Raw genomic sequence first — 55,702 nt, 5'->3', positions numbered from 1 at the left:
CGAGCGCGACCGCACGGCGCGTCATCAGCGCGTACAAAGTCGCGTGATCGCCGCCACGCGCTTCGAGCAGCGCGAGCTGGCGTTCGACGATGCCCGTATCGCCGCGCGACACCGGGCCGGCGAGCGCGTTCGCGAGCCCCTTGTCGCGCGCGGTTTCGATCGTGCCGGCGAGCATCGGCAGCAGTGCGCGCAGCGCGGCTTCCTCGTCGAAACCGAGGCCGCGCCACAGCTCGACCGCTTCCGACAACCCGCACAGCGCGAAGCTCGCCGCGTAATGCGCGGCTGCGTGATAGAGCATCCGGCCGCCGGCCGGAATCGACAGCGGATGGCAGCCGAGTGCGGCAGCAAGTCGTATCAGCGTCGCGTGCAGCGCGCCGTCGGCTTCGATCGTGACCGAGCAGCCGTCGATGCGTGCGAGGTCGGCGTCGGTGCCGCCGAACAGGTAGAGCGGATGGAAGCCGCCGGTGGCCGCGCCTTGCCGTTGCGCCGGATCGAGCAGCGCGACCGCCGACGCGCCGCTGCAGTGGACGACTGCCTGACTGGCGGCGCGCGATGCATCGAAGCGGAGCGCCGCGGCGGTCGACGCGAGATGGTCGTCGGGAACCGTCAGGAAGATCAGGTCGGCGGTGTCGGCGACCTGCTGCGGCGTGTCGACGGCCCGGCAGCCGGCGATGCGCGCGGCGAGCGCCGCGGCCGATTCGGGCGTGCGGCTCGCGATCGCGACAACGGGAAAGCCGGCCTGCGCGAAGCGCTGCGCAACGCAGCGCGCGAGGCGGCCGGCGCCGATGAAGCCGAGACGGGGTGTGTCGGGAAGAGGCATGGCGGCGGACGTAAGCGAAAACGAAGCAGCCGCCAGTATCGCAGGAATGAAGGTGTGGTCGTGGAAGGTCGATTGCCGCGCGGACGCATGTGTTCATTACCGGCGTGCGGCACGATTCGCACGCGTATTTGTGTCCGCGTTACGGTTGAATTCCGATCGATGAATCCGACCCCGAAACATGTTGCGCGCGCGTTCCTCGTGAATTGTCGGCGTCCTGTTTCAAATTTGTAATCGTTCATTACGTGCGCGTGCCCGCTGCGCGTGCCGTATCCGGTAAGACTGACCGGCCGTCGCGTCGCGCCCCGACTCGTCGGACGGAATCGCGCGACCTGCAAGGGTCGCCGCAGGCCGCGGAAGCCACGCCGCACGGCGGCTCCGGCCGCCTGCAATTGCAATTTGCAACAAATGCGAAACACGCGAGAGGCGGGTTTTCGCTACATTGCTTGCATGCGACGTGCATGCCCGCCGTTGCCGACAGGAGCGCATAAAATACCGCTCCAGCAGGAGAATCGAAGTGAAAAAGCTCATTCCGTTCATCGCCGCCGCCGCGCTGGGTCTGGGTGCCGCAAGCGCCGCGCAGGCTCACGTGTCGATCGGGGTCGGCATCGGTATCCCGGTCGCGCCCGCGTATCCCGTTTATGCGCCGCCGCCGCCCGTGTACTACGCGCCGCCGCCTCCGCCCGTGTACTACGCACCGGCACCGGCCTACTATGCGCCGCCGCCCGCCGTGGTCGTCGGCGGCTACGGCGGTTACTACGGTCGTCCGTACTGGCGTCATGGCTACGGCGGCTGGGGCCATCACGGCTACTGGCGTCGCTGATCCGTCCCGCGCGGCCTGACCGCGCGTGGCAAAACGGCGCAACGCCCCGCGAGGGGCGCTGCGCCGTTTTTTTATTGGTGCCGTCGCTCGACGCGCGGCCCGTGCAGGCCGGCTTCGCTTACGCCGCGTGCGCGATCAGGTCGCGGTAGCCGCCGACGATCACGCTGTACGAGAAATACGCGAACAGCAGCGCCGACGCGACGTGGCACGCGCGCATCAGCCCGGCGCCCGCGCGCTTGCGGCCCTGGCTCGCGAGCGTGCATATGAAGAGCGTCCACGCGAGGCCGCCGAGGAAGAAGCCCGACAGGAACACCGACGCGGTGACCGGCGTGGTCGCACCGGCTTTCGCGATCAGCGCGCCGCCGACCGCCGCGAACCACAGGATCGCGCTCGGCGACGACATCGCGAGCAGCATCCCGCGCAGGAAACTGCGCCGCGCGCTTGCGCGCGGCGGCGGTGCTTCGTCCGCGTCGTCGTCGGCCGCCCTGGCCGGCGCCAACGCTTCGCGCGTCATCTTCCACGTGAGGAACAGCAGCACGGCGCCGCCGCCGATCCAGACGATCCAGCGCACGGCCTCGAACTGCAGCAGCACGGCCATCCCGGCGAGCGCGAGCGCCGCGTAGAGGAGATCGCCGACGCACGAGCCGACGCCGAGCCAGAAGCCCGGCCGGAAGCCGTGCGACAGCGTCAGCGACAGCATCGCGACGTTCACGAGGCCGATATCGAGACACAGCGACAGCGACAGGAAGAAACCGTCGGACAGCATCGAGGCGGGAGGAAAGCTCATCTTCGTCGTTCTTGTGGTGGGTGCGATGCACGGGCCGGCGGGCGCCGGCCACGGCCTCAGAGTCCGATCTCCTGCCAGAGCCGGTCGACGCGCGCCTTCACGGCCGCGTCCATCTCGATCGGACGGCCCCATTCCCGGTTCGTCTCGCCGGGCCACTTGTTGGTCGCGTCGAGCCCCATCTTCGAGCCGAGGCCGGCAACCGGCGACGCGAAGTCGAGATAGTCGATCGGCGTGCTGTCGACCATCACCGTGTCGCGCACGGGGTCGACGCGCGTCGTGATCGCCCAGATCACTTCCTTCCAGTCGCGGATGTTCACGTCCTCGTCGACGACCACGATGAACTTCGTATACATGAACTGCCGCAGGAAGCTCCACACGCCGAACATCACGCGCTTCGCGTGGCCCGCGTAGCTCTTCTTCATCTGGACGATGGCCATCCGGTAGCTGCAGCCTTCGGGCGGCAGGTAGAAGTCGGTGATCTCCGTGAACTGCTTCTGCAGCAGCGGCACGAATACCTCGTTGAGCGCGACGCCGAGCACCGCGGGCTCGTCGGGCGGTTTGCCCGTGTAGGTCGAGTGGTAGATCGCGTCGCGGCGCATCGTGATGCGCTCGACGGTGAACACAGGGAACCACTCCTGCTCGTTGTAATACCCGGTGTGGTCGCCGTACGGCCCTTCGAGTGCGTGTTCGTACGCGGCGGACGCGTTGCCGGCCGGCCGCGGCGGCGCGCCGGCCGGAGCGGGAGCAGGGGTGCCGTCCTGCGGATGGATGAAGCCTTCGAGCACGATCTCCGCGCGCGCGGGCACCTGCAGCGTGTCGACGCCGGGCGTCAGGCACTTCGCGAGCTCGGTGCGGCTGCCGCGCAGCAGGCCGGCGAACTGATATTCGGACAGCGAATCGGGCACGGGCGTCACCGCGCCGAGCGTCGTGGCCGGATCGGCGCCGAGCACGACCGCGACCGGATACGGCTTGCCGGGGTTCTGCAGCGCGAATTCGCGGAAGTCGAGCGCGCCGCCGCGATGCGCGAGCCAGCGCATGATCAGCTTGTTGCGGCCGATCAGCTGCTGGCGGTAGATGCCGAGGTTCTGGCGCGACTTGTTCGGACCGCGCGTGACCGTCAGGCCCCACGTGACGAGCGGCCCCGCGTCGCCGGGCCAGCAGGTCTGGATCGGCAGCTTGTGCAGGTCGACGTCGGCGCCTTCCCAGACGATCTCCTGGCACGGCGGCGACGACACCGACTTCGGCGCCATGTCCCAAACGGCCTTCGCGAGCGACAGCAGCTTGCCGGCGTCCTTCAGGCTTTTCGGCGGGTCGGGCTCCTTCAGCGCGGACAGCAGGCGCCCGAGATCGCGCAGCGAGCCGAGCGCAGCATCGTCGCCTGCATCGACGCCCATCCCGAGCGCGACGCGGCGCGGCGTGCCGAACAGGTTGCCGAGCACGGGAAACGCATGGCCGGGCGGCGCGTTGAACAGCAGCGCAGGGCCGCCGGCGCGCAGCACGCGGTCGCACAGCTCGGTCATTTCGAGCACGGGCGACACGGGTTGCGTGACGCGCCGCAGTTCGCCGAGCGCCTCGAGGCGCTGGATGAAATCGCGTAAGTCTTTGTATTTCATGAAGAAGGTCCGGGCCGCCCGGATGGCGGGCGACGGTGGGCGGGCGCAGCGGCCGGCTGCGGCCCCGAATCGACCGACGATTTTACCCGGGCCGTCGCGTGGACGCCCGGCCGAGAAAAAAGTCGATCGCGCGCAAACCCCCTACGGCACGGGGTTCCCGATCTGAAGGGCGGTTTTAAATTACTTTTTGTTATGATTTTGAGATTTTATAGTGTTGACGATCTATAAAACCCTGCTAGAATCCGCTCACATTGGTTGCAGGGTAAAAGGCTTCGAGCCGCCAATCACCGATCTTTGACGCAGCGCGTCACCGTCCGCCGAATCCTGCACGGCGTATTCGACGGCCTTAGTCGTAGTCCCAGCCAGCGCTACCAGACGCTGGTTTTTTGCGTGGGTGCCACCGCGTATGCCCGTCTCGCCCAGTGTGCGAAGGCGTCGGCCTTCTTACACCGTGGCCTCGAACGGTACTTATACCGTTTCCCCGATGCTTGCACGTCCCAACCAAGGCGTGCGGCGTCGTGATTCCGCGGCGCGTTTCTGTCTCGCCATCGAGTTGAGCGAGCCGCACGAGTCATGTTCATGGGAGATGATCTGAATGAACGCTTGGTTATCGTGGCGTCCCACTGAGCAGCATGCGCAAATCGTGCGCAACATGCTGCGTCGCGGGACGCGTGTCAGTCACCATCTATTCAGCGTTGTCGGCTGTCTCGCTGTCGCGGTTGCACTTGCACTGTGGCTGCTGCCAACCGTGCGCGGCACGCTTGCCGCGAAGCTGATGCCGGTCGTATCCGCGGCCGTGCAGGCCGGGCCTGCTCGTTTGCTGTCCGGCCATCCGCTGCCGAACTTCGCGCCTGCCGGCGCGCAGCCGCAGCAGGAAGAGAGTCCCGAAACGGACGCGCTTGCGGTCGGCCTCGATGTCGCACCGGAAGCCGCCGCGCAGGGCGACGCGTCCGATCCGGCCCGCAACGGCCCGTCGCCCGTCGCGCTCGCGAAACTGATCCCGACCCAGCGGGTGCCGGCCGACGCGCGCGACGATCGTGCGCTCGCGTCGAACCGCGAACAGGCGCTCGTCGCGACCTATCTGTCGCGCCGTTACCGCATCGCTCAGGAGCCGCTCGGCCAGCTCGTCAAGGCCGCGTTCCAGACCGGCCGTGACGTCGGCCTCGATCCGCTGCTGCTGCTGTCCGTGATGGCGATCGAGTCGGGCTTCAACCCTTACGCCGAAAGCGGCGTCGGCGCGAAGGGCCTGATGCAGGTCATGTCGAAGGTCCATTCCGACAAGTTCGAGTATTTCGGCGGCACCGATACCGCACTGCAGCCGCTCGCGAACCTCCAGGTCGGCGCGCTCGTGCTGAAGGACTGCATCGCCCGCGGCGGCTCGCTCGCGAACGGCCTGCGGCTGTACAACGGCTCGACGAACCCCGACGACAACGCATACGGCGCGAAGGTGATGGCCGAGCGCGGCCGGCTGCGCGACGTGTCGCGCGGCCGCAGCGTGCCGGTCAATGCACCGCAGGCGCCGGCGAAGCCGATCGTCACGGCCGCTGCCGTAACGGCATCGGCAGGCGGCGCGAAGCGCGTGCGTGCGACGCTCGAAACCGCGACGTCAGCGAAGACGACGGCGTCGAAGGAAACGTCGCCGCAGGACGACGCGAGCGTCGATACCGCGAAGCAGGCGCACGGCGACCATTCGGAGCTCGGCGCGTAACCTAACGCTACCGCGCGGTTCCGGCCGGCAGGAAATGAGAAAGGCACCCGATGATCCGGGTGCCTTTTCCTTTTGTGGCGTGTGTAGCGGCCGGTGTGCCGGCTGCGGCGTCAGTGCTGCCCGAACAGCGTCGCGAGCCGATCGACCGCCTCTTCGAGCCGCGTATAGGCGGTCGCATAGGACAGTCGGATATAGTCGCGCGGCGCGTGGACGCCGAAGTCCATGCCGGGCACCAGCACGACGCCGGCGTCGTGCAGCATCGCCTGCGTGAGCGCGGCGCTGTCGCCGGCTGCCGGGTGGGCGACGCCGCCGCAATGCGCATACACGTAGAACGCACCGTCCGGCATCACGGGAACCGTGAAGCCGAGCCGTTCGAGCGCCGGTGCGATGAAATCGCGGCGGCGCTTGAATTCGAGCCGGCGCGCCTCGTAGATGTCGAGCGTGGCCGGTTCGAAGCACGCGAGTGCCGCGTGCTGCGCGAGTGCGGACGGGCAGATGAACAGGTTCTGCGCAAGCTTTTCGAACGTGCTGACCAGCGCGGGCGGCACGACGAGCCAGCCGAGCCGCCAGCCGGTCATGCTGAAATACTTCGAGAAGCTGTTCACGGTGACGACGTCGTCGCCGAACGACAGCGCCGACACGGGCGCCGCGTCGTAGCTGAGCCCCTGGTAGATCTCGTCGACGATCGTGAAACCGCCGCGTGCGCGCACGGCTGCGACGATCCGCTTCAGTTCGTCAGGCTCGAGCGACGTGCCGGTCGGGTTCGACGGCGACGCGAGCAGCACGCCGCGCGTGCGGTCGCCCCAGCGTGTGCGGACGTCGTCCTCGGTGAGCTGGAAGCGCGCGTCCGGGCCGCTCGGCACGAGCACCGCGCGGCCTTCGGCCGCCGCGACGAAGTGCCGGTTGCACGGATACGACGGGTCGGGCATCAGCACCTCGTCGTCGCGGCCGACGAGTGCGAGGCACGCGAGCAGCAGCGCGGCCGACGCGCCGGCCGTCACGACGATCCGTTCGGGGCTGATCGTGAGGCCATACGCGCGCGCGTAGTGCGCGGCGATCGCCTCGCGCAGCGGCGCAATGCCGAGCGCGCTCGTGTACTGCGTGACGCCGCGGCGCAGCGCGGCCGCGGCCGCTTCGACGACAGGCTCCGGCGCGGTGAAATCCGGTTCGCCGATGCCCATGTGGATAACATCGCGCCCGGAGGACTCGAGCCGCTGTGCCTCCTTCATCAATTCCATCACGTAGAAGGGCTGGATCGCGTCGACGCGTGCGGCGAGCGTGACAAGCGAATCGGCGGTGGTATTCATCGGTCGGGCGGGGCGGGGGAGAGAATGAAAAACGGGCGCTTGCGCGCCCGTGGACAAACAAACGGTATCAGCCGTTGCGGCGCGCCTGCGTTTCGGCGGGGCGCAGCTTCGCGGCGAGCTTGTCGAGCACGCCGTTCACGTACTTGTAGCCGTCGGAGCCGCCGAACGTCTTCGCGAGTTCGACCGCTTCGTTGATGATCACGCGATACGGCGTTTCGACGTGGTGCGTGAGCTCGAACGTCGCGATCAGCAATACGGCGCGTTCGACCGGCGACAACTGCTCGATCGGGCGGTCCAGCGACGGCGTCAGCGCTTCGACGAGTGTCGCGTGCTCGCGGATCACGCCGTGCAGGATGGCTTCGAGCAGCTCCTTGTCAGCCTTGTCGTAACCGAGCGCGCCGCGCAGTTGCGCGTCGATCTCGCCGGAGGGCGCGTTCGACAGCAGCCACTGATACAGGCCCTGCGTCGCCAGCTCGCGCGATTGTCGGCGGGCGCTCTTCTTCATGCGCGCTCCTCTTCGCCGTCTTCGTCCTCTTCTTCGTCCTCGTCATCGTCGCCGAGCTGGTCGAGCGCCATCGTCAGGTTGGCCATCTCGACGGCGACGCGCGCGGCGTCACGACCCTTTTCGGTCATGCGCGCGACGGCCTGCTCGTCGTTTTCGGTCGTCAGGACCGCGTTCGCGATCGGCAGGTTGAAGTCGAGGCCGATGCGGGTGATGCCCGCGCCGCTCTCGTTCGACACGAGTTCGAAGTGGTAGGTCTCGCCGCGGATCACCGCGCCGAGCGCGATCAGCGCGTCGAACTGGCCGCTTTCTGCCAGCTTCTGCAGCGCGAGCGGGATTTCCAGCGCGCCGGGCACCGACACGAGCAGCACGTCTTCACCGGTGACGCCGAGGCGCTCCAGTTCTTCGACGCACGCGTCGGCGAGACCGTTGCACACGGGTTCGTTGAAGCGCGATTGCACGATGCCGATACGCAGGCCGTCGCCTTCGAGATTCGGTTGGTATTGTCCGATTTCCATGATCTTGTCCGTGGTGTGGATGAACGGTTATAGGGCGAAAGCGCCGTGGCGGGTTACGCGTTGGACGCCGGGCAGGACTTGGCTTCGCCGCCGGGCATCGGAATGAAGCCCGTGACTTCGAGGCCGTAGCCGGACATGCTGCCCAGCTTGCGCGGATTCGACAGCACCTGCATCTTGCCGACGCCGACATCGCGCAGGATCTGCGCGCCGATGCCGAACGTCTTGAAATCGACCGGCCGGCGCTTCAGCGCAGCGGCCTTTTCTTCCTCGTCGAACGCCTTGAAGACGTCGATCAGGTGTTCCTTCGTGTCGCCGCAGTTGAGCAGCACGATCACGCCGAGGTCGCGCTCCGCGATCTCGCGCATCGCGGCGTCGAGCGTCCACGAGTGGGTCGACACGCCGGTTTCGAGCAGGTCGAGCACCGACAGCGGCTCGTGCACGCGCACCGGCGTATCGACGTCGGGCGACGGCGCGCCGCGCACCAGCGCGATGTGCGGCGAACCGCTCGGCTGGTCGCGGTACAGCACCGCGCGGAACGTGCCGTGCGCGGTCTGCATCGTGCGCTCGGCGATCCGCTCGATGATCGATTCAGTGCGGCTGCGATAGTGGATCAGGTCGGCGATCGTGCCGATCTTCAAACCGTGTTCCTTCGCGAATTCGATCAGGTCGGGCAGGCGCGCCATCGTGCCGTCGTCCTTGATGATCTCGCAGATCACCGCGGCCGGCGTGAGGCCCGCAAGCGCGGTGAAGTCGCAGCCGGCCTCGGTGTGGCCCGCGCGCACGAGTACGCCGCCCGGCTGCGCCATGATCGGGAACACGTGGCCCGGCTGCACGATGTGCTCGGGACGCACGTCGTGCGCGACCGCCGTGGCGATCGTGTGCGCGCGGTCGGCGGCCGAGATGCCGGTCGTCACGCCTTCGGCCGCTTCGATGCTGACCGTGAACGCGGTGCCGTATTGCGTGCCGTTGCGGTAGGTCATCAGCGGCAGGTGCAGCTGCTTGCAGCGTTCCTGCGTCAACGTCAGACAAACCAGGCCGCGGCCGTACCTGGCCATGAAGTTGATCGCTTCCGGCGTGACGAATTCGGCGGCGATCACGAGGTCGCCCTCGTTTTCGCGGTCTTCTTCGTCGACCAGGATCACCATCCGGCCGGCTTTCAGCTCGGCGATGATGTCGAGCGTGGAGGCGAGCGTCATAAGGGGGCGAGAAAGAGGAAAGTGCGTATTTTACGCCAGCCGGACGGCGTTTCGGCTGGCGCGGGTTGCGCTCGGCCGGCAAGCGCTCCGGAAGGCGGTGCGGCCGGCCTGCGCGGCAGGCCCGGCCGGGCCGCCGCGCGTCATGCGTGCAAGTCGCGCCCGCCGAGGTAGTCGAGCTTGCCGAGCTCGACGCCGCTGTGGCGCAGGATGTCGTACGCGGTCGTCACGTGGAAGAAGAAATTGGGCAGCACGAAGTTCAGCAGGTACGACTGGCCGGTGAACTCGATCGGGCCGACGCGCATCTTCAGCACGATCTGGCGCGCCTCGCTGCCGTCGATCTGCGCGGCGTCGAAGCTTTTCAGGTAGTCGATCGTCTTCTGGATGCGCGCGTCCAGTTCGTCGAAGGTCTGCTCGACGTCCGGGTAGCTCGGGATCTCGGCGCCGGCGAGCCGCGCGGCGCAGCCCTTGGCCGTGTCGGTCGCGATGTAGACCTGGCGGACGAGCGGCAGCATGTCCGGGTAGAGGCGCGCGCCGACGAACACCGACGGGTCGATCTGCTTCTCGGCCGCGTGCGCCTGCGCCTTGCCGAGGATGTGCTGCAGGTTGGTCAGGCCGCGGATCAGGACGGGCAGCGAAGCCTGGTACATCGAGATGGACATGGGAACGACTCCAGTGGGAAGAGGGCGGCGCGGTACGCGGCGCGTCGTGTGTTGCGGCGTTGAAACCGCTGTCGACGCATCTTAGCGCGACGGCATGACCCGTGCGCGTCGTTGGCCGTTCGGCCGAGGATCGGGCCCGCAGGGCGACGATCGGATGCGACGGGAATCGTCTCGATGGACCGCAGATATCGGAATCGACCGGCCGACGGGGCAGGCTGCGGTTTGAAATGGGGCCAGGGCGTGGCCTCGTTATCGACGAGGCAGTGAAGCGCTGAAAGGCGGATCGCCCGACGAGGCGGCAACGCGCTCATGGAGCGGCTCGCCGGTACACGTAGCGGTTCGCGGCCGACGGCCGGCGATTGTCAGAAAACGGCGGCGATGCGGACCCGGGCGGCCCGGGGCCGAACCGCCGGACGCGATTCTTAAGAAAGCACGAAAAAGGACGATCAGTCCTGATGCACGTCCTGCGACGTCGACAGCATTCGCTCCACATACCGCGCAATCATGTCGGCTTCGAGATTGACCTTGTCGCCGGCTTTCAGGTGACGCAGCGTCGTGACCTCGACCGTATGCGGAATCAGGTTGATCGAGAATTCGCAGCCGTCCGCGCGATCGTCGACCGTGTTGACGGTCAGGCTCACGCCGTTGACCGTGATCGACCCCTTGTACGCGAGATAGCGGCCCAGCTCGCGCGGCGCGACGATCCGCAGCTCGTGCGACTCGCCGACCGGCGCGAAGCGCGACACGGTGCCGAGGCCGTCGACGTGGCCCGACACGATGTGCCCGCCGAGGCGGTCGTGCGCGCGCAGCGCCTTCTCGAGGTTCACTTCGCCGGGCTGGGCGAGGCCGACCGTGCGGTTCAGGCTTTCGCGCGACACGTCGACGTCGAACGCGGCGTCGGTCTTTTCGATCACCGTCATGCACGCGCCCTGGATCGCGATGCTGTCGCCCAGCGCGACATCGGCGAGATCGAGCCCGCCAGCCAGCACGGTCAGGCGCACACCCGCATCGGCCGACGTGCCGAGCGGATCGATCGATTCGATGCGGCCGACGGCCGCGACAATTCCGGTAAACATCGGGGCGGTCCCGTTCAGTGCGCGGCGTCGGGCGGCGCGATACGCGCCAGGATCCGCAGATCGTCGCCGATCCGCTCGATACCGTGGAACGACAGTCGCGTGCGTGCGTCGAGGCTCGCCGGCGCGGCGAGGTCGAACATGCCGGCCGCGTCGGCGCCCAGCAGGCTCGGCGCGAGATAGACGAGCAATTCGTCGACGCATTGCTCGCGCAGCAGCGAGCCGTTCAGCTTGTGGCCGGCCTCGACGTGCAGTTCGTTGACGCCGCGCGCGCCGAGCGCCGCGAGCATCGCGGGCAGGTCGACCTTGCCGTGCGCATTCGCGAGCGACACGATTTCCGCGCCGCGCGCCTTCAGCACGTTCGCGCGCATTTCGCCGCTCGCGTCGAGCCGGCCGCAGAAGATCAGCAGCGGCGCGCCCTCGAGCAGTCGCGCGTCGAGCGGCAGGTCGAGGCGGCTGTCGACCAGGATGCGCTGCGGCTGGCGCGGCGTGTCGATGCCGCGCACGGTCAGCAGCGGGTTGTCCTCGCGCACGGTGCCGATGCCGGTGAGGATCGCGCAGGCGCGCGCACGCCACGCGTGCCCGTCGAGGCGCGCGGCCTCGCCGGTGATCCATTGGCTTTCGCCGGACGGCAGCGCGGTGCGGCCGTCGAGCGACGCGGCGGTCTTCATCCGCACCCACGGACGGCCGCGCGTCATCCGCGACACGAAGCCGATGTTCAGTTCGCCGGCTTCGTGCGCGAGCAGCCCGCAGCGCACGTCGATGCCCGCGTCGCGCAGCATGCCGAGGCCGCGCCCCGACACCTGCGGATTCGGGTCTTCCATCGCGGCGACGACCTTCGCGACGCGCGCTTCGCTCAGCGCGTTCGCGCACGGCGGCGTGCGGCCGAAATGGCTGCACGGCTCAAGCGTCACGTAGACGGTCGAGCCCGCGACGTCGTGGCCGCGCGAGCGCGCGTCCTTCAGCGCCTGCACTTCCGCGTGGTCCTGGCCGGCCGGCTGCGTGAAGCCTTCGCCGATCACGTCGCCGTCCTTGACGATCACGCAGCCGACGCGCGGATTCGGCGCCGTCGTATACATGCCGCGCGCGGCGAGCGCGAGCGCGCGCTCCATGTGGGCGAAATCGGTATCCGAGAACATGCGCGCGGCCCCCGGTCAGGCGGCAAGTGCCGCGAACGCGCGGCGTGCGGCCGCGAGCGTCGCGTCGATCACCGCGTCGTCATGCGTGCTCGACACGAAGCCGGCTTCGTATGCGGACGGCGCGAAGTACACGCCCTCGTCGAGCATCAGGTGGAAGAAGCGGTTGAAGCGCCCGGTATCGCTCTTCGTGACTTCCGCGAAGCTGGTCGGCACGCGCTCGGCGAAGTAGAGGCCGAACATCGCGCCGATCGAGTCGGCCGCGAACGGCACGCCGGCCGCGCGCGCTTCGGCCGCGAGGCCGTCGGCGAGACGCTTCGTCTGCGCGGTGAGCGCATCGTAGAAGCCGGGCGCCTGGATCAGTTGCAGCGTCTTCAGGCCCGCGGCGACCGCGATCGGGTTGCCCGACAGCGTGCCGGCCTGGTAGACGCCGCCGAGCGGCGCGAGGTGGGCCATGATGTCGCGGCGGCCGCCGAACGCGGCGGCCGGCATCCCGCCGCCGATCACCTTGCCGAGGCAGGTGAGGTCGGCCGTGATCCCGTAGTACGCCTGCGCGCCGCCGAGCGCGACGCGGAAACCGCACATCACCTCGTCGAAGATCAGCACGGCGCCGTGCTTCGTGCACAGCGCGCGCAGCGCGTTCAGGAATTCGGGCGTGCCGCGCACGAGGTTCATGTTGCCGGCCACCGGCTCGACGATCACCGCGGCGATCTCGTCGCCGAACGCGCCGAACGCTTCCTCGAGCGCGGCGACGTTGTTGTATTCGAGGACGGTCGTGTGCTTCGCGATGTCGGCGGGCACCCCGGCCGACGTCGGGTTGCCGAACGTCAGCAGGCCGGAGCCGGCCTTCACGAGCAGGCTGTCCGCGTGGCCGTGGTAGCAGCCCTCGAACTTGACGATGCGGCTGCGGCCCGTGAAGCCGCGCGCGAGACGCAGTGCGCTCATCGTGGCCTCGGTGCCGCTCGACACCATCCGCACCTGCTCGATCGACGGCACGAGTTTGCAGATTTCCTCGGCGATCTCGATCTCGGCCTCGGTCGGCGCGCCGAACGAGAAGCCGTCGGCGAGCACGTTCTGCACGGCCGACAGCACTTCCGGATGGACGTGACCGACGATCATCGGGCCCCACGAGCCGATGTAGTCGATGTACTGCTTGCCGTCGGCATCCCAGAAATACGGACCTTGCGCGCGCGCGACGAAACGCGGCGTGCCGCCGACCGAACGGAATGCGCGCACCGGCGAGTTGACACCGCCGGGAATGGTCTTCTGGGCGCGTTCGAAGAGGATCTGATTATTGGACATGGGCGAAACCTGCGAGAGAAGGGCGCGGGGGCCTGTGCACGGGCCGCGGCGCCTGGGCGGAACGATCGTCTGATTGTACCGGAGACGCGCGCGGCGGGCCCGCGAGACGGTCTGCGGCCTTTCGGCACGTGGGCTGGAAAGGAGAGCCCGATTTGTCCCTGCGATCGGCCCGGTTATCGCGGGGGCTTGCGCTTGCCGGTCAGCTCCGCCCAACGCTTCTCGAGCGGGCCTTCGACCATCGGCTTGATCGACGTGCCGGAGCTCTGCGCATCCCAGGTCTGCACCGAGTACGGGTGGACGCGCAGCGCGTCGCGCGCGATCACGACGTCCCGGTGCGCGTCGACCAGCCAGTCGTACACGAAGTCGATGCACAGCCGGTAACCGCGCTTCGTCGACGGATCGGGCACCTCGTACGGCGCGCGCGTCACGTAGCCGGAGCCGAACACACCCTTGGGCTCCTTCGCGACGCGGTGCAGGAACACGCGGTCGCCCGGCAGGATGCCGCGTGCGAAGCCGCAGCCCCACACGTCATGCACGGCCTCGCCGGCCTTCACGCGCGCGGCGACGTCGGGCAGTTCTGGCCATGGCCATTTCTTGGGGCTCCAGATCAGCAGGAAAGCGGTCATCGTTCGGTCGTGCGTCGAATTGGTCAGACAAGAGAAGCGGGCAGCAGCAAGCTTAATCGAATCCGCGCGCGATCCAGCGATCCAGCGATCCAGCGATCCAGCGCGACGGGCGCCGCGCAGGCGCTTTCCGGCCTGCTGCCGTATGCGGCCCGCAGCACGCAAAAAAGTTGCGCGTACAATCATGGGCCTGAACGCGCCGTCCGCGGCGCGGCCTCCCGTCTTCACCGCCACGCGCGCCCCGATGCGCGCGGGCTCCATTCCGGATACCCATGTCTCACGTCGTCCGGCGCCGGCCCGATGCCCGGCTGATCCTGTTGCTCGGCGCGCTCGCCGCCTGCGGGCCGATCGCCACCGACATGTACCTGCCGAGCCTGCCGTCGATCGCCGACGGCTTCTCCGTCAGCCCCGGCGCCGCGCAGCGCACGCTGACGAGCTTCATGGCCGGCTTCTCGGTCGGCATGCTGCTGTACGGCCCGCTGTCCGACACGTGGGGCCGCCGCCCCGTGCTGCTTGGCGGCATCGCGCTGTTCACGCTCGCGAGCATCGGCTGCTTCGTGTCGGGTTCGATCGACATGCTGATCGTCGTGCGCTTCCTGCAGGCGCTCGGGGCCGGCGCCGCGTCGGTGCTGGCCCGCGCGATCGCGCGCGACGCGCACGAGCCGAGCGACGCGGCGAAGGTGCTGTCGATGGTCGCGATCGTCACCGCGGTCGGGCCGCTGCTCGCGCCGCTGATCGGCGGCCAGATCCTGCGCTTCTCGGGCTGGCGCGGCGTGTTCGTCGTGCTGGCCGTGTTCGGCGCGGTGTGCGCGGCGACCGCGTACCTGCGCGTGCCCGAAACCTGGCCGAAGGAGCGGCGCAAGAGCACGGCCGTGCTCGCGTCGTTCGCGTCGTACGGGCGCATCCTGTCCGACCCCGTCGCATGGGGGCACATGCTGTGCGGCGGCATGGCATTCGCGTCGATGTTCTCGTACATCACCGCGACGCCGTTCGTGTACATCGAGTATTTCCACGTGTCGCCGCAGCACTACGGGCTGCTGTTCGGCCTGAACGTCGTCGGGATCATGATCGGCAACTTCGCGAACACGCGGCTCGTCGGCCGCGTCGGCTCGCTGCGCATCATCGCGGCCGCGTCGCTCGTGAGCTGCATCGCGTCGCTCGCGGTCGCGCTCGTCGCGCTGACCGGGTGGGGCGGGCTGTGGTCGATCGTCGTGTGCCTGTTCTTCGTCGTCGGCGTGGTCGGGATCCTGTCCGCGAACTGCACGACCGACCTCATGCATCGCTATCCGCACAACGCGGGCGCGTCGGCCGCCGTGTTCGGCGCGATGCAGCTCGCGCTCGGCGCGCTCGCGAGCGTTGCTATCGGCGCACTCGCGGACGGCACGCCGTTCGCGATGGGCGTGACGATTGGCGTCACGGGCGTGCTGTGTTTCGCCGGACGCTTCCTCGTGCTGCGCTGGCACGGGCGGCCGGTGAAAGCGGGCGCCTGAACCGGCGCAGCCGGGCGGCACAACGAAAAACGCCACCGTGCGCGATGCGCCGGTGGCGTTTTTCTTTGAAGTGCAGGAGGCGGCCGACGCCGCGCCGTGCATCAGTCCCGCGCGACGTCCTTCGCCGCCGGCGACGCGCCGTGGCTCAGCCAGTCGAGCACGTCGGCCGTTTCGTCGTCGCTCGCGCGCGCCTTCGCCTGCGCGACGGCCTCGGGCAGTTCGCCGTTCGGCGACGCGCGGCGGATCGCGACGCCCACCGCGAGGATGTCGATCATCAGCAGATGCAGGATCCGCGAGATCATCGACAACTGCGACTCGCGCATCTCGATGTGGTCGGTTTCGAGCGCGACGGTCGCGCGCTTCGCGAGCGGCGTGTTGCTCGACGTGATCGCGATCACCTTCGCGCCGGCCTGCATCGCGACGTCGAGCACGCGCAGCAGCTCGGGCGCGCGCCCCGACTTCGATACCGCGACGATCACATCGCCCTTGCCGAGCAGCGCGGCCGATGCGGCCTGCATGTACAGGTCGCCGTACGCGATCGTCGGAATCCCGAAGCGGAAGAACTTGTAGTGCGCGTCCTGCGCGACGATGTTCGAGTTGCCGAGCCCGTAGAACTCGATGCGCCGCGCGCCGTTCAGGATCTCGATCGCGTTCTCGACATGCTCGAAGTTCAGGTGCTCGCGCAACTGCAGGATCGCCGACACCGTGTTGTCGAGCACCTTCGCACCGAAGTCGGTGGCCGTGTCGCCGAGATGCACCTGGCTGTGGCTCATCGGGATCGTGCCGGTGAGGCCGGTGGCGAGCTTCAGCTTGAAGTCCGACAGCCCCTGGCAACCGAGCGAGCGGCAGAAGCGGATCACGGTCGGCTGGCTCACGTCGGCCTTGCGCGCGATGTCGACGATCGGATCGTTGATGATCGAGCGCGGATGGTTCAGCGCGAGATCGGCGACGCGGCGCTCGGCCGGCGTCAGCGCATCGCGCATCTGGCGGATCCGCTCGAACACGGCCGACGACGCACCGCCCGAGCGGTTCGACAACTGCTCCGCGAGGATCGCAGACACGCCGAGGAACGCCGGGTATTCGGCGGTGATCAGGTAGGTCGGGATGTTCTCGAGATAGTGCGTGAAGCGGCCCTTCGCCTCGAAGCGCGCGCGGAACGACGAGCGCGTGAACAGTTCGCCGAGCTTCAGCGCGACGCCGCCGCCGATGTATACGCCGCCGAGCGCGCCGAGCGTCAGCGCGACGCTGCCGGCGAACGCGCCGAGAATCCCGCAGAAGCATTCGACCGTCTCGAGCGCGAGCGCTTCGCCCGCATGTGCGCGCTCGACGATCTCGACCGTGTCGACGCTCGCGGCGACGCGCTTCTTGTCGCGCGCGGCGAGCGCGCGATAGATGATCTCCATGCCGGGGCCCGCGCACACGCGCTCGAACGACACGTGCGGAAACTTCTTGCGCGCGTACTGCAGCACCAGGTCCTCGCGCTCGTCCTGCGGCGCGAACGACGCGTGGCCGCCCTCGCTGCCGAGCGCGATCCAGCGGTCGTCGGCCGGAATCAGCCCCGACACGCCGAGCCCGGTGCCGGGCCCGAGCAGCCCGATCACGCTGTTCTGGCGCCGCGTGCCACCGCCGACCTGCACGCGCTGCGCGTCGGTCAGGCCCGGCAGCGCCATCGCGAGCGCGGTGAAATCGTTGACGACGAGCAGCGTGTCGAAACCGAGCGCACGGCGCGTCGCCTCGATCGAGAAGCTCCAGTCGTGGTTGGTCATCGTGACCTGGTCGCCGTCGACCGGATTGGCGATCGCGATCGCCGCGTGGTTCACGCGGCTGATCTTCACGTCCTTCAGGTACTTGCGGATCGCGTCGGTGATCGTCGGATAGTCGGTGCCGGGATATACGCGGATCTGCGTGATCTCGCCCGGGCCGGTTTCCAGCGCGAAGCGCGCGTTGGTGCCGCCGACGTCCGCGAGCAGGCGCGGGCCGTCGGCATGCTGACCCGCGACGACCGCCTTAGTTTGCGCACCAGTAGACATCGAGCTGGGTCCCCTTGTCGTTGGCCAGTTGGGAAATCGCGTTCTTCTGCAGCGACGCGGCCGCAGCGTCGAGCACGGCGCGCTTGGCGGGGCCCGCGATCAGCAGGAACAGCCGGTCGACGCGCTTGAGCGCATCGAGCGAAAAGCTCACGCGCGCATGCGGCGCGGCGCCCGGATGCACGGCGACGAAACGCTCGGGCGTCGCGATCGCGTGGTCCCATTCGGGCGCGTCGGCGAAGAGCGACGCGGTGTGGCCGTCCTCGCCCATGCCGAGCACCGCGACGTTCGGCACGCGGTAGTCGGCGTTCGCGTTCAGCGCGGCGACGTGCGCGTCGAGCGTGGCGCGCGTGTCGACGAGCGGCAGGAAGCGGGCAGGGGCCGCCGCGTGCTGCAGCAGCGTGTCGTGCACGAGGTGCGCGTTGCTGGCCGCGTCGTCCTCCGGCACCCAGCGGTCGTCGACCAGCGTCACGTCGACGCCGGCCCAGTCGAGCGCCGCATGCGACAGCGTTTGCAGGAACGGGCGCGGGCTCGTGCCGCCGGACACCGCGAGCGTCGGGCGCGCGGTGCCGGCGAGCGCGGCGCGCAGCGCATCGCCGACGGCGCGCGCAAGCGCTTCGCTTTGCGCTTCCTGGGTGTCGAAAGCGTGGATCTCGATCACATCTCCTCCGGACTGCTTTGTATGTTCAAATCGTACGAATCGTGGGGCACGTTGCCGCACGCAGTCACGCGCGCGGCAACGGCTTGCATCAGTTTTCTTCTTCGAGCCAGCAGGTGTCGTGCTGCGCGAGCATCGCGCTCGCGGCGGCCGGCCCCCACGTGCCCGCCGCGTACGGCTTCGGCGGCTTCAGCGAGCGCGCCCATTCGTTCAGGATCGGCTCGACCCAGCGCCATGCGGCTTCCTGTTCGTCGCGCCGCACGAACAGCGCGAGCCGGCCGTTGATCACGTCGAGCAGCAGGCGCTGGTACGCCTCCATCTGCCCTTCCTTGAAGAACCGGTCGAACGCGAGGTCGAGGTGCACGCTCGCGAGGTTCATCCCTTCGCCGGGCTGCTTCGCGAGGCAGTACAGGCGGATCGTCTCGTTCGGCTGCAGCCGGATCACGAGGCGGTTCGAACCGGGACGCAGCGCGGTCGGTCCGAGCGCCGAATGCGGCACCGGGCGGAAGTTGACGACGATCTCCGCGACGCGGTCGGCGAGACGCTTGCCGGTGCGCAGGAAGAACGGCACGCCGGCCCAGCGCCAGTTCTCGATCTCGACCTTCAGCGCGACGAAGGTTTCGGTCTGGCTGTCGGGCTTCACGCCCGGCTCGGTCGCGTAGGCCGGCACCTGCGCGCCCTTGATCACGCCCGCATGATACTGGCCGCGCACGGCAACCTTGCCGATGTCGCGCGGATCGACCGGCTTCAGCGCGCGCAGCACGCGCAGCTTCTCGTCGCGCACCGAGTCGGAATCCATCGAGTGCGGCGGCTCCATCGCGACGATCGACAGCAGCTGCAGCAGGTGGTTCTGCACCATGTCGCGCAGCGCGCCGGTGTTGTCGTAGAAATCGCCGCGCGCTTCGACGCCGAGCTCCTCGGCGATCGTGATCTGGATGCTCTCGACCCATTCGCGGCGCCACAGCGGTTCGAACAGCGCATTGCCGAAGCGCAGCGCAAGCAGGTTCTGCACCGGCTCCTTGCCGAGGTAGTGGTCGATCCGGTAGATCTGGCCTTCCGCGAAGATCTCGCCGACCGCGTCGTTGATCGCATTCGACGAGCGCAGGTCGTAGCCGAGCGGCTTCTCGAGCACGATGCGCGAGCCTTCGCTCAGGCCGACCGACGCGAGCGCGTTGCAGATCGGCACGAACAGCGACGGGCCCGTCGCCAGATAGAACACGCGGATGCCGGGCAGCGATGCGATCGCATCGCGCAGCACGGCGTAGTCTTCCGCGCGGCCGAGGTCGAGCTTCACGTATTCGATGCGCTGGAGAAAGGACTTCCACGCGGCTTCGTCGAAGGCCTTGCCGGCCGCCTTGACCGCATGCGGCTTCACATGCGTGTCGACCCACTCGAGATAACCCGCCTGATCCGATTCGTGCCGCGCCACGGCGACGATCCGGCCGCTCTCCGCCAGCATGTTCGCACGATGCGCTTCGAACAGCGCGGGCAGGATCTTGCGCATCGACAGATCGCCGGTGCCGCCGAAAAGTACGAAGGTAAAGCTGGAATCGGTATGCATGTGTCTCCGCCGGTTTTTTGGGGTGCTGGGAAGCAATCCGTAGTGCGATAAAAATATTTTTGACACTGAATTGTAGTTTAACTACAATCCGCCGCAAGGGGTAGCACCTGGGTGAAGAAAAAAAGAAGTGCGGTCGATGAACTGCGCGAGCTTCGCCTCCGGAACGCCTTGTGCCGAATGTTATCGGACATTGACGGCGCGCATCGTCAGCGCACCGTCGCCCCCGGGCTCGCGCCGCAGCATCGCGGCGGGCCAGAAACACAAAGAGGAGACACGCCGTTGAATCTCGATTCACGCTTTCTGTAAGAGCCCGGCCGGTCATCGGCCCCGTACGCTGCATGCGTCCCGCGGCTCGATTTCCCCGTCGTTATCAAGAAGCCGGTTCCCGGTCAGGGAACCTCACGAGTTGATTCAGTCTGGAGGAGATAAGTAATGAAAGTTCGCTCGATCATGGGTGCGCTCTGCGCCGCAGGTCTGATGGCTGGCGCCGTGGCGGCGCAGGCAGCCGAGAACGTAACGGTGCTGCACTGGTGGACCTCGGGCGGCGAGTCGAAGGCCGTCGGCGTGCTGAAGGACGACCTGCAGAAGCAGGGCTACGTGTGGAAGGACTTCGCGGTCGCGGGCGGCGCCGGTGCCGCGGCGATGACCGCGCTGAAGACCAAGGTGATCAGCGGCGACGCACCGTCGGCCGCGCAGATCAAGGGCCCGCTGATCCAGGACTGGGCCGATCAGGGCGTGCTCGTCAACATCGATTCCGCCGCCGGCGACTGGAAGCAGAACCTGCCGCCGGAAATCGACAAGATCATCAAGTACAAGGGCCACACCGTCGCCGCGCCGTTCTCGGTGCACCGCGTGAACTGGCTGTACATCAACAAGGCCGCGCTCGACAAGATCGGCGCGAAGGTGCCGACCACCTGGCCTGAATTCTTCGCGGTGGCCGACAAGCTGAAGGCCGCGGGCATCCAGCCGGTCGCGATGGGCGGCCAGCCGTGGCAGGACCTGACCCTGTGGGAAGACGTCGTGCTGTCGCAGGGCCCGGCGTTCTACAAGAAGGCGCTGGTCGATCTCGACCAGGCGACGCTGACGTCGGCGCAGATGCTGTCCGTGTTCGACACGGTGCGCAAGATCCAGGGCTACTTCGATACCGGCCGTAACGGCCGCGACTGGAACCTCGCGACCGCGATGGTCATCAACGGCAAGGCCGGCATGCAGTTCATGGGCGACTGGGCGAAGGGCGAGTTCGAGAACGCCGGCAAGAAGGCGGGCAAGGACTACATCTGCGCGGCGGTGCCGGGCACCGCGAATTCGTATACGTTCAACGTCGATTCGTTCGTGTTCTTCCAGCAGAAGGGCGACAAGGCCGCGACGGCGGGCCAGATCGCGCTCGCGAAGACGATCATGACGCCGGACTTCCAGGAGCAGTTCAGCCTGCTGAAGGGCTCGGTGCCGGTGCGCCTCGGCGTGAAGATGGACAAGTTCGACGACTGCGCGAAGAAGTCGTATGCCGACGAGCAGACCGCGATCAAGTCGGGCGGCTTCGTGCCGTCGCTCGCGCACGGGATGGCGCAGGGCGATGCGACCGCCGGCGCGATCACGGACGTCGTGACGAAATTCATGAACTCGCAGCAGGATTCGAAGAGCGCGGTCGCCGCGCTCGCGAAGGCCGCGAAGGTCAAGTAACGCACGACAGGCGCCCGGCCGGACACGCTTCATCGGCCGGGCGTTTTTGCAAGTGCAGCAAACGGGCTCGCCCGCGGGCCCGTGCCGTACCCGGCGCCGGCCCGGCCTGCGTCGCCCTCGTTCCAGGAGTCGAATCAAGTGGCTGCCCCTCTTAGCGGAAACGGATCCGGCGGTGCCGATGCACGGCGTACGTCGCCGATGTCGGCCCTCGCCGATCGCTGGATTCCGAAGCTCGTGCTCGCGCCGAGCGTCGCGATCGCCGTGGTGTTCATCTACGGCTTCATCCTGATTACCGGCTATCTGTCGCTGACCAACTCGCGACTGTTGCCGAACTACGAATTCGACGGCTTCGGCCGTTACTCGGACCTGTTCCAGAACGACGTGTGGTGGACCTCCGCCGCGAACCTCGGCTGGTTCGGGATTCCGTTCATCGCGATCTGCGTCGCGCTCGGGCTGTTCCTCGCGATCCTGCTCGACCAGCGGATCCGCAACGAAGGCGCGCTGCGCGCGATCTTCCTGTACCCGATGGCGCTGTCGTTCATCGTCACCGGCACCGCGTGGCAGTGGATCCTGAACCCGGGCCTCGGCCTCGAGAAGGTGATGCACGACTGGGGCTGGACGAGTTTCTCGTTCGGCTGGCTCGACGATCCGGACAAGGCGATCTTCTGCGTGGTGGTCGCGGCCGTGTGGCAGTCGACCGGCTTCGTGATGGCGCTGTTCCTGGCAGGGCTGCGCGGTGTCGACGCCGAGATCTTCAAGGCCGCGCAGGTCGACGGCGCGACGCTGCCGACCATCTACCGCAAGATCGTGATCCCGAGCATGCGCCCGGTGTTCTTCTCGGTGCTGCTGATCCTCTGCCACATCACGATCAAGACCTTCGACCTCGTCGTCGCGCTGACGGCGGGCGGCCCGGGCACGTCGTCGTCGCTGCCGGCGATGTTCATGTATACGTTTTCGTTCAACCGCGGCCAGCTCGGGCTCGGCGCGGCGTCGTCGGTGATGATGCTCGCGACCGTGGTCGCGGTGCTGGTGCCGCTGATGTATATGGAATCGAGGAGCACCCGCAATGCAGCCTAAGATGACGATCAGCCGGGCAGTGATCTACGCGGCGCTGATCCTGTTCGCGCTGTATTTCCTGTTCCCGATCTACGTGATGTTGTCGACGTCGTTCAAGGACCTCGACCAGCTGCGCACCGGCAACCTGCTGACGCCGCCCACCAGCTGGACCGTCGAGCCGTGGGTGAAGGCGTGGAGCGGCGCGTGTACCGGCGTGCGCTGCGACGGGATGAAGCCGTTCTTCCTGAATTCGCTGCAGATGGTGATCCCGGCCGTGCTGATCTCGTCGCTGATCGGCGCGTTCAACGGCTACGTGCTCACGCACTGGCGCTTTCGCGGCGCGGACGCGCTGTTCACGATGATGCTGGTCGGCTGCTTCATCCCGTTCCAGGTGATCCTGCTGCCGATGGCGCGCCTGCAGGGGATGCTCGGCCTCGCCAATACGATTCCCGGCCTCGTGTTCGTGCACGTCGTGTACGGGATCGCGTTCACGACGATGTTCTTCCGCAACTTCTACGTGAGCGTGCCGTCCGAGCTCGTGAAGGCCGCGCGCATCGACGGCGCGGGCTTCTTCACGATCTTCACGAAGATCCTGCTGCCCGTGTCGCTGCCGATCTTCATGGTGTGCCTGATCTGGCAGTTCACGCAGATCTGGAACGACTTCCTGTTCGGGATCGTGTTCTCCGGCGTCGATTCGATGCCGATCACGGTGGCGCTGAACAACCTCGTCAACACGTCGACGGGCGTGAAGGAGTACAACGTCGACATGGCCGGCGCGATCATCGCCGCGCTGCCGACGCTGCTCGTCTACATCGTCGCCGGCCGCTACTTCGTGCGCGGGCTGACGGCGGGCGCGGTGAAGGGGTAGGCGCGGCCTTATCCGATACGACGAACCGGCCGCGCACGTCGCGCGGCGCATCGAAACGAACCCGACGCGGCGCCGTAGCGCCGCGCGAGACGAGACAGAGGATTCACAGCATGGCAAGCCTTTCCATCCGTGACGTGTACAAGACCTACCCGAACGGGGTGCCGGTCCTGAAGGGTGTCGACATCGAGATCGAGGACGGACAGTTCCTGATCCTGGTTGGCGGTTCGGGCTGCGGGAAATCGACGCTGCTCAACATGATCGCGGGGCTCGAGACCGTGACGAGCGGCGAGATCTGCATCGACGGCAAGGTCGTCAACAATCTGTCGCCGAAGGATCGCGACATCGCGATGGTGTTCCAGTCGTACGCGCTGTATCCGTCGATGACGGTGCGCGAGAACATCTCGTTCGGCCTGAACATCCGCAAGGTGCCGAAGAACGAACAGCAGCAGATCGTCGACCGCGTGTCGCAGATGCTGCAGATCCAGCACCTGCTCGACCGCAAGCCGGGCCAGCTGTCGGGCGGCCAGCGCCAGCGCGTCGCGATGGGCCGCGCGCTCGCGCGCGATCCGTCGCTGTTCCTGTTCGACGAGCCGCTGTCGAACCTCGACGCGAAGCTGCGCATCGAGATGCGCGCGGAAATCAAGCTGCTGCACCAGCGCCTCGGCACGACGATCGTCTACGTGACGCACGACCAGATCGAGGCGATGACGCTCGGCGACCGGATCGCGGTGATGAAGGACGGCGTGGTCCAGCAGTTCGGCGCGCCGCAGGAGATCTACGACTCGCCGTCGAACCTGTTCGTCGCCGGCTTCATCGGCGCGCCGCCGATGAACTTCATCAACGGCAAGCTGGTCGAGCAGGGCAGCGGGATCGCGCTCGAGATCGACACGGGCCTCGCGCGCAGCGCGCTGAAGCTGCCGTTCGACGCGAAGCGGATGAACGGCCACGTCGGCCGCGAGGTGATCCTCGGCCTGCGTCCGGAGCGCATCACCGACGCGCGCAACGCGCACAACGGCGAGGCGTCGAGCCTGCAGCCGATCGACGTGCGCGTCGACGTGACCGAGCCGACCGGGCCGGATACGCACGTGTTCGCGCAGGTGAACGGCAAGCGCATCGTGAGCCGCGTGCATCCGGCCGCGAACCCGCAGCCGGGGCAGACGCAGTCGCTGCTGTTCGACGTGTCGAAGGCCGTGCTGTTCGATCCGGCATCGGAAGAACGGATCGCGTGATGCGGCGTTCGCGCTGAATGAAGCAGAAGGGGCCGTCTCGAATGAGCGGCCCCTTTTGTTTTGGCGCTGAAGTTGGCGTTGCGGCGGCAGTCAGTGCGGCAGCCGCACGTCGAATTTGAACGTCGCCAGCCGCGCGGCGAGGATGAAGCCGGTCGCGAGCAGCACGCTGTACACCGAATCGAACTGCAGCCACACGAGCAGCAGGTAGAACCAGCAGCCGACGAATGCGCAGGTCGCGTAAGGCCGCGAATCGCGCAGGATCAGCGGGATGTCGTTGCACAGCACGTCGCGGATGATCCCGCCGACCACGCCGGTGATCACGCCCATCATCACCGCGATGAAGCGCGGCATTTCGGCGTCGAGCGCGATCGACGTGCCCGAGATGCTGAAGATGCCGAGCCCGATCGCGTCGGCGACCAGCAGCAGCCGCTCGGCCGACAGCCGCGACAGCATCCGCAGCACGAACGGCGCGAACAGCGCGAGCACGAAGATCGCGATCACGTAGTCGTCGTGCACGACCCAGTAGAACGGCCGGCGCTCGAGCAGGATGTCGCGCAGCGTGCCGCCGCCGAACGCGGTGGCGAGCGCGACGACGAACGTGCCGACCGAGTCGAGGCGGTTCTTGCGCGCCTCGATGAAACCCGAAATCGCAAACGCCAGCGTGGCGATCGCCTCCAGTACGGCGATCGCGAGCGTCAGCCTAGGATGCGGCACGCGGCCCCCGGTCGGCGGGCGCCGCGAGCGGCTGCAGCAGCACGAGCACCGCGCCCGCACCGCCATCGTTGCCGCGCGCCTCGCAGAACGCGATCACTTCTTCCTTCTGTACGAGCCACGCGCGCACCTTGCCCTTCAGCACGGGTTCCTTGCCGATCGAGCCGAGCCCCTTGCCGTGGATCACGCGCAGACACCGCAGTCCCTTCTTGCCGGCTTCGCGGATGAATTCGGCAAGCGCGTCGCGCGCCTCGTCGCGGCGCATCCCGTGCAGGTCGAGCTGCGCCTGCACGATCCACGCGCCGCTCCTCAGCTTGCGCACCACGTCGCGGCTGATGCCGGGGCGGTGGTAATACAGCGAGTCGTCGCTGTCGAGCAGCGTTTCGGGATCGAATTCGTCGGACAGCGTCGCGTTCAGCACGGCTTCCTCGTCGCGCTGCGTCTGCTTCGGCACCGGGTCGGGCGGCATGCGGCCGGCCGCCGCGCGCGGCGGCGCGTTCAGCGGCCGGATCGCGCCAATTTCGTTGCGGAACAGGTTCGCGTCGGCTTCCGCCTTGCGCTCGGCCTTCGCGGTTTCGATGCGCTCGCGTTCGCGGCGATCGGCTTCGCCTTGCAGCGACTTGCGCAGCGCGCCGAGGCCGGCGAGGCCCTGGCCGCGCAACGCGGCCGGATCGGGCGCGGGCGGCGCGGCGGCCGGCGCGGGGTTCGCGGGACGGGCGGCGATCTGCTGCTTCGCGGGATCGCTCGGATGGGGCTGGTTCTTCGCCATGATTCGATAGCAGGGCAGGCGCGTTCGGGCGCGCGGGCAAAAAAAAGCCGCTGCGCGGCGGCAGCGGCTTTCCGGTCGGGCCCGCTTCGCGGCAGCGGACGCCATTGTAGCGCCCGGCGCGGTAGGGCTTGCGGCTTACTTCTTGTCGTGCAGGCTTTCGAGGTAGCGCTGCGCGTCGAGCGCGGCCATGCAGCCCGTGCCCGCGCTCGTGATCGCCTGGCGGTACACGTTGTCCTGCACGTCGCCCGCGGCGAACACGCCCGGCACGCTCGTCGAGGTGGCGTTGCCGTGTAGGCCGCTCTTCGTCAGGATGTAGCCGTCCTTCATCTCGAGCTGGCCCTGGAACAGGTCGGTGTTCGGCTTGTGGCCGATCGCGACGAACACGCCCTGCACGTTCAGGTCTTCCTTCGCGCCGGTCTTCACGTTCTTGATGCGCAGGCCCGTGACGCCCGAATCCGCGCCCGTCACCTCGTCGAGCACGTGATCCCACTTGATGTCGACGACGCCTTCCTTTTCCTTCTCCAGCAGGCGGTCGATCAGGATCGGCTCCGCGCGGAACTTGTCGCGGCGGTGGATCACCGTGACCTTCTTCGCGATGCCCGTCAGGTAGAGCGCTTCCTCGACGGCCGTGTTGCCGCCGCCGATCACCGCGACTTCCTGGCCGCGATAGAAGAAGCCGTCGCAGGTCGCGCAGGCCGACACGCCCTTGCCCATGAACGCTTCCTCGGACGGCAGGCCGAGGTATTGCGCGGACGCGCCGGTCGCGATGATCAGCGAGTCGCACGTGTATTCGCCCGAGTCGCCGATCAGGCGGATCGGCTGCTCGTGCAGCTTCGCGGTGTGGATGTGGTCGAAGACGATTTCGGTGTTGAAGCGCTCGGCGTGCTCGAGGAAGCGCGCCATCAGCTCCGGACCCTGCACGCCTTTCGCATCTGCCGGCCAGTTTTCGACATCGGTCGTGGTCATCAGCTGGCCGCCTTGCGCGATGCCGGTGATCAGCACCGGGGACAGGTTGGCGCGTGCCGCGTAGACGGCGGCGGTGTAGCCGGCGGGGCCGGAACCGAGAATCAGGACTTTGGCGTGTTTGGGCGTGGACATGTGCGAATCCGTAAAAGGCGGCGCGGCGGCCAGGATAGGGCTCGCCGTACGATCCGGGGGTTGACCGGGATGCCGTCATAGATGGGTATCAGTCGCGCATTATAAAGGCCCCGTTGCTGCGTTGCCGAACGAGAGTTTCAATCGTGGCGATAGCGTTTCGCGGCGAGCCTCCCGCGCCGGTGCGGGAGGCCGGGCGGCCGTCCGGCATGCGGCGGTGCGCTGTCGCAGGCTCGGTCAAGGGCGCGGCCGTCCGGCCGGCTTGCGCTCGCCGGCGGCGCCCGGTTCGGCACCCCGTCCCCGTTATGTAACCGTCATTTACACTTGGCGGCCCGGTGCAGCGTTTACAATAAGCGCGATCGAACGACAGGCGGGCGCACGGCCCGTCCTCTTTATACGGATTCATGGCAAAAGCTCCTTATTCCGCCCAGGCACAGGCGTTGCCGCACCGGATGTCGAAGCTCCTCACGGAGATCCGCTGGATTCTCCAGGTCGCGCTCTGCGCATTTCTGGTGATGGCCCTGCTGAGCTACAGCCGGCGCGATCCGAGCTGGACGCACGCCGCGCAGGTGGACCACATCTCGAACTGGGCCGGCCGCGTCGGCGCGTGGACGGCCGACATCATCCTGCTGCTGTTCGGCCTGTCGGCCTACTGGCTGATCGTGCCGCTCGGGCGGCGCATCGCCGTCAACTACCGCCGCATCACGCGCCACGAGGCGATTCCCGACGAACCCGAGCGGCCGATCGGCTGGCTCACCGAGATCTTCGCGTTCGTGCTCGTCGTGCTGGCGTGCGACGGCATCGAGGCGCTGCGCATGTGGTCGCTGAAGGTGCAGTTGCCGCGTGCGCCGGGCGGCGTCGTCGGCGAGGCCGTCGCCGGTGCGATGTCGCATGCGTTCGGTTTCACGGGCGGCACGCTGCTGCTGCTGATCGCGCTCGCGATCGGCCTGTCGCTGTATTTCCGCTTCTCGTGGCTGTCGGTTGCCGAGCGCGTCGGCGGCGCGATTCTGTCCGCGGTCAACGTCGCGAAGCTGCGCCGCGAGGCCGAGCGCGACCGCAAGCTCGGCGAGGCCGCGGCCGTGCGTCGCGAAGGCAAGGTCGAAGAGGAGCGCGTGCGCATCGAGGATCACGAGCCCGTGACGATCGTGCCGCCGGTCGTCACGCCGGCGAAGTCCGAGCGCGTCGAGCGCGAGCGCCAGGTGCCGCTGTTCACCGACCTGCCGGGCGATTCGACGCTGCCGCCGGTGTCGCTGCTCGATCCCGCGCCGAAGACGCAGGAAGCGATTTCGGCCGATACGCTCGAATTCACGTCGCGCCTGATCGAGAAGAAGCTGAAGGATTTCGGCGTCGAGGCGAGCGTGGTTGCCGCGTATCCGGGCCCGGTCGTCACGCGCTACGAGATCGAGCCGGCCACCGGCGTGAAGGGCAGCCAGATCGTCAACCTCGCGAAGGATCTCGCGCGCTCGCTGTCGCTCGTGTCGATCCGCGTCGTCGAGACGATCCCCGGCAAGAACTACATGGCGCTCGAACTGCCGAACCAGCGCCGCCAGACCGTGCACCTGTCCGAGATCATCGGCTCCGAGGTGTATGCGGCCGCATCGTCGGCGCTGACGCTGAGCCTCGGCAAGGACATCGGCGGCAAGCCCGTGTGCGCGGATCTCGCGAAGATGCCGCACCTGCTCGTCGCCGGCACGACCGGCTCGGGCAAGTCGGTCGGGATCAACGCGATGATCCTGTCGCTGCTGTACAAGGCGACCGCCGAGCAGGTGCGCCTGATCCTGATCGATCCGAAGATGCTCGAAATGAGCGTCTACGAAGGCATTCCGCACCTGCTGTGCCCGGTCGTCACCGACATGCGCCAGGCCGGCCACGCGCTGAACTGGACGGTCGCGGAGATGGAGCGGCGCTACAAGCTGATGAGCAAGCTCGGCGTGCGCAACCTCGCGGGCTACAACAACAAGATCGACGACGCGGCGAAGCGCGAGGAGAAGCTGCCGAACCCGTTCAGCCTGACGCCGGAAGATCCCGAGCCGCTCGGTCGCCTGCCGAACATCGTCGTCGTGATCGACGAGCTGGCCGACCTGATGATGGTCGTCGGCAAGAAGGTCGAGGAGCTGATCGCGCGGATCGCGCAGAAGGCGCGCGCGGCCGGCATTCATCTGATCCTCGCGACGCAGCGTCCGTCGGTCGACGTGATCACGGGCCTGATCAAGGCGAACGTGCCGACGCGAATCGCGTTCCAGGTGTCGTCGAAGATCGACTCGCGCACGATCCTCGATCAGATGGGCGCCGAATCGCTGCTCGGGATGGGCGACATGCTGTACCTGCCGCCGGGCAGCGGACTGCCCGTGCGCGTGCACGGCGCGTTCGTCGGCGACGACGAAGTGCATCGCGTCGTCGAGAAGCTCAAGGAGCAGGGCGAGCCGAACTACGTCGAGGGCCTGCTCGAAGGCGGCACCGCCGACGGCGACGAGGGCTCGGCCGGCGCGGGAACCGGCGAAGGCGGCGGCGAGTCTGATCCGCTGTACGACCAGGCGGTCGAGATCGTCATCAAGAACCGCCGCGCGTCGATCTCGCTCGTGCAGCGTCACCTGCGGATCGGTTATAACCGCGCGGCACGGCTGCTCGAGCAGATGGAGCAGTCGGGGCTTGTATCGGCGATGTCGTCGAGCGGCAACCGCGAAATTCTTGTGCCGGCGCGCGACGCGGAATGAGTCCGCGGCGCCCGCAGCGCCGGCCACCCACGGAGAAAACCGCAATATGCAGCAACATTCGTTCGCAATGTCTCTTCGTTCGACGCGGCGCTGGCTCGGTGCGGCGTTCGCCGGCGCATCGCTGATGCTCGCGGCGACGCACGCGTTCGCGGGCGGCACCGAGCAACTGAAGGCCTTCGTGTCGCAGGTGCGCTCGGCGAAGGGCGACTTCACGCAGCAGATCGTCAAGGCGCCGGCCAAGGGCGCGAGCGCCGCGCAGGCCGCGCCGAAGCCCACCGACAATTCGAGCGGCACGTTCGTGTTCGCGCGGCCGGGCAAGTTCATCTGGACGTACCAGAAGCCGTACCAGCAGGTGCTGCAGGCCGACGGCGACAAGCTCTATGTGTACGACCGCGACCTGAACCAGGTCACCGAGCGCAAGCTGAACGGCGCGCTGGGCGCGAGCCCCGCCGCGATCCTGTTCGGCAGCAACGATCTCGACAAGAGCTACACGCTGCGCGATGCCGGCGAGAAGGGCGGCATCGAATGGCTCGAGATGCTGCCGAAGGCGCAGGACACGCAGTTCCAGCGGATCGGCATCGGCTTCCGGAACGGCACGCTCGCCGCGATGGAGCTGCATGACGTGTTCGGCAACGTCACGCTGCTGACGTTTACGAACATCCAGACGAATCCGCCGCTGAAGGGCGACACGTTCAAGTTCGTCGTGCCGAAGGGCGCCGACGTGATCAACGGCTGACCGGCGCCGCGCGCCGCTTTTCCGCAACGGGCCTGCCGGCGACGGCAGGCCCGTGTCGTTTGCGGGCGCGGGCACCAGGCGCGGGCACCGGGCGCGGGCACCGGGTACCAGGCACGGCGGCGCCGTCGTGCGGCTGTCATAATGTCGGGTCCGGCGGCCGGTTCGGCCGCCATTGTTTGATGTGGAGCGAGGGTTCATGTCCGACCTGTTTCAAGTCGAGCCGCGCCGGCCGCTCGCCGAGGCGCTGCGGCCGAAGACACTCGCCGAGGTGATCGGCCAGACGCATTTGCTGGGCGAAGGCAAGCCGCTGCGGCTCGCGTTCGAATCGGGCAAGCCGCATTCGATGATCCTGTGGGGGCCTCCCGGTGTCGGCAAGACGACGCTCGCGCGGCTCACCGCGCTCGCGTTCGACTGCGAGTTCATTGCGCTGTCCGCGGTGCTCGGCGGCGTGAAGGACATCCGCGAGTCGATGGAGCAGGCGAAGGACACGCTGAACCGCACCGGCCGCCACACCATCCTGTTCGTCGACGAGATCCACCGCTTCAACAAGGGGCAGCAGGATGCGTTGCTGCCGTTCGTCGAGTCGGGGCTCGTGACCTTCATCGGAGCGACGACCGAGAACCCGAGCTTCGAGGTCAACTCGGCCTTGCTGTCGCGTGCGCAGGTGTACGTGCTGAAGTCGCTGGACGACGACGAGATGCGCCAGTTGCTGAAGCGCGCGCAGGAAATCGCGCTCGACGGCCTCGCGTTCGACGACAAGGCGATCGATACGCTGGTCGGTTATGCGGACGGCGACGCGCGGCGCTTCCTGAACCTGCTCGAACAGGCGCAGACAGCGGCATCGTCGGCCGGCGTCGCGACGATCGACGCCGAATTCGTCAGCAGCGCGATGACGCTGAACGCGCGGCGCTTCGACAAGGGCGGCGACAACTTCTACGATCAGATCTCGGCGCTGCACAAGTCGGTGCGCGGTTCGAGCCCCGACGGCGCGCTGTACTGGTTCTGCCGGATGATCGACGGCGGCGCGGATCCGAAGTATCTCGCGCGGCGCATCGTGCGGATGGCGTGGGAAGACATCGGCCTTGCCGATCCGCGCGCGCTGCAGATGGCGAACGACGCGGCCGAGACCTACGAGCGGCTCGGCTCGCCGGAAGGCGAACTCGCGCTCGGGCAGGCGGTGATCTATCTCGCGTGCGCGGCGAAGAGCAACGCCGGCTACAACGCGTTCAACCAGGCAATGGCGTTCGTGAAGCAGGACAAGTCGCGCGAGGTGCCCGTGCATCTGCGCAACGCGCCGACCAAGCTGATGAAGGAACTCGGCTATGGCCACGCATATCGTTACGCACACGACGAACCGAACGCGTATGCGGCCGGCGAGACGTACCTGCCGGACGGGGTGCGCGAGCCGCACTGGTACAAGCCGGTGCCGCGCGGGCTCGAATCGAAGATCGCCGACAAGCTCGCGTGGCTGCGCGAGCTCGACCGCGAGGCCGGCAAGAAGGACTGACGGGCAACGCGCGGCCCGGCCGGCGCCGTTCCGGATGCGTCAGCGCTTGCGGCCCGGCTGCTGTTTCTTCCAGTATTCGAACGGCTCTTCGTGGCAGTCGATGTCGAGCTCGGCGACCCGTGCTTGCAGGCGTTCCTGTGCGTCTGCGATCGCGAGGTTGTAGATCGCGGGCGCGATCTCCTCGACGAAGAAGTGCAGCAGCGCGCCGGCCTGGATGTTGCCGATCGGCTCGTCCATGTTTTCTGTGAAATAACGTTGCAGCGATGCGATTGCGCGGTCGCGTACTTCCTTGTCCAGTTCGATGGCCATCGGGTTCCTTGAAGGGCTGTGATGCGGAAGCGGGGGCGTCGTTCGACGCGTTGCGTGCGGCCGGTGCAGGCGTTTCGCCGTCCGCAATGGTTTGGCACAATGTGATGCTCCGGCCGCTTAGGCGAGCCGGCATGCTGATACTGCCACGACCGGCCGTTTTCGGGCATCGTCCATCAGGCCGGTGCCGTGGCGGCCGCGCGGTGCGTTAGAATTCCCGTCTCATACAACGATTTTCCAAGTCCTCCCATGCTCGACATCCAGTTGCTGCGCAAAGACCTCGACGGCGTTGCCAAGCGCCTCGCCGATCGCGGCTACACCCTCGACATCGCCGCGTTCTCCGCACTCGAAGCGGAACGCCGCGCGATCCAGACCCGCACCGAAGAGCTCCAGGCGCGCCGCAACAGCCTGTCGAAGCAGATCGGCGCGATGAAGGGGAAGGGCGAGGACACGTCGGCGGTGATGGCCGAGGTCGGCGGGATCGGCGACGAGATGAAGGCGGGCGAAGCCAAGCTCGGCGACATCCAGGCGCGCCTGTCCGACCTGATGCTGGGCATGCCGAACGTCGCGCACGAAAGCGTGCCGGTCGGCAACGACGAAGCCGACAACGTCGAGGCGCGCCGCTGGGGCACGCCGCGCCAGTTCGACTTCGAGGTGAAGGATCACGTCGATGTCGGCACGCCGCTCGGTCTCGATTTCGAGACGGGCGCGAAGCTCGCCGGTGCGCGCTTCACGATGCTGCGCGGCCCGATCGCACGCCTGCACCGCGCACTCGCGCAGTTCATGATCGATACGCACACGCAGCAGCACGGCTATACCGAGACGTACACACCGTACATCGTGAACCCGGAGATCCTCTACGGCACGGGCCAGTTGCCGAAGTTCGCGGACGACATGTTCCGGGTCGAGAAGGGCGGCGCGGAGAACACGGTCACGCAATACCTGATCTCCACGTCCGAGATCTCGTTGACGAACACCGTGCGCGAGTCGATCGTCGACGCGTCCGCGCTGCCGATCAAGCTGACCGCGCATTCCCCGTGCTTCCGCTCGGAAGCCGGTTCGTACGGTCGCGACACGCGCGGGATGATCCGCCAGCACCAGTTCGACAAGGTCGAGATGGTGCAGGTCGTCGCGCCGGAAACGTCGTACGCGGCGCTCGACGAGATGGTCGGCCATGCGGAGGCGATCCTGCAGAAGCTCGGCCTGCCGTACCGTGTGATCACGCTGTGCACGGGCGACATGGGCTTCTCGGCTGCGAAGACGTTCGACCTCGAGGTGTGGCTGCCCGCGCAGAACACCTATCGCGAGATCTCGAGCTGCTCGAACACCGAGGCGTTCCAGGCGCGCCGGATGCAGGCGCGTTTCCGCAACGCGCAGGGCAAGCCCGAACTCGTGCATACGCTGAACGGTTCGGGTCTCGCGGTCGGCCGTACGCTCGTCGCGGTGCTGGAGAACTACCAGAACGCGGACGGCTCGGTCACGGTGCCGGAAGCGCTGCGTCCGTACATGGGCGGCATGGAGCGGATCGACGCGCCGGCAAAGGCGTCGTGAAATCGGCTGCCGAAGCCCTCGCAAAAAAATTGCGGAAAGGGCTTGTCAGCTCAGAAAAGATCGTTTTATAATCTTTTCTTTCCCGGACATGACCAGCCGGGAAGTGCAGTAAAACGGAGAGGTGGCAGAGTGGTCGAATGTACCTGACTCGAAATCAGGCGTACGGTTTCCCCGTACCGTGGGTTCGAATCCCACCCTCTCCGCCAGAATACGAAACCCCTTGATTCGGAAGGATCAAGGGGTTTTTCGTTTTGGGTCTGCGGCGCGATGTGCCGATTGCCGTTGCAGTGACAACGGTTTAGCCATCGGCACATCGGACGTGCTGATGCGATGACGACGAACTGCGCGCACGATCGTGGCGATTGCGCGAATCGGCCTGTGCATCGTCGCGCTTGCCGCCTTCAGCCGGGCTGTCGTAGTACTCGACTACCTGTGCGTCGCGCCAGCACAGCCGTCGATCGAGAGCGATCTCGTCCGGTTCGACGCATTGCCCGGCTTTCCTGGCCGGACCTGTATCGCTGGTGAGCACGCACGCCGAGCTGCACCTTGTGCTCGAGTTCGCCTATCGCAGCAGCATCGTGCAACTGATCGCCGTACCGTTCGTCCTTGCGAGTACGTGGCGGCATGACGATCTCGCCGAATTCATCGCGTTGTTTGCATGCGCGCTGCTTGCCGTTGTCCTCGTCTCGAACTGCCGCGACAGACGGGCAGCATGCGGCGCATCCCACCTGACCGGCCAGCGCTGCACCGCCGGTCTTCGCCACATTCCTTAGTTTTAAGCCTTCTCGTCCCGCGCCGTTAACACGGTGCGGCGGCCGGCGCCCGTGCCGAGCCGCGTCGTCCCCCGTCGATTCAAGGTCCCATGAAGCTGAGCTACAAGATTCCCCTCGCATTCGCCGTCGCGCTGCTGCTGATGTTCTGCGGCGCGCTGTACGGCATCCACATCCTCAACCGGTCGATCGATACGTTCGCCGAAGACGTTCAGACGAACGTCGGCGACGAACGGCTCGTATCGGCCACGCTCTTGCAGTTCAAGCTGCAGGTGCAGGAATGGAAGGACACGCTGCTGCGCGGCAAGCAGCCCGACAAGCTCGACCATTACTGGCAGGCATTCCAGACGCGCGAGCATGCGGTCGCTTCGCTCGCCGCTCAGCTCGTCCGTCAGTTGCCGCCTGGCGACAGCCGCTCGCTCGTCGAGCAGTTCATGCGTGCGCACACGGCGATGGGCGACGGCTACCGGCGCGGCTTCGACGCGTTCAAGGCGGCCGGCTTCGAGCCATCGGCCGGCGATGCCGCCGTCGCGGGCGTCGACCGCGAACCGGCTGCGCTGCTGGAGCGGGCCGCGAAGTCGATCGCCGACGAGAGCGCCGCCGTGTCGGCGCAGGCGAGCCGGGACGCGCAGCGCGCGACTACCGCGAGCCTCGCGCTGATGCTGGTCGTGCTCGGCGTCGCGATGGTCGGCGCGTTCCTGTTCAGCCGTGCGATCCTGCGTCCGCTCGACCGTGCGGTGGCGTGTGCGCAGGCCGTCGCCGGCGGCGACCTGACGCGCGACGTCGATGCAACCGGCCGCGACGAGATCGCCGATCTGCTGCGTGCGCTGCAGGCGATGCAGACGAGCCTGTCGGGCGTCGTGCTCGAGGTGCGGACGCATGCCGAAGCCGTCGCGACGGCGAGCGCGCAGATCGCTTCGGGCAATCACGATCTGTCGTCGCGCACCGAATCGCAGGCTGCGTCGCTCGAGGAGACGGCGGCCAGCATGACCGAACTGACCGGCATCGTGCGCCAGTCGGCCGAACACGCGCAGCATGCGGCGCAGCTTGCGCGCGACGCATCGAACATCGCGTCCGCAGGCGGCGGCGTGATGACGGACGCCGTCCGCACGATGAACGGCATCGCCGACAGCGCGGCAAAGGTCGGCGAAATCATTGCGGTAATCGACGGCATCGCGTTCCAGACCAACATCCTCGCGCTGAACGCGGCCGTCGAGGCGGCACGCGCGGGCGAGCAGGGGCGCGGCTTCGCGGTCGTCGCGGCGGAGGTGCGCACGCTCGCGCAGCGCAGCGCGTCGGCTGCGAAGGAGATCAAGGGGCTCATCGAGCAATCGACGCAGCGGGTCGACGAGGGTGCCGTGCTGATTGGCCGCGCGGGAGAGTCGATTCACGAGATCGTCGACGCGGTGCAGCGCGTCACGACGATCGTCGGCGAGATCTCGTCCGCGTCGCAGGAGCAGAGCGGCGGCATCCAGCAGGTGAACGTCGCGGTCACGCAGATGGACGAAGCGACACAGCGCAACGCGGCGCTCGTCGAGCAGGCCACGGCCGCGACGCAGGCGCTGGCCGAGCAGGCGAGTGCGCTGCGGCACGCGGTGGCCGTGTTCAGGTTGCCGGAAATGGCGTGACGGCGTCGCCGTCGCGCCTGGCTCCAACGGAATCGGATGCCGGTGCGGCGGCGGTTTTCAGCGGCGCGCGACGTGGCGAGCATGCGCCGGTTCCCGCCGGCCCGTCATCCGCAATCACGCCGCGGCCGGATACTGCGCGAGCACCCGGGCGCGAATCGACGGCTTGATGTTCGATTGCGCCATGTCGCCGCCGTAGTGCGCGACGACGCGCGGATTCATCACCCGATACCAGAGCGGCGGCACGTACGCGAACAGGATCATCGTCGCGTAGCCGGCCGGCAGTTGCGGCGAATCGTCGAAGTGGCGCAGCGCCTGGTACGAGCGCGTCGGATTCGCGTGATGGTCGGCGTGCCGCTGCAACTGGTACAGGAACAGGTTGGTGACGACGTGATTGCTGTTCCACGAATGCTGCGGCGTGCAGCGCTCGTAGCGGCCGCTCGGCAGCTTGCGGCGGCCGAGCCCGTAGTGCTCGACGTAGTTCACGACTTCGAGCAGCGACGCGCCGTAGACAGCCTGGATCACGAGGAACGGGATCACCACTTTGCCGGCCATCGCGATCGCAATGCCCCACACGACGACGGTCATCGCCCACGCGTGCAGCACCTCGTTGCGCCAGGTCCACGGCGAATGCCCGAGCCGCTCGAGGCGTGCCTTTTCGAGCCGCCATGCCGAGCGGATGCTGCCGGTCACGGTGCGCGGCAGGAACGCCCAGAACGACTCGCCGTAGCGTGCGCTCGCCGGATCTTCGGCCGTCGCGACGCGCACGTGGTGGCCGCGGTTGTGCTCGACATAGAAGTGGCCGTACGCGACCGGCGCGAGCGTGATCTTCGCGAGCCAGCGTTCGAAGCGGTTCGTCTTGTGCCCGAGCTCGTGCGCGGTATTGATCGAGATGCCCGTCGCGGCGCCGAGCGACAGCGCAAAGCCGACGTAGTCGTACCACGCGAGCGTGTGCGTGCCGACGATCCATACGCACAGGAAGAACGCGACGTACTCGACGAGCGTCGCGAGATAGACGATGAACCGGTAATAACGCTCCCGTTCGAGGTGCGGCACGACGGCTTCGGGCGGATTGTCGCGATCGTCGCCGATCAGCGTGTCGAGGATCGGGATCACGCCGAACGCGAACAGCGGGCCGAACCACCAGAACACGTGAAGGCCCGTCGACAGCGCGAGCTGGGCGGAGAGGATCGGCAGCGTGATCGTCAGCGCGCCGAGCAGCCACAGATATCGCTTGCCATCCGACCAGCCCGAAGCCGATCCGTCGGTCATTGCCATTGTCTCCCTCCAGTCGGCCGGCCCGGTGGGCGGCCGCATGCACGGTTGTTCGAATCCTCGCTGGTCCGCGACACGCGCGGTGGCGCCGGATCGTCGTCCGGTTCTGCCTGTTATACGACCTGCGTACACGCTTTCCAAACCCCGGCGCTAGGCGCGAGGCTCCAAACGAAGGGGCGCGTGCGACGCGTGCCGGGAAGGGCCGGCGCGCGCCGATTGAAACATGCCGGGGCGGCCGGATCGGCCCGCGTGATCCGCGTGTTTATCAGATGATTGGCGCGGTGTGGCGCGCGCGGGTATCGCCCTGCGGGCTTGCAACGAATGTTGCAACGCAATAAGCAAAATGGGGCTGGTATCGGCGGGGCACCTGTTTCGGCTACATATATTACGGATCACTACAGCCTTCGGGACGAGATGCAAAGCGCCCGAAACGCGTCTGCCGCGTATAGCAAGGCGAACGAAGCGAGGCGTCGAACGAAGAGGCCGCGGCTGCCGTCCGTCGACACGCGTCGATATGCCGATGCTGCATCTGCACACCGGTTGGTACACGCCGCCGGCGACGACGCCTGTCGCCTTTCGATTCGCGCCGCCGTTTGAAAATAACGATTTGACTCATGCCCCGCTTTCGGTTGAAGCTACTAGCTTGCTGTCCGAAGGGGGCTGTGCCTGCATGAGTTCGACCTTGACCGTTCGTCGTATCGTTGCCGACCAGGGCGGCGTGTATCGCGAACTCCGCGCCGCGTCGCTGCGTGAGCCCTATGCACCCGGCGAAGCGCCGGAGGCCGAATTGCTGAACGTCGAAACGGACGCAGCGTCGGCGATTGCCGCGCAGCGTGCCGTGTCCGACGAGTCGACGACTTTCCTGCTGTACACCGAAGGCCATCCGGCCGGCATGATCGGCGCGTATTTCGACAACACGCCCGACCGGCGTGCGTTCGTCAGCGAGCTGTGGGTCGCGCACGCGGTACGTCACCTGCGCGGCGGCGTGCTGCTGCTGGAAACGGCCACCGCGTGGCTCGCCGAGCGCGGCGCCCGGGAGGTCTATGCATGGATCGCCGATGCGAACCGCAACGCGATCCGTTTCTACGAGCGCGCAGGTTTCGGCAACACCGGCGAACACGCGCCGATCGCGCGGATGCCCGGCGCGATGAAATCGCTGTTCGTGTCGCAAGTGAAGCACTGACGTGACGCCCGCGCGGCGCGATGAAGGTCTGGTCGCCCGCCTGCCTGCCCATCTGCGGGTTGCGCGCCCGCCCGGGCCATCGCAACCCGGTGTCCCAAAAATAATGGCCGCGCGCGTGGACGCCTGTAAAATACGCAAAAAATTTTTGCAGAGTGTCCATGTCGCTTAAAAAATCGCCATTCTTCGAGCTGCGCAGCGGATCGGTCGATACGTTGCTGTTCACCGTGAAGACGACCGATCTCGACGCGTTGCGTGCCGAACTGGTCAAGCGCTTCGAAGCGACTCCCGAGTTTTTTGCCGACGATGTCGTCGCGATCGACGTCCGCCGCCTGGCGGACGGCGAGCGCGTCGCGCTGGCCGATATCCGCCAGATGCTGAACGACGTGCGGATGCGTCCGGTGGGCGTGGTCGCATCGGCAACGCAGGGCTGGGCGGCGGAAGGCGGCCTGCCGTTGCTCGAGGCGCGCGATCGCCGCGCGCCGGCCGCGAAGCCGGACGAGGGCTCGGAAGCGTCGCCGGTCGCCGAGGCCGTCGTCGCTGCGGCCGCCGCGGCGGCACCCGAACAGGCGTCCGAGCCGGCGCCGGCGTCGAACCAGACGGGCGGACAGACGCTCGTGATCGACCGGCCGTTGCGTTCGGGGCAGCAGATTTACGCGAAAGGAGACCTCGTGGTGCTTGCGCCGGTCAGTCACGGCGCGGAGATCATCGCGGAAGGCAATATCCACATCTACGCGCCGTTGCGCGGCCGCGCACTCGCGGGCGTGCACGGCAATCACGACGCGCGCATTTTCTGCACGTGTCTCGAACCGGAACTGATTTCGATCGCGGGTATCTATCGAACAACCGAGAACCCGTTGCCCGCCGAAGTACTGGGCAAAGCGGTGCAGATCCGGCTCGAAGAGGAAAAACTGATGATCGAACCGCTGCGCCTGACGTAATTCACGCGGTGCGCGCCGGATCGATCGGCTCTCATTGACGAACACAGGGTATTGGGTAAATGGCAAAAATCATCGTGGTGACCTCGGGCAAGGGCGGCGTGGGCAAGACGACGACGAGCGCGAGCTTTGCGTCCGGTATCGCGCTGCGCGGCCACAAGACGGCCGTGATCGACTTCGACGTCGGCTTGCGCAACCTCGATCTCATCATGGGCTGCGAGCGCCGCGTGGTGTACGACCTCGTGAACGTGATCCAGGGCGAAGCGAACCTGAACCAGGCGCTGATCAAGGACAAGAAGTGCGAGAACCTGTTCATCCTGCCGGCGTCGCAGACGCGCGACAAGGATGCGCTGACGCGCGACGGTGTCGAGAAGGTGCTGAACGACCTGGTCGCGATGGACTTCGAATACATCGTCTGCGATTCGCCGGCCGGCATCGAGGCCGGCGCGCTGCACGCGATGTACTTCGCGGACGAAGCGCTGATCGTCACGAACCCGGAAGTGTCGTCGGTGCGCGACTCGGACCGCATTCTCGGCATCCTGTCGTCGAAGACGAAGCGCGCGACCGAAGGCAAGGATCCGATCAAGGAGCACCTGCTGATCACGCGCTACAGCCCGAAGCGCGTGAGCGAAGGCGAGATGCTGTCGCTCGAGGATATCAGCGAGATCCTGCGCATCAAGCTGATCGGCGTGGTGCCCGAGTCGGAAGCCGTGCTGCACGCGTCGAACCAGGGCCTGCCGGCCGTGCACATCGACGGCACCGACGTCGCCGAAGCGTACAAGGACGTCGTCGCGCGCTTCCTCGGCGAGGACAAGCCGCTGCGCTTCACCGATTACCAGAAGCCGGGCCTGCTGCAGCGCCTCTTCGGCAGCAAGTAACGGAGGCCGCCCATGTCCATCCTTTCGTTTCTCCTCGGCGAGAAGAAGAAGTCCGCATCGGTCGCGAAGGAGCGCCTGCAGCTCATCATCGCGCACGAACGGGTCGGTGGCCGGCCGCCGGCCGACTACCTGCCGGCGCTGCAGAAGGAACTCGTCGCGGTCATCTCGAAGTACGTCCATATTTCGGACGATGACATCCGCGTGAGCCTCGAGCGCCAGGACGATCTCGAAGTCCTTGAAGTGAAGATCGAGATTCCGCAAGCCTGACGCTTGCCTGTCCCTCCGCACGGCGGCCCCGCCGCCGTGCGCGTCTTACGCCCTGTTGCACTTTCGGGCACGCCGTAACAACGCGTCTGTCGGCCGTTATCGGTCCTCCCGCATTGAACGAATACGCTTTGCGTTACTTGTTCAACCAGGAGGTTGTGATGGCTGTCTCCACCGTTCACCGTCGTATCGTTTCGCTCGCGCTGTTTGCCGCGGGCCTGTCAGCCGTCGCCGCGCCGTTTGCCGCGCATGCGGACGAGATTCTCGTCGGCGCACCCGTGATCGCGCCGCAGGGCCGCGTGGTCGTCGCCGAACCGGTCGCCGTGCGCGCCGAGGAAATCGTCGTCGTCGCGCCGAATGCGCCGCCGCCCGTGCGCTACGAGGTCCTGCCGACGGCGCGGGTGGGCTATGTGTGGGAGCGCGGTCACTGGCACTGGGATCATGGCCGCTACGTGTGGATCGGCGGTCACTGGGAAGCCGAGCGCGTCGGTATGCGCTGGGTGCCGGGCCACTGGGATCAGCGGGGTCCGAACTGGTTCTGGACCCGCGGCCACTGGGCGTGACGGAGGCGCGTGATGAAAAGAACCGCAATCGCCATCGCGCTCGTCGCGATCACGCTGGCCGGGTGCATCGTCGTGCCGGCGCGGCCCGTCTACTACCGGCCGGCACCCGTCGTGATTTACTGAGCGTCGCGCGGGCCGGGCTGCGCCGGGTCGTCGTCGTGCGTCGCCGTTGCGCGTGCCGCGTGCTCGCCCGGCGCAGCGGCGGCCGGTGCGTCGCTGCCTTCGTCGCGCAGCGTGTCGAGCGGATCGGCGGGCGCGGCGGTCGCATCCTGCGGCTCGGTGACGCCGGTCGCGGCCGCCGCACCCGTCGCGGTTGCCGCGGCCGCAACGGGCGGCGCGAGATAGCGCTGGGCGAGCGTTTCGTAGAGCGGCGGCGCGAAAAAGCGCGACACGCGGCTCGACACCAGCGCGGTGGCCATCAGCGAAATCACGAGCGCGTGGCCGTTGATCATCTCCATCACGATCACGAACGACGTGATCGGCGACTGCGTGACGGCCGCAAGATAGCCGACCATCGCGAGCGCGATCAGCATCGGCAGGCTCATGTTGCCGAACACGACGTGCAGCAGGTTGCCGAACCCGGCGCCGATCGACAGCGACGGCGCGAAGATCCCGCCCGGGATGCCCGGCAGGTACGACGCGACCATCGACACCATTTTCAGGAACGGGTAGAACACCGACAACTGCTCGCGGCCGTCGAGCAGGCCGCGCGCCTCGGCGTAGCCGCTGCCGAACGTCGTGCCGCCCGACACGAGGCCGACGACGGCGATCGCGAAGCCGCACAGCGCGGCAAACGCGATCGGACGCTCGCGATACAGGCCGAGGAGTTGCGCGGGCAGCCAGCGCCCCGTGTTGAGCAGCAGCCAGCAGAACAGGCCGCCCGCGATGCCCGTCACGATCGCGGTGACCAGCACCGCGAGCGCCAGCAGCTTCGGAAAATGGAGGCCGGCATCGATCGTGCCGAAATACGTGTAGTTGCCGTTCAGGCCGAGCGCGACGACGCCGGCGAGGATGATCGCGGTGATCAGCACGCCGCTCGCGCGCGCGGAGAAGCTGCGGGTCAGCTCCTCGATCGCGAACACGATTCCGGCGAGCGGCGTATTGAATGCGGCCGACAGCCCGGCTGCCGCGCCGGCCAGCACCAGCTGGCGTTCGATCTGCGCGTTCGAGCGCGGGTAGAAGCGCCGCAGGTTGAACATCAGCGCCGCGCCGACCTGCACGGTCGGCCCCTCGCGGCCGATCGTGAAGCCGCCCAGGATGCCCAGGAACGAGACCAGCACCTTGCCGAACAGGATGCGCAGCGTCAGCAGCCGGGCGCCGAATGCACTCGGGCGCGCATGCAGCGTTGCGATCACCTGCGGGATGCCGCTGCCCTCGGCGCCGCGGAAGAACCGGCGCGTGATCCACACCGACAGGGCGGCGATCGCCGGCGTCAGCAGCAGCGGCAGCCACGTGGCATGATCGCGCATCGTGCGGAACGTCTCGTAGCCCCAGTCGATCAGCCGCGCATAGAGCACGGCCGCGAGGCCGACGACGATCGCGCCGAGCCAGAAAACGCCGTACTGGCGCCAGATGCGCAGCGAGCGGCGGGTGAGAGCAGGAAACAGCGCGGGAAGGGCGGGGCGTGGCATCGGCGCGGGCCGGAAGGCAAAGACCGCATTATAAGAAGGAACCGGAGCCACGCCGGGGCGACAGCGTTTCGCAAGCTTGATGCATTTTGTTGCAAATGTAATGCTGAAGTAATGTTCGCGCGCGGCAACCGTCGCTAGCATGCCGAAATGGTCGTCAATCCCCACATATCGTGAAACGCATCCTCATCGTAAAAGTGACGTCGCTCGGCGACGTCGTCCAGACGCTGCCCGTCGTCGCGGACCTGCATCGCGCCTTTCCCGGCGTGACGATCGACTGGGCCGTCGACGAATCGTGCGCCGAGGTCGTGCGCTGGCATCCGGGCGTGAGCGCCGTCCTGTGCGCGCCGCTGCGACGCTTCAAGAAACTCCGGAATGTCGGCGACCTGAAGGCGATCTCGGCGTCGATCGGTGCGTTGCGTGCGCACCGTTACGATGCCGTCATCGACCTGCACGGCGTCTACAAGAGCGCGATCATTTCGGCGCTGGCGCGCGCCGCACGCCGCGTCGGCTACCAGACTCAGGATCTCGGCGAAACGGGCGCACGCTTCGCGTATTCGCATCGCTTCGGCCCGCGGCCGGACTGCGACGCATGGCACGGGATGCGCGTGAGCGCCGGCGAGGCGCTCGGCTACGTGCCCGAAGGCGTCGCCACGTACGGCATCGTCGCGCCGCAGGATGCGAGCCTGCCGGCCGCCGTGACCGACGGCGCGCCGTTCATGCTGCTGTTCCATGCGACGTCCAATCCCGACAAGAAATGGCCGGCCGACCACTGGGCCGCGCTCGCCACGCAGATGATGGCGCGTGGCGTGCGCGTGCTGGTGCCGTGGGGATCGGCTGCCGAGCATGACGATGCGCAGGACATCGCCGCGCGCGCGCCGGGCGCGATCGTGCTGCCCGCGATGACCGTGCGCGAACTCGGCGCGGCGCTCGGCCGGGCCGCGCTCGTGGTGGGGGTCGATACGGGGTTCGTGCATATGGCGCACGCGCTGCAGCGGCCGACCGTGATGATTTTCGTCGCGACGTCGCGTCACCATTGCGGCATCGGCGGCGCACCGAATGCACTGTCGATCGGCGAGCCGGGCACGATCCCGTCCGTCGAGCAGGCGCTCGACGCGATCGATACGGTCGACCCTGCGTATGGCGCGCTGCGCGCGCGGCTGACGGCCTGACGCAGCGGGGCGGGCCGGTTCAGGCCAGCAGCGCCTCGACCGTTATGACGGCGGCGATGGCCGCCAGATTCGCCAGCAGCGCCTCGAACACGAGGCCGCGCCATGTCTTCGGCCGGAAGCGCAGCGCGAGCAGCAGCGCGCCACCCAGCGCGAGCGCGAGGATCAGGACGAGATCGGCATTGCCGAGGCGGATGTTCATGGCGCGGCTCCTTCGGGGCGGGATCCCGGGGGCGCGCTGCGGCGCGCCCAGGATCGAGTATAGGTAGCGCCGGTCGCCGCACAACCCGGGCCGTCCCGGAGTCTCAGACGAGCGACGCGTCGCGCGTTTCGCGCATCAGCAGCACGCCGACCAGGCTGATCGCCGCCGCGACCGATACGTAGCCGCCGACCCACGACAGCCCGCCGCGCGCAGCCAGGAGTTGCGCGATATACGGCGCGATCGACGCGCCGAGAATCCCGCCGAGGTTGTACGCGACGCCCGCGCCCGTGTAGCGGACGTTGGTCGGGAACAGTTCCGGCAGCAACGCGCCCATCGGCGCGAACGTCACGCCCATCAGGAACAGTTCGATCGTCAGGAACAGCGCGACGAGCGGCATCGAGCCGCTGCCGAGCAGCGGTTCCATCGCGAAACCCGACAGCAGCGCGGCGATTGCGCCGACGACGAGCACCGGCTTGCGGCCGAAACGGTCCGATGCCCACGCGGAAAGCGGCGTCGCGAGCCCCATGAACACGACCGCGAAACACAGCAGGCCGAGGAAGCTCTGGCGCGGAATATGCAGCGCCGACACGCCGTACGACAGCGAGAACACTGTCGAGATATAGAACAGCGTGTAGCAGACGACCATCGCGAGCGCGCCGAGCAGCGTCGGCTGCCAGTGTTGCGTGACGAGCGTCGCGACCGGCACGCGCACGCGCTCGTTGCGGTCGAGCGCTGCCTGGAACGCGGGCGTTTCGGTGATCTTGAGCCGCACGTACAGGCCGAGTGCGACGAGCACCGCGCTGACCAGGAACGGGATGCGCCATCCCCAGCTGCGGAACTGCTCGTCGGACAGCGACAGCGCGAGCGCGAAGAACAGCCCGTTCGACATCAGGAAGCCGACCGAGGGCCCGAGCTGCGGGAACATCCCGAACCAGCCGCGCTTGCCCTGCGGTGCGTGCTCGGTCGCGAGCAGCGCAGCGCCGCCCCATTCGCCGCCGAGGCCGATCCCCTGGCCGAAGCGCAGCACGCACAGCAGCACCGGCGCGAGCGTGCCGATCGCGTCGTAGCCGGGCACGAAGCCGATCGCGGTGGTGGACACGCCCATCACGAGCAGCGACGCGACGAGCGTCGATTTGCGGCCGATGCGGTCGCCGAAATGCCCGAACAGGAACGAGCCGATCGGGCGCGCAATGAACGCGATGCCGAACGTGACGAATGCGGACAGCGCCTGCGCGGTCGCGGAGCCGTGCGGGAAGAAGACGGGGCCGATGACGAGCGCGGCGGCCGTCGCGTACACGTAGAAATCGTAGAACTCGATCGCGGTGCCGATGAAGCTCGCGAACACGATGCGCCGGTGGCTGACGGCGCCGGCCGAGCCGGTTGCGTGTGCAACGGCCGGGGGGGATGCGGACATGGATGTCTCCGTTTTGTCGTTGGGGCGGTCGGCTGTGCGTGCGCTCGGGCAGGCGGACGTCTGCCGATGGGCAGCCGAGCGGATGATGCGGTGGTGGCGTGGACGCGCGCCGTGGCGCGAACGTCACCCGCCGGTCGACGATGGAGACGGGTATGTCGCCGCCGCCCGGTGCCGGCGTGGTCGGCTCGCATGCCGGGTGGGGCGCGCGAACGCGCGCGCGGCGTGATGGCCGCGCGATTGCGGAAAATTATAGCCAGCGCCGCCGCATACCGGCAATTGCGACGCGGCGGGTGGTCAGTCGAGCGATTGCGCCTGCGCGGACGCAGTGCTTTGCAACTGGAAGTGGCCGTCGTCGTTGAAGAGCCAGCCTTCCATCATTTCGATCTGGCCGTTGCCGTCGAGCAGTCGCGACGGCGGCGCAGGCAGCGGCGCCGAGCGGCGCAGCGACGCGAGCGCGAGCGCTTCCGCCTCGCTGTCGCCGTTGCTGCGATAGACGGAGGCGTTGACGAGGCGGCCGTCGCGATCGACGGTGAATGCGACGACGACGAGCGAGCGGAGCATCGCCTGCGGTGTGCCGTGCAGTACGCCGGACGGATTGCGTTCGGCAACGCGTTGCGCGATCTCGACGCGATACTGGGCGCGGCTCGCGCTGCGCGTGATCGACGGAATCGTCAGGACCGGGTGAAGCGACGGCGGCGGCGTGATCGTGCATGCGGCAAGCATGGCGACGACGGCCAGCGCAGCAACACGCAGCCGGTCGACGCGCGGAGTAAGAACGGGGCGCATGGGAGATAGCCAGAAGTGACTATAAAAAAATGATAGGCGTACGCACGCGAGTCGATATCGGGAGAAACGCATAACGCGCGATGCGAGACGTTGCAATCGCTGATGATGACGTCCGGACGCCGCACCGCGCGTCGCGATGTGACGTGACATGTGACAGCGCGTCCGACTCGCTCGCGTTACGGCAGAGCATGCGCATGCCGGCGCGCATGTTGCAAGTTTGAAAGCTTGAAAGGCGCGGCACGCGAGTCGCGCGCAGGCTCGCGTCGATCGTCCTGCGGCGCGCAGCGGTCGCCGAATGCAGCACCGCGACCGACGTCCGCACAATCACATGCGATGTCGTTTGTCCGCTTCAGAAGCCGTGCGTGACGAGCGACAGCACCGACAGGTCGGGGTGCGTGCCGTCGATGATGCTCTTGCCGATGTGCACGGCTTCGCGGACCGCTTCATCGATGCTCGCGAAGCTTTCCTCGCCGTCCGCATGGAACGGCACCGCGTGGCCGGGCAGCGCGGGATTCGCGCCTGGATGGCACACGTAGCCGGTGTACGTGTAGCGCGTGTCGTTGCCGGGCGCGGCGGCCGGCACGACATGGATCTCGAAGCCTTCGTAATCGACGTGATCCGTCGGTGTCGACAGTTCGGTCATGGCGATCTCCGTGTGCCGCGCGCAGGGGTGGCGCGTGCGGCATCGAGTACGCGGCGGCGGTCGTGTCGCCGTGTTGAACGAATTCTAGGTGATCGCGGGGCGGCCCGGGAGGCTTCCGGCGCGGCGCGACAGCGGCCGTTACGCGGATTGGGTTGTGCACCGCCGCGAGCGCACGTTCCGTCTCGACGGACACGCTCGCGCGCATGGCTGCGTCACTGTTTGCAGCGCGCGTCCTTTCGCTGCACGACGACGATCACCGGGTACTTCTGGCCGTGGTCGAGCTCCACGCGCGCCACGACGGTCAGCGTCGCCGGAGCGGAATCGTCGTATACGCTGACCTGTTCGTTCCGGAGGTAGGTCACGCCGGTGCAGTTCGACGTGCGACCGTCGTCCGACACCTTGCACTGGAGATCGTTGTCCTTCAGGTAGTTGTAGGGCGACGGGCTCGCGAGGTATTCGCTCAGGCCGCGCGGCGAGCCGCCGACGCCGGTCACGTACGCGATCGCGCACGACGCCGGTGCGCCGCTGCCGGAGGCGGTATCGGCCGCAGCGTGCGTGCTGACGGCAGCCAGCACGGCGACGAGCGACGAGACGATGAAGGGTTTCATGACGTGGGTTTCCCGTTTCGCGAATCGGAGCGCCGGATTGTAACGGCATCCGGTGCGATGCGTCGGAACGTTGGGGAGGGGCGTGCGGACAAACAAAAACCCCGTCATTCAGCGAATGGACGGGGTTTGGCGAATTTCCTGGCGGAAGCGGTGAGATTCGAACTCACGGACAGTTTCCCGTCGCTGGTTTTCAAGACCAGTGCCTTAAACCGCTCGGCCACGCTTCCACGCGAGGCGGCATTGTAACCGAAATGCCGCCGCTGTCGACCGGAGTCGGCATCGCTTCAATCGTCGCGCAGGAACAATTCCTGCAGGTCGTTGAGGAAACGCTGGCCGAGCGGCGTCGGCGCGATCTGCGTGAAATCGCGCGTGATCAGCCCGCGCCGTTCCGCTTCCTTCAGCGCCGGCTCGATCGTGCTCATCGGCAGGCCCGTGCGTTCGGCGAAGCTGTGCACGGGGAAGCCCTCGACCAGCCGCAGCGTGTTCAGCATGAACTCGAACGGCAGGTCGCGCGCGCCGACTTCACGCTCTTCCTGCACGGCCGCGCCGGCCATCGCCTGCTCGATGAAGGTCGCCGGATGCTTGTAGCGTGCCTGCCGCAGGATCCGGTTCGGGAACGACAGCTTCGTGTGCGCGCCCGCGCCGATCCCGAGATAGTCGCCGAAGCGCCAGTAGTTCAGGTTGTGCTTGCACTGATGATTCGGCTTCGCATAAGCGGAAACTTCGTAGCGCCCGTAGCCGGCCTCGGCCGTGCGCGCGTGGATCCATTCCTGCATGTCGGCCGATGCATCGTCGTCGGGGACGACCGGCGGGAACTTCGCGAACAGCGTGTTCGGCTCGAGCGTCAGGTGGTACAGCGACAGATGCGGCGGCGCGAACGACAGCGCGGTCTCGATGTCCGTGCGGCATTCGTCGAGCGTCTGGTTCGGCAGCGCGAACATCAGGTCGAGGTTGAAGTTGTCGAAGTTCTTCGCGGCGATCTCGACGGCCGCGCGCGCCTGCGCGGTGTCGTGAATCCGGCCGAGCACCTTCAGGTGCGCCTCGTTGAAGCTCTGGATCCCGACCGACAGCCGGTTCACGCCGCTCGCGCGGAACTGCGCGAACTTCGCGGCCTCGAACGTGCCCGGATTCGCCTCGAGCGTGATCTCGGCGTCGGCGTCGAGCGGCAGCAGCGCGCGCACGTCGGACAGCATCCGGTCGAGACCGGCCGCCGACAGCAGGCTCGGCGTGCCGCCGCCGATGAACACGGTATGCACCTGCCGTCCCCACACGAGCGGCAGTGCCTGCTCGAGATCGGCGCGCAGCGCGTCGAGATACTCGGTTTCCGGGAACCGTTCGCCTTTCCACTCGTGCGAGTTGAAATCGCAGTACGGGCATTTGCGCACACACCACGGAAAATGCACGTACAGCGCGAGCGGCGGCAGCGACGTGAGCCGCACCTGTCCGGGTGACGTGAACGTCGCGACGACGCGCGCGCCGGTTTCCGCTGCCTGGCTCATGCGACCTCCCGCAGCGGATGGGTATCGGGCATGGTCATGCCTCCTCCGCGAGCCGCGCAAGCAGCGCCTTCAGCGCAAGCGCGCGATGACTGTGCGTGTTCTTCACGGCCGGCTCGAGTTCGGCTGCCGTCGCGCCGAGCGACGGCAGGTAGAAATACGGGTCGTAGCCGAATCCGTGCTCGCCGCGCGGCGCGTCGACGATCTCGCCGGCCCAGCGCCCTTCGGCGAACAGCGGCTCGGGATCGTCCGCATGGCGCACGAGCGCGAGCACGCAGCAATAGTATGCGCGCCGGTCGTCGACGCCGCGCAACTGCTCGACGAGATACGCGTTGTTCGCCGCGTCGCCGTTGTCGCGGCCGGCGCGCTGCGCGTAGCGCGCCGAATAGACGCCCGGCGCGCCGCGCAGCACGCGCACGCACAGGCCCGAATCGTCGGCGATCGCCGGCAGCCCGGTGAGCCGCGACGCGTGCCGCGCCTTCGTCAGCGCGTTCTCGATGAACGTGCCGAACGGCTCGGCTGCCTCGGGCACCGCAAGGTCGCCCTGCGGGACGATCTCGATGCCGACCGTCGAGAACAGCGCGGTGAATTCGCGCAGCTTGCCGGGGTTGTTCGACGCGAGAACGATGCGCGACAGCGGCGCGATGGTGCGATCGTCAGGCATGGCCGGCGCCCAGGACGTCCTTCTGCAGTTGCACGAGCTCGGCGATCCCGCCCTGCGCGAGGTCGAGCAGCGCATTCATCTCGGCGCGCGAGAACGGCACGCCTTCGGCCGTGCCCTGGACTTCGACGAAGCCGCCGGCGCCCGTCATCACGACGTTCATGTCGGTGTCGCAGCGCGAATCTTCCGCGTAGTCGAGGTCGAGCACCGGTGCGCCGTCGTACACGCCGACCGAGATCGCGGCGACGTGGTCGGTGAGCGGCGAGCGCGTGAGCTTGCCGGCCGCGATCAGCTTCGACACGGCGTCGTGTGCGGCGACGAATGCGCCGGTGATGCTCGCCGTGCGCGTGCCGCCGTCGGCCTGGATCACGTCGCAGTCGATGTGGATCGTGCGCGGGCCGAGCGCCTCGAGATCGAACACCGCGCGCAGCGCGCGGCCGATCAGGCGCTGAATTTCCTGCGTGCGGCCCGTCTGCTTGCCGCGCGCGGCTTCGCGGTCGCTGCGCGTGTGCGTCGCGCGCGGCAGCATCCCGTACTCGGCGGTCAGCCAGCCTTGCCCGCGGTCGCGCAGGAATTCGGGCACGCGCTCGGCGACGCTCGCGGTGCAGAGCACCTTGGTGTCGCCGAATTCGACCAGCACGGAGCCTTCCGCATGTTTCGTGTAGTGGCGCGTGAGGGCGACCTTGCGCAGTTCGTCGGCGCGGCGGCCGCTCGGGCGGGAAAGGGAGGACGTCATGTGGGAATCGCGGAAGGAGAGGAAACCCCGATTTTAGCGCCGAACGGCGGGCTTGCCCGGCGGGGTGGTCCGCAAAAATGGGATAATGCGCGCTTCCCGCCCCGCGCTTGTCCGATGCGCCGGGCGCCTCGACATATCCCCGCCCGCGAGGGCAACCAGACGGCGAGACGAACCATGATCTACAGCATGACGGGCTACGCGAGCGCGACGCGCGAACTCGCAACGGCCACCGGCAACGGCGGCACCAGCGTGTCGGTCGAACTGCGCACCGTGAACTCGCGCTTCCTCGACCTGAATTTCCGGATGCCGGACGACGTGCGCGCGTGCGAACCCGCGCTGCGCGAAATGCTGATGAACAAGCTGTCGCGCGGCAAGGTCGACGTGCGCATCAACCTGCAGCGCGGCGAACAGAGCATCGGCGCGGGCGCGTTGAACCAGTCGGCGCTCGGCCAGCTTGCCGATCTCGAGCGCGCGGTGCTCGACTCGTTCCCGGGCGTCGGCCGCCTGCGCGCGGGCGAGATCCTGCGCTGGCCCGGCGTGATCGCGGAAAGCGGCGTGTCGGCCGACGCGATCCGCGACGCGGTGCTCGCATGCGGCAAGGAAGCGATCGGCGAGCTCGTCGTCGTGCGTTCGCGCGAAGGCGCGCAACTGGCGACGATGCTGCTGTCGAACGTCGCCGAGATGGAAGCGATCGTCGCGCGCATCACGCCGCTCGTGCCGGAGCTGATCGCGAAGCATCAGCAGAAGATCGTCGAGCGGCTGCAGGAAGCGCTCGGCATCGCGGCGCCCGAAGGCAGCGCGCCGATCGTGACGCGCGAGGAAGCCGCGGAACGCATTCGTCAGGAAGTGACGATGTACGGGATCCGGATCGACATCGCGGAAGAGCTGTCGCGGCTCACCGCGCACCTTAACGAAACGCGTCATGTGATCGAGAAGGGCGGCCGCGTCGGCAAGCGTCTCGACTTCATGATGCAGGAGCTGAATCGCGAAGCGAACACGCTCGGCTCGAAGGCGGCGGCGAAGGAACTCGCCGACGCGTCGATGGCGCTCAAGCTGTTGATCGAGCAGATGCGCGAGCAAGTGCAAAACCTGGAGTAACCGAGATGAAACAACCCCCACGCTCACTGCGTTCGCTCGGGGGGGCGCAGCCCCCCCGTCTCCGCCGGGCGCTTCCATCGAAGTGCCGGGCGGCCCGGCGGAGGCTGACATGACCCAACCCACTCACGACGGCCACGCCGCGCATTCGCTGCACGGCGGCGTCTATCCCGGCAACCTGTTCATGGTCGTCGCGCCGTCGGGCGCCGGCAAGTCGACGCTCGTGAATGCGCTGCTGTCGAAGGACAGCGACATCTGCCTGTCGATCTCGTACACGACGCGCAAGCCGCGCCCGGGCGAACAGGACGGCCAGCATTACCACTTCACGACCGTCGACGATTTCCGCACGCGTCACGCGGCGCACGAATTCCTCGAGAGCGCGGAAGTGCACGGCAACTACTACGGCACGTCGCGCGTCTGGATCGAAGAGCAGATGAAGAACGGCCACGATGTGCTGCTCGAGATCGACTGGCAGGGCGCATTGCAGGTGAAGAAGCAGTTCCGCAACGCGGTCGGCATCTTCATCCTGCCGCCGTCGCTCGACGCGCTCGAGGAGCGTTTGAAGAAGCGCGGCCAGGACGAGCCGAACGTGATCACGCGGCGTCTTCTTGCCGCCGGCAGCGAGATCGCGCACGCGTCGGAAGCGGAATACGTGGTGATCAACGAGAATTTCGAGCGTGCGCTCGCGGAGCTCGAATGCATCGTCGCGGCGACGCGCCTGCGCTTTGCTTCGCAGTACGCGCGACACGCCGAGCTGTTCATCGAGCTTGGCATCCATCTGCCCCACGCGGAATGACGCGGGGCACGAGGGACATAAGGTAGAATAAGCACTATATTCAGAAGGAATTACCAACATGGCTCGCATTACCGTCGAAGACTGCCTGAAGCAAATCCCGAATCGCTTCGAACTGGCGCTCGCCGCCACCTATCGCGCGCGGCAGCTCGCGCAAGGCCATACGCCGAAGATCGAAAGCCGCGACAAGCCGACCGTCGTCGCGCTGCGCGAGATCGCCGCCGGCCAGGTCGGCGTCGAGATGCTGAAGAAGGTGCCGGTGTAACGCGCATCCGGCCCGTTCCAGCCATGTAGTCCACGCGCGCAACGACTCGACCTGGAGGCGAATATGAGCACCACCCCATCGTCCGCCTCCGCGGATTCGACCACCGAAACCACGGCCCGGTCGCCTGCGCGCCAGTACATCGACGCGGTCCTCGAACAGTCCTTCCGGCATCTGTTCGGGCCGACCGCCACTCCGGAGCAGCCGCGCAAGCATGGCGTCGTTTCGATCGCGAAACTGACGGCCGCGCTTGCCGAGTATCTCGCTCCGGACGAAATCAAAGAGGTCAAGGCGGCGTTCCACTTCAGCGACGAAGCCCACCTCGGTCAATACCGCCAGAGCGGCGAACCCTACATCACCCATCCCGTCGCCGTCGCGGAAATCTGCGCCGGCTGGAAGCTCGACGCGCAGGCCGTGATGGCCGCGCTGCTGCACGACGTGATGGAAGACCAGGGCGTGACCAAGAACGAGCTGGCCGAACGGTTCGGCCCGAAGGTCGCCGAACTGGTCGACGGCCTGTCGAAGCTCGACAAGATGGAATTCCGCAGCCGCGAGGAAGCGCAGGCGGAAAATTTCCGCAAGATGCTGCTCGCGATGGCGCGCGACGTGCGGGTCATTCTCGTCAAGCTCGCCGACCGCCTGCACAACATGCGCACGCTCGGCGCGGTGCCGATGGAAAAGCGCCGCCGCGTCGCGCGGGAAACGCTCGACATCTACGCGCCGATCGCGCACCGGCTCGGGTTGAACAACACGTATCGCGAGCTGCAGGACATGAGCTTCGCGAACTTCAACCCGCATCGCTACGCGACGCTCGAGAAGGCCGTGAAGGCCGCGCGCGGCAACCGCCGCGAAGTGATCAGCAAGATCCTCGAGGCCGCGCAGCGCGCGATGGCCGACGCGAAGATCGACGCCGAGATCACCGGCCGCGAAAAGACGATCTACAGCGTCTACCGCAAGATGCGCGACAAGCAGCTGTCGTTCTCGCAGGTACTCGACGTGTACGGCTTTCGTGTCGTCGTCGACAGCCCGCTCGACTGCTACACGTGCATCGGCGCGCTGCACTCGCTGTACAAGCCGGTGCCCGGCAAGTTCAAGGACTACATCGCGATCCCGAAGATCAACGGCTATCAGTCGCTGCACACGACGCTTGTCGGCCCGTTCGGCGCACCGATCGAGTTCCAGGTGCGCACGCGCAAGATGCACGAGATTGCCGAGGCGGGGGTCGCCGCGCACTGGCTGTACAAGAACGGCAGTGCGGATCTCAGCGACGTGCAGAAGCGCGCGCACCAGTGGCTGAAGTCGTTGCTCGACATCCAGAGCGAAGCCGGCGATTCGAGCGAATTCCTCGAGCACGTGAAGATCGACCTGTTCCCCGACGCGGTCTACGTGTTCACGCCGAAGTCGAAGATCATGGCGCTGCCGCGCGGCGCGACGGCGCTCGATTTCGCCTATTCGATCCACAGCGATCTCGGCAACCAGTGCGTCGCCGTGAAGATCAACAACGAGCTGCTGCCGCTGCGCACCGAGCTGAAGAGCGGCGACATCGTCGAGGTGATCACCGCGCCGTACTCGAAGCCGAACCCCGCGTGGCTCGGCTTCGTGCGTACCGGCAAGGCGCGCTCGGCGATTCGTCACTACCTGAAGACGATGCGCCTGAACGAATCCGTGCAGCTTGGCGAGCGGCTCGTCGACCAGAGCCTGAAGGGCTATGGTCTCGCGCTGGCCGACGTTGCGCCTGAGGTGTGGGAAAAGCTCGTGCAGTGGACGGGCAACAAGAGCCGTCAGGAAATTTTCGCGGACATCGGCCTCGGCCGCCGCGTCGCCGCGGTGATGGCCAAGCGCATCGAGGTGCTGATGAGCGGCCGCGACGCGGACGACGACCTGCCGAAGTCCGAGCGGCATCCGGCGCATCATGCGCCGCCGGTCGTGATTACCGGCACCGAAGGGATGTCCGTGCAGTTGTCGGCATGCTGCCGGCCGATTCCGGGCGATGCGATCATGGGCTACATCGGCATCGGCCTGGGGATGGCGATTCATACGACCGATTGCCGCGTCGCGCAGCGCATCCATCGCCGCGATCCGGGCCGCTGGATCGACGTCGAATGGGCGCCGCAGCCGGGCCGACTGTTCGATGTCGCGGTGAAGGCGCTCGTGAAGAACACGAAGGGCATCTTTGCGCGCGTCGCGGCGGACATCACGTCGGCCGACGCGAACATCGTCCATATCGCGATGGACGAGGATCTGACACACGAATCGACAGTGCTGCGTTTCGTGATCCAGGTCAGCGATCGCGTGCATCTCGCGAACGTGATGCGGCGCGTGCGAACCAATCCGGACGTGATGCGGATCATGCGCGAGCGCTCGACCGACGACGGCGCGCATGCGCGCCACGACGGCGGCATGCGCATCGAGCGCGAGCGGCAGGATTATTGACGCGTACCCTCGAGGGCGATCGTTCAACGGCGGCTGATGGCCGCCGTTTTCATGTGCGTCGTGGAGCGAAGGTGCGGCCTTGCCGGCGCTCTTCCGAAGCGCGTCGGCTCGCAAATCGGGGCGCGAGTGACGGGAGAGGGGAGGCAGAAAAGAAAAAGGGCCTTCCCGGAGGAAAGCCCTTTTAAGGTGGCGCGGCTGGCAGGATTCGAACCCACGACCCCTTGGTTCGTAGCCAAGTACTCTATCCAACTGAGCTACAGC

52 protein-coding genes and 2 tRNA genes (1 of these 54 cut by a window edge) are annotated in these 55,702 nt (G+C 67.3%); 24 read left to right on the top strand and 30 right to left on the bottom strand.

Features of this window, described 5'->3' with window-relative positions:
- Positions 1-820, bottom strand: the 5' portion of a protein-coding gene (locus AC3WLY_RS18485; RefSeq protein ID WP_175962603.1) for a Rossmann-like and DUF2520 domain-containing protein. The gene continues 110 nt to the left of window position 1, outside the view; 820 of the gene's 930 nt are visible here — the first part of the coding sequence; its start codon is at positions 818-820; its stop codon lies beyond the left edge, outside the window.
- 514 nt (positions 821-1,334) lie between these two features.
- Between AC3WLY_RS18485 and AC3WLY_RS18480 the strand changes: the two genes are divergently transcribed.
- Positions 1,335-1,640 (top strand): hypothetical protein, encoded by a 306-nt coding sequence (locus AC3WLY_RS18480; RefSeq protein WP_027783774.1) that lies wholly within the window; start codon positions 1,335-1,337, stop codon positions 1,638-1,640.
- Positions 1,641-1,758: 118 nt separating this feature from the next.
- On the opposite strand, the gene AC3WLY_RS18475 is transcribed toward AC3WLY_RS18480, so the two are convergent.
- On the bottom strand, positions 1,759-2,427 hold the full coding sequence (locus tag AC3WLY_RS18475; protein ID WP_492309640.1) for a LysE family translocator: 669 nt from the start codon (positions 2,425-2,427) through the stop codon (positions 1,759-1,761).
- A 56-nt stretch (positions 2,428-2,483) separates the two neighbouring features.
- Complete coding sequence (locus AC3WLY_RS18470) at positions 2,484-4,040, bottom strand: UbiD family decarboxylase (protein WP_310137157.1); 1,557 nt, start codon at positions 4,038-4,040, stop codon at positions 2,484-2,486.
- Positions 4,041-4,635: 595 nt separating this feature from the next.
- Between AC3WLY_RS18470 and AC3WLY_RS18465 the strand changes: the two genes are divergently transcribed.
- Entirely contained in the window at positions 4,636-5,748 is a 1,113-nt protein-coding gene (locus AC3WLY_RS18465; RefSeq protein ID WP_175962606.1) for a lytic transglycosylase domain-containing protein, read from the top strand.
- A gap of 110 nt (positions 5,749-5,858) precedes the next feature.
- Here AC3WLY_RS18465 and AC3WLY_RS18460 read toward each other — a convergent pair whose 3' ends face one another.
- The 9 genes from AC3WLY_RS18460 to AC3WLY_RS18420 form a co-directional block, all read right to left on the bottom strand.
- Positions 5,859-7,055 (bottom strand): pyridoxal phosphate-dependent aminotransferase, encoded by a 1,197-nt coding sequence (locus tag AC3WLY_RS18460; RefSeq protein ID WP_175962607.1) that lies wholly within the window; start codon positions 7,053-7,055, stop codon positions 5,859-5,861.
- A 67-nt stretch (positions 7,056-7,122) separates the two neighbouring features.
- Positions 7,123-7,560 carry a transcription antitermination factor NusB gene (nusB, locus tag AC3WLY_RS18455; RefSeq protein ID WP_072436128.1) on the bottom strand — a complete coding sequence of 146 codons (438 nt, stop codon included), beginning with the start codon at positions 7,558-7,560 and terminating at the stop codon, positions 7,123-7,125.
- Positions 7,557-8,075: a 6,7-dimethyl-8-ribityllumazine synthase gene (gene ribH, locus AC3WLY_RS18450; RefSeq protein ID WP_226195572.1), complete on the bottom strand. Its 519-nt coding sequence runs from the start codon at positions 8,073-8,075 to the stop codon at positions 7,557-7,559. The genes nusB and ribH overlap by 4 nt, the downstream gene beginning before the upstream one ends.
- 53 nt (positions 8,076-8,128) lie before the next feature.
- Positions 8,129-9,271, bottom strand: a complete 1,143-nt coding sequence (gene ribBA, locus AC3WLY_RS18445) for a bifunctional 3,4-dihydroxy-2-butanone-4-phosphate synthase/GTP cyclohydrolase II (protein ID WP_034182948.1) — start codon at positions 9,269-9,271, stop codon at positions 8,129-8,131.
- Between the two features lie 140 nt (positions 9,272-9,411).
- Positions 9,412-9,930 (bottom strand): DUF1993 domain-containing protein, encoded by a 519-nt coding sequence (locus AC3WLY_RS18440; protein ID WP_072436127.1) that lies wholly within the window; start codon positions 9,928-9,930, stop codon positions 9,412-9,414.
- Between the two features lie 446 nt (positions 9,931-10,376).
- On the bottom strand, positions 10,377-11,006 hold the full coding sequence (locus AC3WLY_RS18435) for a riboflavin synthase (RefSeq protein WP_492309639.1): 630 nt from the start codon (positions 11,004-11,006) through the stop codon (positions 10,377-10,379).
- Positions 11,007-11,020: 14 nt separating this feature from the next.
- On the bottom strand, positions 11,021-12,142 hold the full coding sequence (ribD, locus tag AC3WLY_RS18430; RefSeq protein ID WP_425131257.1) for a bifunctional diaminohydroxyphosphoribosylaminopyrimidine deaminase/5-amino-6-(5-phosphoribosylamino)uracil reductase RibD: 1,122 nt from the start codon (positions 12,140-12,142) through the stop codon (positions 11,021-11,023).
- Between the two features lie 15 nt (positions 12,143-12,157).
- Positions 12,158-13,441, bottom strand: a complete 1,284-nt coding sequence (gene hemL, locus AC3WLY_RS18425) for a glutamate-1-semialdehyde 2,1-aminomutase (RefSeq protein WP_175962611.1) — start codon at positions 13,439-13,441, stop codon at positions 12,158-12,160.
- A 173-nt stretch (positions 13,442-13,614) separates the two neighbouring features.
- The gene (locus tag AC3WLY_RS18420) at positions 13,615-14,067 is read right to left on the bottom strand and encodes a hypothetical protein (RefSeq protein ID WP_072436123.1); all 453 of its coding nucleotides are present in this window, start codon (positions 14,065-14,067) and stop codon (positions 13,615-13,617) included.
- 269 nt (positions 14,068-14,336) lie between these two features.
- Between AC3WLY_RS18420 and AC3WLY_RS18415 the strand changes: the two genes are divergently transcribed.
- Positions 14,337-15,554, top strand: coding sequence for a Bcr/CflA family multidrug efflux MFS transporter (locus AC3WLY_RS18415; protein ID WP_111017635.1), 1,218 nt, complete (start codon positions 14,337-14,339; stop codon positions 15,552-15,554).
- 101 nt (positions 15,555-15,655) lie between these two features.
- On the opposite strand, the gene AC3WLY_RS18410 is transcribed toward AC3WLY_RS18415, so the two are convergent.
- From AC3WLY_RS18410 to zwf, 3 genes are all read right to left on the bottom strand, one after another.
- Positions 15,656-17,584, bottom strand: coding sequence for a bifunctional transcriptional regulator/glucokinase (locus AC3WLY_RS18410; RefSeq protein ID WP_072436121.1), 1,929 nt, complete (start codon positions 17,582-17,584; stop codon positions 15,656-15,658).
- Positions 17,562-18,242 carry a 6-phosphogluconolactonase gene (pgl, locus tag AC3WLY_RS18405; protein WP_492309638.1) on the bottom strand — a complete coding sequence of 227 codons (681 nt, stop codon included), beginning with the start codon at positions 18,240-18,242 and terminating at the stop codon, positions 17,562-17,564. Before pgl ends, AC3WLY_RS18410 begins: the two co-directional genes overlap by 23 nt.
- An 88-nt stretch (positions 18,243-18,330) precedes the next feature.
- Entirely contained in the window at positions 18,331-19,800 is a 1,470-nt protein-coding gene (gene zwf / locus AC3WLY_RS18400; RefSeq protein WP_111017632.1) for a glucose-6-phosphate dehydrogenase, read from the bottom strand.
- A 432-nt stretch (positions 19,801-20,232) separates the two neighbouring features.
- On the opposite strand from zwf, the gene AC3WLY_RS18395 reads away from it, so the two are divergent.
- The 4 genes from AC3WLY_RS18395 (at position 20,233) to AC3WLY_RS18380 (ending at position 24,633) form a co-directional block, all read left to right on the top strand.
- Positions 20,233-21,480, top strand: a complete 1,248-nt coding sequence (locus AC3WLY_RS18395) for an ABC transporter substrate-binding protein (RefSeq protein ID WP_492309637.1) — start codon at positions 20,233-20,235, stop codon at positions 21,478-21,480.
- A gap of 138 nt (positions 21,481-21,618) precedes the next feature.
- Complete coding sequence (locus tag AC3WLY_RS18390) at positions 21,619-22,557, top strand: carbohydrate ABC transporter permease (protein ID WP_034182958.1); 939 nt, start codon at positions 21,619-21,621, stop codon at positions 22,555-22,557.
- Positions 22,547-23,404 (top strand): carbohydrate ABC transporter permease, encoded by an 858-nt coding sequence (locus AC3WLY_RS18385; protein ID WP_072436117.1) that lies wholly within the window; start codon positions 22,547-22,549, stop codon positions 23,402-23,404. The genes AC3WLY_RS18390 and AC3WLY_RS18385 overlap by 11 nt, the downstream gene beginning before the upstream one ends.
- 110 nt (positions 23,405-23,514) lie before the next feature.
- Positions 23,515-24,633 carry an ABC transporter ATP-binding protein gene (locus AC3WLY_RS18380; protein ID WP_175962616.1) on the top strand — a complete coding sequence of 373 codons (1,119 nt, stop codon included), beginning with the start codon at positions 23,515-23,517 and terminating at the stop codon, positions 24,631-24,633.
- A 90-nt stretch (positions 24,634-24,723) separates the two neighbouring features.
- Here the strand turns inward: AC3WLY_RS18380 and AC3WLY_RS18375 are convergent, their stop codons facing one another.
- The 3 genes from AC3WLY_RS18375 to trxB form a co-directional block, all read right to left on the bottom strand.
- On the bottom strand, positions 24,724-25,347 hold the full coding sequence (locus tag AC3WLY_RS18375) for a trimeric intracellular cation channel family protein (protein ID WP_034182961.1): 624 nt from the start codon (positions 25,345-25,347) through the stop codon (positions 24,724-24,726).
- Positions 25,334-26,113: a Smr/MutS family protein gene (locus tag AC3WLY_RS18370; RefSeq protein ID WP_492309636.1), complete on the bottom strand. Its 780-nt coding sequence runs from the start codon at positions 26,111-26,113 to the stop codon at positions 25,334-25,336. Before AC3WLY_RS18370 ends, AC3WLY_RS18375 begins: the two co-directional genes overlap by 14 nt.
- 135 nt (positions 26,114-26,248) lie before the next feature.
- Complete coding sequence (trxB, locus tag AC3WLY_RS18365; protein WP_152855479.1) at positions 26,249-27,211, bottom strand: thioredoxin-disulfide reductase; 963 nt, start codon at positions 27,209-27,211, stop codon at positions 26,249-26,251.
- 401 nt (positions 27,212-27,612) lie between these two features.
- Here trxB and AC3WLY_RS18360 point away from each other — a divergent pair, with 401 nt between their 5' ends.
- The 3 genes from AC3WLY_RS18360 to AC3WLY_RS18350 all read left to right on the top strand — a co-directional run bounded on the left by AC3WLY_RS18360 (position 27,613) and on the right by AC3WLY_RS18350 (position 32,165).
- The gene (locus tag AC3WLY_RS18360) at positions 27,613-29,922 is read left to right on the top strand and encodes a DNA translocase FtsK (RefSeq protein ID WP_034182964.1); all 2,310 of its coding nucleotides are present in this window, start codon (positions 27,613-27,615) and stop codon (positions 29,920-29,922) included.
- Positions 29,923-29,968: 46 nt separating this feature from the next.
- Positions 29,969-30,658, top strand: coding sequence for an outer membrane lipoprotein chaperone LolA (gene lolA / locus AC3WLY_RS18355; RefSeq protein WP_175962619.1), 690 nt, complete (start codon positions 29,969-29,971; stop codon positions 30,656-30,658).
- 196 nt (positions 30,659-30,854) lie between these two features.
- A complete protein-coding gene (locus AC3WLY_RS18350) occupies positions 30,855-32,165 on the top strand; it encodes a replication-associated recombination protein A (protein ID WP_152855477.1) in 1,311 nt (436 codons plus the stop codon).
- A gap of 39 nt (positions 32,166-32,204) precedes the next feature.
- Here AC3WLY_RS18350 and AC3WLY_RS18345 read toward each other — a convergent pair whose 3' ends face one another.
- Positions 32,205-32,474 (bottom strand): DUF2164 domain-containing protein, encoded by a 270-nt coding sequence (locus AC3WLY_RS18345; RefSeq protein ID WP_072436110.1) that lies wholly within the window; start codon positions 32,472-32,474, stop codon positions 32,205-32,207.
- Positions 32,475-32,720: 246 nt separating this feature from the next.
- On the opposite strand from AC3WLY_RS18345, the gene serS reads away from it, so the two are divergent.
- The 4 genes from serS to AC3WLY_RS18325 all read left to right on the top strand — a co-directional run bounded on the left by serS (position 32,721) and on the right by AC3WLY_RS18325 (position 36,420).
- Positions 32,721-34,022: a serine--tRNA ligase gene (gene serS, locus AC3WLY_RS18340; RefSeq protein ID WP_492309635.1), complete on the top strand. Its 1,302-nt coding sequence runs from the start codon at positions 32,721-32,723 to the stop codon at positions 34,020-34,022.
- Positions 34,023-34,137: 115 nt separating this feature from the next.
- Positions 34,138-34,228: transfer RNA gene (locus AC3WLY_RS18335), tRNA-Ser, on the top strand.
- Between the two features lie 315 nt (positions 34,229-34,543).
- Entirely contained in the window at positions 34,544-34,795 is a 252-nt protein-coding gene (locus AC3WLY_RS18330; RefSeq protein ID WP_492309634.1) for a hypothetical protein, read from the top strand.
- A gap of 89 nt (positions 34,796-34,884) precedes the next feature.
- Positions 34,885-36,420 carry a methyl-accepting chemotaxis protein gene (locus tag AC3WLY_RS18325; protein WP_492309633.1) on the top strand — a complete coding sequence of 512 codons (1,536 nt, stop codon included), beginning with the start codon at positions 34,885-34,887 and terminating at the stop codon, positions 36,418-36,420.
- 114 nt (positions 36,421-36,534) lie between these two features.
- Here the strand turns inward: AC3WLY_RS18325 and AC3WLY_RS18320 are convergent, their stop codons facing one another.
- Complete coding sequence (locus AC3WLY_RS18320) at positions 36,535-37,695, bottom strand: fatty acid desaturase (protein ID WP_310137107.1); 1,161 nt, start codon at positions 37,693-37,695, stop codon at positions 36,535-36,537.
- A 517-nt stretch (positions 37,696-38,212) separates the two neighbouring features.
- Here AC3WLY_RS18320 and AC3WLY_RS18315 point away from each other — a divergent pair.
- The 5 genes from AC3WLY_RS18315 (at position 38,213) to AC3WLY_RS18295 (ending at position 41,515) form a co-directional block, all read left to right on the top strand.
- Positions 38,213-38,875: a GNAT family N-acetyltransferase gene (locus AC3WLY_RS18315; protein ID WP_492309632.1), complete on the top strand. Its 663-nt coding sequence runs from the start codon at positions 38,213-38,215 to the stop codon at positions 38,873-38,875.
- Between the two features lie 158 nt (positions 38,876-39,033).
- Positions 39,034-39,813 (top strand): septum site-determining protein MinC, encoded by a 780-nt coding sequence (gene minC / locus AC3WLY_RS18310; protein WP_175963670.1) that lies wholly within the window; start codon positions 39,034-39,036, stop codon positions 39,811-39,813.
- Between the two features lie 59 nt (positions 39,814-39,872).
- Entirely contained in the window at positions 39,873-40,688 is an 816-nt protein-coding gene (minD, locus tag AC3WLY_RS18305; RefSeq protein ID WP_034182973.1) for a septum site-determining protein MinD, read from the top strand.
- 12 nt (positions 40,689-40,700) lie between these two features.
- Entirely contained in the window at positions 40,701-40,955 is a 255-nt protein-coding gene (minE, locus tag AC3WLY_RS18300; RefSeq protein WP_006476634.1) for a cell division topological specificity factor MinE, read from the top strand.
- Between the two features lie 158 nt (positions 40,956-41,113).
- Positions 41,114-41,515 carry a YXWGXW repeat-containing protein gene (locus AC3WLY_RS18295; protein ID WP_175963671.1) on the top strand — a complete coding sequence of 134 codons (402 nt, stop codon included), beginning with the start codon at positions 41,114-41,116 and terminating at the stop codon, positions 41,513-41,515.
- Positions 41,516-41,631: 116 nt separating this feature from the next.
- Here AC3WLY_RS18295 and AC3WLY_RS18290 read toward each other — a convergent pair whose 3' ends face one another.
- Positions 41,632-43,146 (bottom strand): chloride channel protein, encoded by a 1,515-nt coding sequence (locus AC3WLY_RS18290; RefSeq protein WP_492309631.1) that lies wholly within the window; start codon positions 43,144-43,146, stop codon positions 41,632-41,634.
- 170 nt (positions 43,147-43,316) lie between these two features.
- On the opposite strand from AC3WLY_RS18290, the gene waaC reads away from it, so the two are divergent.
- A complete protein-coding gene (gene waaC, locus AC3WLY_RS18285) occupies positions 43,317-44,315 on the top strand; it encodes a lipopolysaccharide heptosyltransferase I (RefSeq protein ID WP_492309630.1) in 999 nt (332 codons plus the stop codon).
- Positions 44,316-44,334: 19 nt separating this feature from the next.
- Here the strand turns inward: waaC and AC3WLY_RS18280 are convergent, their stop codons facing one another.
- From AC3WLY_RS18280 to rph, 9 genes are all read right to left on the bottom strand, one after another.
- Positions 44,335-44,514, bottom strand: coding sequence for a hypothetical protein (locus AC3WLY_RS18280; RefSeq protein WP_034182977.1), 180 nt, complete (start codon positions 44,512-44,514; stop codon positions 44,335-44,337).
- A 103-nt stretch (positions 44,515-44,617) separates the two neighbouring features.
- A complete protein-coding gene (locus tag AC3WLY_RS18275; RefSeq protein WP_072436102.1) occupies positions 44,618-45,928 on the bottom strand; it encodes an MFS transporter in 1,311 nt (436 codons plus the stop codon).
- Positions 45,929-46,222: 294 nt separating this feature from the next.
- On the bottom strand, positions 46,223-46,714 hold the full coding sequence (locus tag AC3WLY_RS18270; protein WP_175963674.1) for a TonB family protein: 492 nt from the start codon (positions 46,712-46,714) through the stop codon (positions 46,223-46,225).
- Between the two features lie 349 nt (positions 46,715-47,063).
- Entirely contained in the window at positions 47,064-47,357 is a 294-nt protein-coding gene (locus tag AC3WLY_RS18265) for a hypothetical protein (RefSeq protein ID WP_175963675.1), read from the bottom strand.
- Between the two features lie 212 nt (positions 47,358-47,569).
- Positions 47,570-47,965, bottom strand: a complete 396-nt coding sequence (locus tag AC3WLY_RS18260; protein ID WP_492309629.1) for a hypothetical protein — start codon at positions 47,963-47,965, stop codon at positions 47,570-47,572.
- 139 nt (positions 47,966-48,104) lie between these two features.
- Positions 48,105-48,192: transfer RNA gene (locus AC3WLY_RS18255), tRNA-Ser, on the bottom strand.
- 57 nt (positions 48,193-48,249) lie between these two features.
- Positions 48,250-49,464, bottom strand: coding sequence for a radical SAM family heme chaperone HemW (gene hemW / locus AC3WLY_RS18250; protein ID WP_492309628.1), 1,215 nt, complete (start codon positions 49,462-49,464; stop codon positions 48,250-48,252).
- Between the two features lie 34 nt (positions 49,465-49,498).
- Positions 49,499-50,125, bottom strand: a complete 627-nt coding sequence (gene rdgB / locus AC3WLY_RS18245) for an RdgB/HAM1 family non-canonical purine NTP pyrophosphatase (RefSeq protein ID WP_175963677.1) — start codon at positions 50,123-50,125, stop codon at positions 49,499-49,501.
- Positions 50,118-50,858 (bottom strand): ribonuclease PH, encoded by a 741-nt coding sequence (rph, locus tag AC3WLY_RS18240; RefSeq protein WP_175963678.1) that lies wholly within the window; start codon positions 50,856-50,858, stop codon positions 50,118-50,120. The genes rdgB and rph overlap by 8 nt, the downstream gene beginning before the upstream one ends.
- Positions 50,859-51,032: 174 nt before the next feature.
- Here rph and AC3WLY_RS18235 point away from each other — a divergent pair, with 174 nt between their 5' ends.
- The 4 genes from AC3WLY_RS18235 (at position 51,033) to AC3WLY_RS18220 (ending at position 55,441) form a co-directional block, all read left to right on the top strand.
- The gene (locus AC3WLY_RS18235) at positions 51,033-51,956 is read left to right on the top strand and encodes a YicC/YloC family endoribonuclease (protein WP_034182984.1); all 924 of its coding nucleotides are present in this window, start codon (positions 51,033-51,035) and stop codon (positions 51,954-51,956) included.
- A gap of 109 nt (positions 51,957-52,065) precedes the next feature.
- Entirely contained in the window at positions 52,066-52,749 is a 684-nt protein-coding gene (gene gmk / locus AC3WLY_RS18230) for a guanylate kinase (protein WP_111017610.1), read from the top strand.
- A gap of 58 nt (positions 52,750-52,807) precedes the next feature.
- A complete protein-coding gene (gene rpoZ, locus AC3WLY_RS18225) occupies positions 52,808-53,011 on the top strand; it encodes a DNA-directed RNA polymerase subunit omega (RefSeq protein WP_006025620.1) in 204 nt (67 codons plus the stop codon).
- A 63-nt stretch (positions 53,012-53,074) separates the two neighbouring features.
- Positions 53,075-55,441, top strand: coding sequence for a RelA/SpoT family protein (locus AC3WLY_RS18220; protein ID WP_175963679.1), 2,367 nt, complete (start codon positions 53,075-53,077; stop codon positions 55,439-55,441).
- Positions 55,442-55,702 lie beyond the last annotated feature (261 nt).

The sequence above is a fragment of the Burkholderia sp. FW306-1C-G01B genome (assembly GCF_058781685.1).
This window is presented reverse-complemented; position numbering and strand designations above follow the sequence as displayed.

Bases quoted from the DNA above. Each gene is read 5' to 3' on its own strand.
- serS (WP_492309635.1), top strand. From the start codon at position 32,721: ATGCTCGACATCCAGTTGCTGCGCAAAGACCTCGACGGCGTTGCCAAG.
- rdgB (WP_175963677.1), bottom strand. From the start codon at position 50,125: ATGCCTGACGATCGCACCATCGCGCCGCTGTCGCGCATCGTTCTCGCG.
- AC3WLY_RS18220 (WP_175963679.1), top strand. From the start codon at position 53,075: ATGAGCACCACCCCATCGTCCGCCTCCGCGGATTCGACCACCGAAACC.
- AC3WLY_RS18420 (WP_072436123.1), bottom strand. From the start codon at position 14,067: ATGACCGCTTTCCTGCTGATCTGGAGCCCCAAGAAATGGCCATGGCCA.
- trxB (WP_152855479.1), bottom strand. From the start codon at position 27,211: ATGTCCACGCCCAAACACGCCAAAGTCCTGATTCTCGGTTCCGGCCCC.
- ribD (WP_425131257.1), bottom strand. From the start codon at position 12,142: ATGTTCTCGGATACCGATTTCGCCCACATGGAGCGCGCGCTCGCGCTC.
- hemL (WP_175962611.1), bottom strand. From the start codon at position 13,441: ATGTCCAATAATCAGATCCTCTTCGAACGCGCCCAGAAGACCATTCCC.
- minD (WP_034182973.1), top strand. From the start codon at position 39,873: ATGGCAAAAATCATCGTGGTGACCTCGGGCAAGGGCGGCGTGGGCAAG.
- AC3WLY_RS18385 (WP_072436117.1), top strand. From the start codon at position 22,547: ATGCAGCCTAAGATGACGATCAGCCGGGCAGTGATCTACGCGGCGCTG.
- AC3WLY_RS18460 (WP_175962607.1), bottom strand. From the start codon at position 7,055: ATGAATACCACCGCCGATTCGCTTGTCACGCTCGCCGCACGCGTCGAC.
- AC3WLY_RS18440 (WP_072436127.1), bottom strand. From the start codon at position 9,930: ATGTCCATCTCGATGTACCAGGCTTCGCTGCCCGTCCTGATCCGCGGC.
- ribH (WP_226195572.1), bottom strand. From the start codon at position 8,075: ATGGAAATCGGACAATACCAACCGAATCTCGAAGGCGACGGCCTGCGT.
- AC3WLY_RS18275 (WP_072436102.1), bottom strand. From the start codon at position 45,928: ATGTCCGCATCCCCCCCGGCCGTTGCACACGCAACCGGCTCGGCCGGC.
- nusB (WP_072436128.1), bottom strand. From the start codon at position 7,560: ATGAAGAAGAGCGCCCGCCGACAATCGCGCGAGCTGGCGACGCAGGGC.
- AC3WLY_RS18395 (WP_492309637.1), top strand. From the start codon at position 20,233: ATGAAAGTTCGCTCGATCATGGGTGCGCTCTGCGCCGCAGGTCTGATG.
- AC3WLY_RS18260 (WP_492309629.1), bottom strand. From the start codon at position 47,965: ATGAAACCCTTCATCGTCTCGTCGCTCGTCGCCGTGCTGGCTGCCGTC.
- AC3WLY_RS18290 (WP_492309631.1), bottom strand. From the start codon at position 43,146: ATGCCACGCCCCGCCCTTCCCGCGCTGTTTCCTGCTCTCACCCGCCGC.
- ribBA (WP_034182948.1), bottom strand. From the start codon at position 9,271: ATGACGCTCGCCTCCACGCTCGACATCATCGCCGAGCTGAAAGCCGGC.
- AC3WLY_RS18325 (WP_492309633.1), top strand. From the start codon at position 34,885: ATGAAGCTGAGCTACAAGATTCCCCTCGCATTCGCCGTCGCGCTGCTG.
- AC3WLY_RS18295 (WP_175963671.1), top strand. From the start codon at position 41,114: ATGGCTGTCTCCACCGTTCACCGTCGTATCGTTTCGCTCGCGCTGTTT.
- rph (WP_175963678.1), bottom strand. From the start codon at position 50,858: ATGACGTCCTCCCTTTCCCGCCCGAGCGGCCGCCGCGCCGACGAACTG.
- lolA (WP_175962619.1), top strand. From the start codon at position 29,969: ATGCAGCAACATTCGTTCGCAATGTCTCTTCGTTCGACGCGGCGCTGG.
- AC3WLY_RS18350 (WP_152855477.1), top strand. From the start codon at position 30,855: ATGTCCGACCTGTTTCAAGTCGAGCCGCGCCGGCCGCTCGCCGAGGCG.
- AC3WLY_RS18345 (WP_072436110.1), bottom strand. From the start codon at position 32,474: ATGGCCATCGAACTGGACAAGGAAGTACGCGACCGCGCAATCGCATCG.
- AC3WLY_RS18370 (WP_492309636.1), bottom strand. From the start codon at position 26,113: ATGGCGAAGAACCAGCCCCATCCGAGCGATCCCGCGAAGCAGCAGATC.
- minC (WP_175963670.1), top strand. From the start codon at position 39,034: ATGTCGCTTAAAAAATCGCCATTCTTCGAGCTGCGCAGCGGATCGGTC.
- AC3WLY_RS18465 (WP_175962606.1), top strand. From the start codon at position 4,636: ATGAACGCTTGGTTATCGTGGCGTCCCACTGAGCAGCATGCGCAAATC.
- AC3WLY_RS18315 (WP_492309632.1), top strand. From the start codon at position 38,213: ATGCTGCATCTGCACACCGGTTGGTACACGCCGCCGGCGACGACGCCT.
- zwf (WP_111017632.1), bottom strand. From the start codon at position 19,800: ATGCATACCGATTCCAGCTTTACCTTCGTACTTTTCGGCGGCACCGGC.
- AC3WLY_RS18265 (WP_175963675.1), bottom strand. From the start codon at position 47,357: ATGACCGAACTGTCGACACCGACGGATCACGTCGATTACGAAGGCTTC.
- AC3WLY_RS18360 (WP_034182964.1), top strand. From the start codon at position 27,613: ATGGCAAAAGCTCCTTATTCCGCCCAGGCACAGGCGTTGCCGCACCGG.
- AC3WLY_RS18410 (WP_072436121.1), bottom strand. From the start codon at position 17,584: ATGTCTACTGGTGCGCAAACTAAGGCGGTCGTCGCGGGTCAGCATGCC.
- AC3WLY_RS18475 (WP_492309640.1), bottom strand. From the start codon at position 2,427: ATGAGCTTTCCTCCCGCCTCGATGCTGTCCGACGGTTTCTTCCTGTCG.
- AC3WLY_RS18270 (WP_175963674.1), bottom strand. From the start codon at position 46,714: ATGCGCCCCGTTCTTACTCCGCGCGTCGACCGGCTGCGTGTTGCTGCG.
- AC3WLY_RS18320 (WP_310137107.1), bottom strand. From the start codon at position 37,695: ATGGCAATGACCGACGGATCGGCTTCGGGCTGGTCGGATGGCAAGCGA.
- AC3WLY_RS18415 (WP_111017635.1), top strand. From the start codon at position 14,337: ATGTCTCACGTCGTCCGGCGCCGGCCCGATGCCCGGCTGATCCTGTTG.
- AC3WLY_RS18235 (WP_034182984.1), top strand. From the start codon at position 51,033: ATGATCTACAGCATGACGGGCTACGCGAGCGCGACGCGCGAACTCGCA.
- hemW (WP_492309628.1), bottom strand. From the start codon at position 49,464: ATGAGCCAGGCAGCGGAAACCGGCGCGCGCGTCGTCGCGACGTTCACG.
- AC3WLY_RS18380 (WP_175962616.1), top strand. From the start codon at position 23,515: ATGGCAAGCCTTTCCATCCGTGACGTGTACAAGACCTACCCGAACGGG.
- minE (WP_006476634.1), top strand. From the start codon at position 40,701: ATGTCCATCCTTTCGTTTCTCCTCGGCGAGAAGAAGAAGTCCGCATCG.
- AC3WLY_RS18470 (WP_310137157.1), bottom strand. From the start codon at position 4,040: ATGAAATACAAAGACTTACGCGATTTCATCCAGCGCCTCGAGGCGCTC.
- AC3WLY_RS18280 (WP_034182977.1), bottom strand. From the start codon at position 44,514: ATGAACATCCGCCTCGGCAATGCCGATCTCGTCCTGATCCTCGCGCTC.
- rpoZ (WP_006025620.1), top strand. From the start codon at position 52,808: ATGGCTCGCATTACCGTCGAAGACTGCCTGAAGCAAATCCCGAATCGC.
- gmk (WP_111017610.1), top strand. From the start codon at position 52,066: ATGACCCAACCCACTCACGACGGCCACGCCGCGCATTCGCTGCACGGC.
- AC3WLY_RS18435 (WP_492309639.1), bottom strand. From the start codon at position 11,006: ATGTTTACCGGAATTGTCGCGGCCGTCGGCCGCATCGAATCGATCGAT.